This is a genomic window from Leptospiraceae bacterium, assembly GCA_016708435.1.
Lineage (GTDB): Bacteria > Spirochaetota > Leptospiria > Leptospirales > Leptospiraceae > UBA2033.
The window spans coordinates 1-57,110 of record JADJFV010000001.1; the positions used below are offsets into that span (position 1 = coordinate 1).

Annotated in this window: 62 protein-coding genes, 4 tRNA genes and 3 pseudogenes (1 of these 69 running past the window's edge); 18 read left to right on the forward strand and 51 right to left on the reverse strand. The window is 35.7% G+C overall.

The window, feature by feature from the left end; genetic code table 11:
• Nucleotides 1–586: 586 nt before the first annotated feature.
• Nucleotides 587–940: a transposase gene (locus tag IPH52_00005; GenBank protein ID MBK7053428.1), complete on the reverse strand. Its 354-nt coding sequence runs from the start codon at nucleotides 938–940 to the stop codon at nucleotides 587–589.
• Between IPH52_00005 and IPH52_00010 the strand changes: the two genes are divergently transcribed.
• Together IPH52_00010 and IPH52_00015 are read left to right on the forward strand one after the other, a co-directional pair.
• Complete coding sequence (locus IPH52_00010) at nucleotides 909–1,205, forward strand: hypothetical protein (protein MBK7053429.1); 297 nt, start codon at nucleotides 909–911, stop codon at nucleotides 1,203–1,205. The two genes, IPH52_00005 and IPH52_00010, sit on opposite strands and share 32 nt — an antisense overlap.
• A gap of 314 nt (nucleotides 1,206–1,519) precedes the next feature.
• Entirely contained in the window at nucleotides 1,520–1,705 is a 186-nt protein-coding gene (locus IPH52_00015; protein ID MBK7053430.1) for a hypothetical protein, read from the forward strand.
• A 93-nt stretch (nucleotides 1,706–1,798) separates the two neighbouring features.
• Here the strand turns inward: IPH52_00015 and IPH52_00020 are convergent, their stop codons facing one another.
• The 3 genes from IPH52_00020 to IPH52_00030 form a co-directional block, all read right to left on the reverse strand.
• Nucleotides 1,799–2,212, reverse strand: coding sequence for a hypothetical protein (locus IPH52_00020; GenBank protein MBK7053431.1), 414 nt, complete (start codon nucleotides 2,210–2,212; stop codon nucleotides 1,799–1,801).
• A 96-nt stretch (nucleotides 2,213–2,308) separates the two neighbouring features.
• On the reverse strand, nucleotides 2,309–3,712 hold the full coding sequence (locus IPH52_00025; GenBank protein MBK7053432.1) for a porin: 1,404 nt from the start codon (nucleotides 3,710–3,712) through the stop codon (nucleotides 2,309–2,311).
• A gap of 320 nt (nucleotides 3,713–4,032) precedes the next feature.
• Nucleotides 4,033–4,317 (reverse strand): hypothetical protein, encoded by a 285-nt coding sequence (locus IPH52_00030; GenBank protein MBK7053433.1) that lies wholly within the window; start codon nucleotides 4,315–4,317, stop codon nucleotides 4,033–4,035.
• Between the two features lie 1,097 nt (nucleotides 4,318–5,414).
• On the opposite strand from IPH52_00030, the gene IPH52_00035 reads away from it, so the two are divergent.
• On the forward strand, nucleotides 5,415–6,305 hold the full coding sequence (locus IPH52_00035; GenBank protein ID MBK7053434.1) for a hypothetical protein: 891 nt from the start codon (nucleotides 5,415–5,417) through the stop codon (nucleotides 6,303–6,305).
• An 87-nt stretch (nucleotides 6,306–6,392) separates the two neighbouring features.
• Complete coding sequence (locus tag IPH52_00040; GenBank protein MBK7053435.1) at nucleotides 6,393–7,493, forward strand: hypothetical protein; 1,101 nt, start codon at nucleotides 6,393–6,395, stop codon at nucleotides 7,491–7,493.
• 15 nt (nucleotides 7,494–7,508) lie between these two features.
• Here IPH52_00040 and IPH52_00045 read toward each other — a convergent pair whose 3' ends face one another.
• Complete coding sequence (locus tag IPH52_00045) at nucleotides 7,509–8,141, reverse strand: hypothetical protein (protein ID MBK7053436.1); 633 nt, start codon at nucleotides 8,139–8,141, stop codon at nucleotides 7,509–7,511.
• A gap of 625 nt (nucleotides 8,142–8,766) precedes the next feature.
• Here IPH52_00045 and IPH52_00050 point away from each other — a divergent pair.
• Nucleotides 8,767–8,976, forward strand: coding sequence for a DUF1564 family protein (locus tag IPH52_00050; protein MBK7053437.1), 210 nt, complete (start codon nucleotides 8,767–8,769; stop codon nucleotides 8,974–8,976).
• Nucleotides 8,977–9,028: 52 nt separating this feature from the next.
• Here IPH52_00050 and IPH52_00055 read toward each other — a convergent pair whose 3' ends face one another.
• The 13 genes and pseudogenes from IPH52_00055 to IPH52_00115 all read right to left on the reverse strand — a co-directional run bounded on the left by IPH52_00055 (nucleotide 9,029) and on the right by IPH52_00115 (nucleotide 17,940).
• Nucleotides 9,029–9,490 (reverse strand): SgcJ/EcaC family oxidoreductase, encoded by a 462-nt coding sequence (locus IPH52_00055; GenBank protein ID MBK7053438.1) that lies wholly within the window; start codon nucleotides 9,488–9,490, stop codon nucleotides 9,029–9,031.
• 91 nt (nucleotides 9,491–9,581) lie between these two features.
• Nucleotides 9,582–10,604, reverse strand: coding sequence for a GDP-mannose 4,6-dehydratase (gene gmd / locus IPH52_00060; protein MBK7053439.1), 1,023 nt, complete (start codon nucleotides 10,602–10,604; stop codon nucleotides 9,582–9,584).
• A gap of 10 nt (nucleotides 10,605–10,614) precedes the next feature.
• A complete protein-coding gene (locus IPH52_00065; protein MBK7053440.1) occupies nucleotides 10,615–11,640 on the reverse strand; it encodes a cation diffusion facilitator family transporter in 1,026 nt (341 codons plus the stop codon).
• Between the two features lie 55 nt (nucleotides 11,641–11,695).
• On the reverse strand, nucleotides 11,696–12,628 hold the full coding sequence (locus IPH52_00070; protein MBK7053441.1) for a histone deacetylase: 933 nt from the start codon (nucleotides 12,626–12,628) through the stop codon (nucleotides 11,696–11,698).
• Nucleotides 12,625–12,930, reverse strand: a complete 306-nt coding sequence (locus IPH52_00075; GenBank protein ID MBK7053442.1) for a hypothetical protein — start codon at nucleotides 12,928–12,930, stop codon at nucleotides 12,625–12,627. Before IPH52_00075 ends, IPH52_00070 begins: the two co-directional genes overlap by 4 nt.
• A 147-nt stretch (nucleotides 12,931–13,077) precedes the next feature.
• Entirely contained in the window at nucleotides 13,078–14,058 is a 981-nt protein-coding gene (locus IPH52_00080; GenBank protein ID MBK7053443.1) for a malate dehydrogenase, read from the reverse strand.
• Nucleotides 14,059–14,067: 9 nt separating this feature from the next.
• Nucleotides 14,068–15,078 carry a DsbA family protein gene (locus IPH52_00085; protein MBK7053444.1) on the reverse strand — a complete coding sequence of 337 codons (1,011 nt, stop codon included), beginning with the start codon at nucleotides 15,076–15,078 and terminating at the stop codon, nucleotides 14,068–14,070.
• Nucleotides 15,079–15,481: 403 nt separating this feature from the next.
• Nucleotides 15,482–15,715, reverse strand: coding sequence for a hypothetical protein (locus IPH52_00090; GenBank protein MBK7053445.1), 234 nt, complete (start codon nucleotides 15,713–15,715; stop codon nucleotides 15,482–15,484).
• A 91-nt stretch (nucleotides 15,716–15,806) separates the two neighbouring features.
• Nucleotides 15,807–16,313, reverse strand: a pseudogene (locus IPH52_00095) (virulence RhuM family protein).
• Nucleotides 16,314–16,421: 108 nt separating this feature from the next.
• Nucleotides 16,422–16,682 (reverse strand): annotated as a pseudogene (locus tag IPH52_00100) (Txe/YoeB family addiction module toxin).
• Entirely contained in the window at nucleotides 16,663–16,917 is a 255-nt protein-coding gene (locus tag IPH52_00105) for a hypothetical protein (GenBank protein ID MBK7053446.1), read from the reverse strand. The pseudogene IPH52_00100 and the gene IPH52_00105 overlap by 20 nt, the downstream one beginning before the upstream one ends.
• Nucleotide 16,918: 1 nt before the next feature.
• Nucleotides 16,919–17,194, reverse strand: a pseudogene (locus tag IPH52_00110) (DNA methyltransferase).
• Between the two features lie 254 nt (nucleotides 17,195–17,448).
• Nucleotides 17,449–17,940 carry a hypothetical protein gene (locus tag IPH52_00115; GenBank protein ID MBK7053447.1) on the reverse strand — a complete coding sequence of 164 codons (492 nt, stop codon included), beginning with the start codon at nucleotides 17,938–17,940 and terminating at the stop codon, nucleotides 17,449–17,451.
• A 491-nt stretch (nucleotides 17,941–18,431) separates the two neighbouring features.
• Here IPH52_00115 and IPH52_00120 point away from each other — a divergent pair, with 491 nt between their 5' ends.
• Complete coding sequence (locus IPH52_00120) at nucleotides 18,432–19,010, forward strand: hypothetical protein (GenBank protein MBK7053448.1); 579 nt, start codon at nucleotides 18,432–18,434, stop codon at nucleotides 19,008–19,010.
• Here the strand turns inward: IPH52_00120 and IPH52_00125 are convergent.
• The 6 genes from IPH52_00125 to IPH52_00150 all read right to left on the reverse strand — a co-directional run bounded on the left by IPH52_00125 (nucleotide 18,958) and on the right by IPH52_00150 (nucleotide 23,628).
• Entirely contained in the window at nucleotides 18,958–19,926 is a 969-nt protein-coding gene (locus IPH52_00125) for a cytochrome-c peroxidase (protein MBK7053449.1), read from the reverse strand. The two genes, IPH52_00120 and IPH52_00125, sit on opposite strands and share 53 nt — an antisense overlap.
• A 268-nt stretch (nucleotides 19,927–20,194) precedes the next feature.
• A tRNA-His gene (locus IPH52_00130) sits at nucleotides 20,195–20,267 on the reverse strand.
• A gap of 27 nt (nucleotides 20,268–20,294) precedes the next feature.
• Nucleotides 20,295–20,368: transfer RNA gene (locus IPH52_00135), tRNA-Arg, on the reverse strand.
• A gap of 7 nt (nucleotides 20,369–20,375) precedes the next feature.
• Nucleotides 20,376–20,447: transfer RNA gene (locus IPH52_00140), tRNA-Pro, on the reverse strand.
• Nucleotides 20,448–20,492: 45 nt separating this feature from the next.
• On the reverse strand, nucleotides 20,493–21,671 hold the full coding sequence (lpxK, locus tag IPH52_00145) for a tetraacyldisaccharide 4'-kinase (GenBank protein MBK7053450.1): 1,179 nt from the start codon (nucleotides 21,669–21,671) through the stop codon (nucleotides 20,493–20,495).
• Nucleotides 21,672–21,675: 4 nt separating this feature from the next.
• Nucleotides 21,676–23,628 carry an ABC transporter ATP-binding protein gene (locus IPH52_00150; GenBank protein MBK7053451.1) on the reverse strand — a complete coding sequence of 651 codons (1,953 nt, stop codon included), beginning with the start codon at nucleotides 23,626–23,628 and terminating at the stop codon, nucleotides 21,676–21,678.
• A 127-nt stretch (nucleotides 23,629–23,755) separates the two neighbouring features.
• On the opposite strand from IPH52_00150, the gene IPH52_00155 reads away from it, so the two are divergent.
• The 3 genes from IPH52_00155 (at nucleotide 23,756) to IPH52_00165 (ending at nucleotide 26,769) form a co-directional block, all read left to right on the forward strand.
• Nucleotides 23,756–24,421 carry a hypothetical protein gene (locus IPH52_00155; GenBank protein ID MBK7053452.1) on the forward strand — a complete coding sequence of 222 codons (666 nt, stop codon included), beginning with the start codon at nucleotides 23,756–23,758 and terminating at the stop codon, nucleotides 24,419–24,421.
• Nucleotides 24,422–24,580: 159 nt separating this feature from the next.
• Nucleotides 24,581–25,126 carry an SGNH/GDSL hydrolase family protein gene (locus IPH52_00160; GenBank protein ID MBK7053453.1) on the forward strand — a complete coding sequence of 182 codons (546 nt, stop codon included), beginning with the start codon at nucleotides 24,581–24,583 and terminating at the stop codon, nucleotides 25,124–25,126.
• An 86-nt stretch (nucleotides 25,127–25,212) separates the two neighbouring features.
• Nucleotides 25,213–26,769 (forward strand): methyl-accepting chemotaxis protein, encoded by a 1,557-nt coding sequence (locus tag IPH52_00165; GenBank protein ID MBK7053454.1) that lies wholly within the window; start codon nucleotides 25,213–25,215, stop codon nucleotides 26,767–26,769.
• Between the two features lie 7 nt (nucleotides 26,770–26,776).
• Here IPH52_00165 and IPH52_00170 read toward each other — a convergent pair whose 3' ends face one another.
• The 5 genes from IPH52_00170 to IPH52_00190 all read right to left on the reverse strand — a co-directional run bounded on the left by IPH52_00170 (nucleotide 26,777) and on the right by IPH52_00190 (nucleotide 29,523).
• Nucleotides 26,777–27,499, reverse strand: coding sequence for a hypothetical protein (locus IPH52_00170; protein ID MBK7053455.1), 723 nt, complete (start codon nucleotides 27,497–27,499; stop codon nucleotides 26,777–26,779).
• Between the two features lie 63 nt (nucleotides 27,500–27,562).
• Entirely contained in the window at nucleotides 27,563–28,114 is a 552-nt protein-coding gene (locus IPH52_00175) for a YdcF family protein (GenBank protein ID MBK7053456.1), read from the reverse strand.
• The gene (locus IPH52_00180) at nucleotides 28,090–28,245 is read right to left on the reverse strand and encodes a hypothetical protein (protein MBK7053457.1); all 156 of its coding nucleotides are present in this window, start codon (nucleotides 28,243–28,245) and stop codon (nucleotides 28,090–28,092) included. Before IPH52_00180 ends, IPH52_00175 begins: the two co-directional genes overlap by 25 nt.
• Nucleotides 28,242–28,826, reverse strand: a complete 585-nt coding sequence (locus IPH52_00185; GenBank protein ID MBK7053458.1) for a hypothetical protein — start codon at nucleotides 28,824–28,826, stop codon at nucleotides 28,242–28,244. Before IPH52_00185 ends, IPH52_00180 begins: the two co-directional genes overlap by 4 nt.
• On the reverse strand, nucleotides 28,810–29,523 hold the full coding sequence (locus tag IPH52_00190) for an RNA methyltransferase (protein ID MBK7053459.1): 714 nt from the start codon (nucleotides 29,521–29,523) through the stop codon (nucleotides 28,810–28,812). Before IPH52_00190 ends, IPH52_00185 begins: the two co-directional genes overlap by 17 nt.
• A gap of 65 nt (nucleotides 29,524–29,588) precedes the next feature.
• Here IPH52_00190 and IPH52_00195 point away from each other — a divergent pair, with 65 nt between their 5' ends.
• From IPH52_00195 to IPH52_00215, 5 genes are read left to right on the forward strand one after another with little or no spacing between them, the layout of a single operon-like run.
• Entirely contained in the window at nucleotides 29,589–29,876 is a 288-nt protein-coding gene (locus tag IPH52_00195) for a hypothetical protein (protein MBK7053460.1), read from the forward strand.
• 8 nt (nucleotides 29,877–29,884) lie between these two features.
• Complete coding sequence (locus IPH52_00200; GenBank protein ID MBK7053461.1) at nucleotides 29,885–30,580, forward strand: (d)CMP kinase; 696 nt, start codon at nucleotides 29,885–29,887, stop codon at nucleotides 30,578–30,580.
• Between the two features lie 55 nt (nucleotides 30,581–30,635).
• A complete protein-coding gene (locus IPH52_00205) occupies nucleotides 30,636–32,306 on the forward strand; it encodes a 30S ribosomal protein S1 (protein MBK7053462.1) in 1,671 nt (556 codons plus the stop codon).
• A 5-nt stretch (nucleotides 32,307–32,311) separates the two neighbouring features.
• Complete coding sequence (locus tag IPH52_00210) at nucleotides 32,312–33,070, forward strand: hypothetical protein (GenBank protein ID MBK7053463.1); 759 nt, start codon at nucleotides 32,312–32,314, stop codon at nucleotides 33,068–33,070.
• A gap of 3 nt (nucleotides 33,071–33,073) precedes the next feature.
• Nucleotides 33,074–33,691 (forward strand): ATP phosphoribosyltransferase, encoded by a 618-nt coding sequence (locus tag IPH52_00215; protein ID MBK7053464.1) that lies wholly within the window; start codon nucleotides 33,074–33,076, stop codon nucleotides 33,689–33,691.
• Here IPH52_00215 and IPH52_00220 read toward each other — a convergent pair whose 3' ends face one another.
• Nucleotides 33,692–34,309, reverse strand: a complete 618-nt coding sequence (locus IPH52_00220; GenBank protein MBK7053465.1) for a Crp/Fnr family transcriptional regulator — start codon at nucleotides 34,307–34,309, stop codon at nucleotides 33,692–33,694.
• A gap of 98 nt (nucleotides 34,310–34,407) precedes the next feature.
• On the opposite strand from IPH52_00220, the gene IPH52_00225 reads away from it, so the two are divergent.
• Nucleotides 34,408–35,592, forward strand: a complete 1,185-nt coding sequence (locus IPH52_00225) for an NnrS family protein (protein ID MBK7053466.1) — start codon at nucleotides 34,408–34,410, stop codon at nucleotides 35,590–35,592.
• Between the two features lie 230 nt (nucleotides 35,593–35,822).
• On the forward strand, nucleotides 35,823–37,856 hold the full coding sequence (locus IPH52_00230; protein ID MBK7053467.1) for a SpoIIE family protein phosphatase: 2,034 nt from the start codon (nucleotides 35,823–35,825) through the stop codon (nucleotides 37,854–37,856).
• 3 nt (nucleotides 37,857–37,859) lie between these two features.
• Here the strand turns inward: IPH52_00230 and IPH52_00235 are convergent, their stop codons facing one another.
• The 4 genes from IPH52_00235 to IPH52_00250 form a co-directional block, all read right to left on the reverse strand.
• Nucleotides 37,860–38,645: an alpha/beta fold hydrolase gene (locus IPH52_00235; protein ID MBK7053468.1), complete on the reverse strand. Its 786-nt coding sequence runs from the start codon at nucleotides 38,643–38,645 to the stop codon at nucleotides 37,860–37,862.
• A 6-nt stretch (nucleotides 38,646–38,651) separates the two neighbouring features.
• Nucleotides 38,652–39,380, reverse strand: coding sequence for a histidine kinase (locus IPH52_00240; GenBank protein ID MBK7053469.1), 729 nt, complete (start codon nucleotides 39,378–39,380; stop codon nucleotides 38,652–38,654).
• A gap of 19 nt (nucleotides 39,381–39,399) precedes the next feature.
• The gene (locus IPH52_00245; GenBank protein ID MBK7053470.1) at nucleotides 39,400–39,744 is read right to left on the reverse strand and encodes an STAS domain-containing protein; all 345 of its coding nucleotides are present in this window, start codon (nucleotides 39,742–39,744) and stop codon (nucleotides 39,400–39,402) included.
• 160 nt (nucleotides 39,745–39,904) lie between these two features.
• Nucleotides 39,905–42,187 carry a SpoIIE family protein phosphatase gene (locus tag IPH52_00250; GenBank protein MBK7053471.1) on the reverse strand — a complete coding sequence of 761 codons (2,283 nt, stop codon included), beginning with the start codon at nucleotides 42,185–42,187 and terminating at the stop codon, nucleotides 39,905–39,907.
• A 182-nt stretch (nucleotides 42,188–42,369) separates the two neighbouring features.
• Between IPH52_00250 and IPH52_00255 the strand changes: the two genes are divergently transcribed.
• Complete coding sequence (locus IPH52_00255; protein MBK7053472.1) at nucleotides 42,370–42,831, forward strand: hypothetical protein; 462 nt, start codon at nucleotides 42,370–42,372, stop codon at nucleotides 42,829–42,831.
• 81 nt (nucleotides 42,832–42,912) lie between these two features.
• Here IPH52_00255 and IPH52_00260 read toward each other — a convergent pair whose 3' ends face one another.
• The 14 genes from IPH52_00260 to map form a co-directional block, all read right to left on the reverse strand.
• Nucleotides 42,913–43,362 carry a DinB family protein gene (locus tag IPH52_00260; protein MBK7053473.1) on the reverse strand — a complete coding sequence of 150 codons (450 nt, stop codon included), beginning with the start codon at nucleotides 43,360–43,362 and terminating at the stop codon, nucleotides 42,913–42,915.
• Nucleotides 43,359–43,922 (reverse strand): aminoacyl-tRNA hydrolase, encoded by a 564-nt coding sequence (locus IPH52_00265; protein MBK7053474.1) that lies wholly within the window; start codon nucleotides 43,920–43,922, stop codon nucleotides 43,359–43,361. The genes IPH52_00260 and IPH52_00265 overlap by 4 nt, the downstream gene beginning before the upstream one ends.
• Before the next feature lie 11 nt (nucleotides 43,923–43,933).
• Nucleotides 43,934–44,647 (reverse strand): 50S ribosomal protein L25/general stress protein Ctc, encoded by a 714-nt coding sequence (locus IPH52_00270; protein MBK7053475.1) that lies wholly within the window; start codon nucleotides 44,645–44,647, stop codon nucleotides 43,934–43,936.
• Between the two features lie 33 nt (nucleotides 44,648–44,680).
• Nucleotides 44,681–45,616 carry a ribose-phosphate pyrophosphokinase gene (locus IPH52_00275; GenBank protein MBK7053476.1) on the reverse strand — a complete coding sequence of 312 codons (936 nt, stop codon included), beginning with the start codon at nucleotides 45,614–45,616 and terminating at the stop codon, nucleotides 44,681–44,683.
• On the reverse strand, nucleotides 45,613–46,371 hold the full coding sequence (locus tag IPH52_00280) for an NTP transferase domain-containing protein (GenBank protein MBK7053477.1): 759 nt from the start codon (nucleotides 46,369–46,371) through the stop codon (nucleotides 45,613–45,615). Before IPH52_00280 ends, IPH52_00275 begins: the two co-directional genes overlap by 4 nt.
• Before the next feature lie 39 nt (nucleotides 46,372–46,410).
• Nucleotides 46,411–46,483, reverse strand: a tRNA-Gln gene (locus IPH52_00285).
• A gap of 3 nt (nucleotides 46,484–46,486) precedes the next feature.
• Complete coding sequence (locus tag IPH52_00290; GenBank protein MBK7053478.1) at nucleotides 46,487–47,377, reverse strand: 4-(cytidine 5'-diphospho)-2-C-methyl-D-erythritol kinase; 891 nt, start codon at nucleotides 47,375–47,377, stop codon at nucleotides 46,487–46,489.
• Complete coding sequence (locus tag IPH52_00295; GenBank protein MBK7053479.1) at nucleotides 47,377–48,339, reverse strand: WYL domain-containing protein; 963 nt, start codon at nucleotides 48,337–48,339, stop codon at nucleotides 47,377–47,379. The genes IPH52_00290 and IPH52_00295 overlap by 1 nt, the downstream gene beginning before the upstream one ends.
• 172 nt (nucleotides 48,340–48,511) lie before the next feature.
• A complete protein-coding gene (locus IPH52_00300; GenBank protein ID MBK7053480.1) occupies nucleotides 48,512–49,327 on the reverse strand; it encodes a hypothetical protein in 816 nt (271 codons plus the stop codon).
• A 207-nt stretch (nucleotides 49,328–49,534) separates the two neighbouring features.
• Nucleotides 49,535–50,668, reverse strand: a complete 1,134-nt coding sequence (locus tag IPH52_00305) for a Fic family protein (GenBank protein MBK7053481.1) — start codon at nucleotides 50,666–50,668, stop codon at nucleotides 49,535–49,537.
• Nucleotides 50,669–50,818: 150 nt separating this feature from the next.
• Nucleotides 50,819–51,283 (reverse strand): hypothetical protein, encoded by a 465-nt coding sequence (locus IPH52_00310; protein MBK7053482.1) that lies wholly within the window; start codon nucleotides 51,281–51,283, stop codon nucleotides 50,819–50,821.
• A 149-nt stretch (nucleotides 51,284–51,432) separates the two neighbouring features.
• Nucleotides 51,433–52,365, reverse strand: a complete 933-nt coding sequence (locus IPH52_00315; protein ID MBK7053483.1) for a sigma-54-dependent Fis family transcriptional regulator — start codon at nucleotides 52,363–52,365, stop codon at nucleotides 51,433–51,435.
• Between the two features lie 14 nt (nucleotides 52,366–52,379).
• Nucleotides 52,380–53,066 (reverse strand): flagellar motor protein MotB, encoded by a 687-nt coding sequence (locus IPH52_00320; protein ID MBK7053484.1) that lies wholly within the window; start codon nucleotides 53,064–53,066, stop codon nucleotides 52,380–52,382.
• A gap of 288 nt (nucleotides 53,067–53,354) precedes the next feature.
• Nucleotides 53,355–54,101 (reverse strand): type I methionyl aminopeptidase, encoded by a 747-nt coding sequence (gene map / locus IPH52_00325; protein MBK7053485.1) that lies wholly within the window; start codon nucleotides 54,099–54,101, stop codon nucleotides 53,355–53,357.
• A gap of 352 nt (nucleotides 54,102–54,453) precedes the next feature.
• Here map and IPH52_00330 point away from each other — a divergent pair, with 352 nt between their 5' ends.
• Nucleotides 54,454–54,819: an RNA-binding protein gene (locus IPH52_00330; GenBank protein ID MBK7053486.1), complete on the forward strand. Its 366-nt coding sequence runs from the start codon at nucleotides 54,454–54,456 to the stop codon at nucleotides 54,817–54,819.
• Nucleotides 54,820–54,888: 69 nt separating this feature from the next.
• Here the strand turns inward: IPH52_00330 and IPH52_00335 are convergent, their stop codons facing one another.
• The 3 genes from IPH52_00335 to ndk form a co-directional block, all read right to left on the reverse strand.
• Nucleotides 54,889–55,644 carry a TlyA family RNA methyltransferase gene (locus IPH52_00335; protein MBK7053487.1) on the reverse strand — a complete coding sequence of 252 codons (756 nt, stop codon included), beginning with the start codon at nucleotides 55,642–55,644 and terminating at the stop codon, nucleotides 54,889–54,891.
• The gene (locus IPH52_00340; GenBank protein MBK7053488.1) at nucleotides 55,625–56,530 is read right to left on the reverse strand and encodes a polyprenyl synthetase family protein; all 906 of its coding nucleotides are present in this window, start codon (nucleotides 56,528–56,530) and stop codon (nucleotides 55,625–55,627) included. Before IPH52_00340 ends, IPH52_00335 begins: the two co-directional genes overlap by 20 nt.
• 172 nt (nucleotides 56,531–56,702) lie before the next feature.
• A protein-coding gene (gene ndk, locus IPH52_00345) for a nucleoside-diphosphate kinase (GenBank protein ID MBK7053489.1) crosses the window boundary here: on the reverse strand, nucleotides 56,703–57,110 show its 3' portion. It continues 9 nt past the right edge of the window; the window shows 408 of its 417 coding nt (coding positions 10–417); the start codon falls outside the window, past its right edge; its stop codon occupies nucleotides 56,703–56,705.

Below are 57,110 nucleotides of genomic sequence, written 5' to 3' on the forward strand. Positions count from 1 at the left end.
GCTTTGGTGTGGGATTTGGGTTATTCATTGTAATTATCCACTTTAAGAATCATGGAATATCACTTTCCTCAATTTTCTCTTTTGCATTCCTCCATGCGGTAAATAGTGGTCAAGCATGATTGAATTTCAGAGTTCCTTGGAGTTTGATTTGTGGTTGTTTTTTCCTAGAAACCTTTGGCAAAATAATAATATCGATATTGTAATTACATCCTTGTCTTTTAATTTGATATCCTCTTAAACATTATAATTATAAAGAGAAAAAGAAAAATAGTAAAACTAAATTGGCTTAAATTAATGATCATTGTCACCCTCATAATTGCATACCACTTGCGCTGCAACAGAACCCGCAATAATTGACTGCGATCTTGCGAAGCACTCATTATCTTTGAGTAAAATTGCATCCAACTTTTCCCATACTTCTATTCCATTCTATCCAACAAATTAAAAGCTTAAAACAAAATCGGATTGCGTTTCATCCATACAGAGATGTTTTGAAGTTAAACGGAGTAAAATTTATAACTTTTGTTTGATTTAGTTTTAATTCCATTAGGTTTACTCAATAGTATTTAATATTTCAATTAATTCTTTATCTGTGACAGAGTCTTTTGCCTTTCTTAAAAGAGTTAATTTGGTCTACAGAATCTTTTAAATCTTTAAGAAGTTCAGCTTTTTGAGGAGCAATTGTCGTAGTCTTTATGAATGAAAAATTATGTAAAATGATGTTTTGAACTAAACGAGGTAAAATTTGTTTTTTAATTTTGAGCAATAGTTCAATCATTTTGCCTGCCCATTTTTGTAAGTTTTCTTCTTTCTCGAAAATCAATTCACGCAACAGATGTGCATTGCAGAGAACATGTTCAAAATCAAATTTAAAATAGGATCTATAAAAATCGTGGACTGTTTTTCCTTTGAACTGGTATAATATCGAAGAAAGTAATATGGAAGATTATCAAAATTATATAGAAAAATATTTTATAGAAGACGGAGTCGAATACGAAGGCTTTGTTAAAAACACTCACCCATCTCAAAAATTATATGTCAAATGTTGGATTGATAATGATTATGGAGGCTACACTCGATTTTACGAAGTAGAACCACAAGGCAAAACATCCACAATGTTTCACAATTGTGGTCCTATATTTCCCTGGGAAAATCAGTATGATTTTGAAATATTAGAAATATCGAACAAACCTTTTTCAGATTAGAAATACATTCACCAAACCTTCCACCATTTTTCTTTCTAGTAAATTGCATTCAACTTCTCCCATCATTCTATCCCATTCTAATCTTACAAATAAAAAGCTTAAATACCACTTCTCAGAAATAAGTTCTGCTATATTTCTAGAAAGGGGTATTCCCCATTCTCAAAAACAGAATATTCAATTTTAATTCAGAATTTACTTTTGAGAATGGGTATAGCAAAAGTGGACTTTCGTCTCTTTCATAAAAAGGTGTTTTGAACTAAACGGTGTAAAATTTGTGTTGGTTCTAATTCTTCTATTGATAGAGGGGGAATACAATGATTGCCGGAGGCTCAGGTTTAAGAAATACTCCTCCTAAAAAGGATCTCTACGCAGGCAGGGATTGGAATCTAACCTTCATCGAATTTCAAAAATTCCGCGCAAACGTTAAGCATATTCTAGGTCTAAACAAACTCGTCAAAAAAGTAAAAGACATCGAAGAGAAACTCAGGATGAAAGAATAAACATAATTTATTAAATAGGTATTACTTTCGATTAATCGATTTATTATTTCGAAAAGTAATACCAGGAAATTTTTTAAATTAATCAGAAAAATATCAATCTATCTTCGAGTAACAGCTATACAAACCAATTAGAGCTTGATCAATACTATCTACAGAACTGGTAGGCTCTTTGTAACTCGTTGTAAAAATTCCATTGATTTGTGGAGAAATACAGTATGCCTTTGCATTTTCTTCGGTATCAGTTGGCTTTGAAAACACTGCCGTGACAGCCTGATTGATCTCCTTTGATACGTAGCGGCAAACACCGATTAAGTTCTGTTGAGAACAACGAGACTTAACCTTTTCATAGCCCACATTACAAAGTCCATCATATTTGCTTGTTGAGAATATTTCATAACATGAAATATCATATGCTCCAGTTGTTGAACAAGAATACTGAAATGAGTAAGTCCCCTTTGGCAGAATTCCCGATTGAGCGTAGCAAGAATTGCATAATCTGATAAACACTTTTTTGTATCTTTGTCTCGCTTATCTTTTTTTCTGAAGAACATTGTATCAAAAAACCTGCGAATAATAATATGATAATTAAATTTAATTTTTTCATTAGTAAAATACCTGCATTTGAAATCTTAATTGGTGATCACCATCTGCAACCGCTGGATTTCCTTTATAATTAAAATAATCCATTTGCAATTTCAAATTGTGACTCAAGAAATAATGTGATAGCGCAATACCTTTTTCAGAAGAGCGAACTAGATTTGGATCTGTCTGACCAATGGGCTTATATTCACCAAATCGCATACTTACCTCCCAGTTGTTCTGAAATAAATAACCAAATTGAATAAACGCTCCTTCGGCTGCTCTCGAGTATTCTCTCTTTAAAGTCCCACTTATATTTTTTTCATCATAGGGGGAATCTGCTTTTCTTTTTAATCCTTCTAAAGTAAAAGAAAATCCTAACCATTTTAAATATACTTCTGCGGTTGCATGAGCGTAATCGAATCTAGCAAATTCATATTGTGTTCCAAAAGTACTTAAAGAACGATTTGAGTTTTTATTGTAAGCGACTGCCCCACCAAATGCCACTTTCGGAGTTTTGTAACGATTAAAATCAACTTCAGAAAGCCAATCATTGTTATCCCCTCCTTTTGAAATTCCACCCCACGGAGAATAAATTAATCTAGCAACAGTTAAAACTCCAGGAGTATTATTCTCCGCTCTATTTCTTCCATTACCACCAAATACGCCAACAAAGTAAGCGAGTTTTCGATCCATTCCTAAAAAATCTTCGGAAAATAAAACGACACCAACGTCACGATCCAAATTCAATTCACTTTGAACAATCGACCGATCTACCATTTGTAAGGCAGAAGAAGAATTCCATCGTTGCCTACTAAAGGGAATTTTCATTTGACCAAAGATTATTTTTGCATCACGATGTTTATTGTAAGTAATACTTGCATCTCTTAGGGGAATTCTTCTATCGGTTTCTTTATCTCGATCAGCTAAACCAATTTGAAAATAATACTTCCAATCATCTCCAAACAATTTTCCACCCATTTGAATCCTAGATCTTCGAACCATAAAGTTTGTGGTATTTGTGGACGGATCTATATTCATAGATTGGTCTGCACGAGCTTGTATTCTTAATCTAAGATCAATGCTATGCAGCTTATCAGCAGTTTCAAATTTAAACCCCTTGCCCGGCCCAGATTCAACTTTCACAGATTCTGATTTTTTTTCGGGAGCTACTTCTGTTTTAGCTTTTTCCTCAGGAGGCTTTTCTATACTTGTTTTTTCTTCAGAAGTTTTTTCTACTTTAGGCTTTTCTTCAGCCGGCTTTTCCAATTTAGGTTTATCTTCTTTTTCTATCACTGAGTTTGTAACAGGTTCTTTTTTTTCCTCTTGCACACTTTGAGAATAAAGAAGTCCTGAACTCAAAGTCAGACCGAGAATGAAAAATATCACTCGATATCCACAGACTATTCTACGATTCAGAATTAGCATTTTATCTATCCTATCATTTCTAAAGTCCAGAGACTTACACGTTCTGGCTCTAGTCTTTTTTATTAGAGGATGTAACCGAACTAAGATAAAAATCTAAGAACAAATGTTACAATCTTCTTACAAAAAGAAGTAATATTACAAATGTTACATTTAAATTACAAAAAAATTACACAGATATAAATAAAGTTACTCAAATTACACTATTATTTCTTAAAATAAAGAATAGAACTAAGCAAAATTATCCACTCGCATCTGATTTTTTAAGTTTAAAATAAATTTTTTTACTTTTAACCTAGTTAGATTTTCAGATAAGCTGGTCGTTAATTGTTGAGACCGTGGAGATAATCCATATATAACTCTGCTTCAATTTCATTCACATTTTCCTCTAAAGGCATTTGAATACTGGCAGAGATTGTATGACTTATATAAGGTGGAATAATACGATTATCCGCAAGAAGAATCAGAGACGGAGAATTTTTATCTTCAGAGGTCTTTACATCAGAATAATCTTTTTTGAGAGAAAGTTCTCCAACCGTATTTCCAGTCTGACATTCTCCATACTTTGGTAGATAAGATTCTTTAAACTCGGAAAAAGCATTTTGCATAGGAAGATTGGAATATTCAAAATGTCTTTCCTACCGAGCCGATTTCAAAGTAGGGAAATGAAATTGATGACAATTAGCACAAAATTCTGATTTACCAATCATTGGTTCAACTTGGTAATCATGTGTTAACTCTGCATTATCCGCCTATCCACTTTTTGAATTTGTGAATTGTGCAAGAATCCTAATGCAATATGCTCCGCTGTGTGTCATTCCCGAAATTCCACCCGCTATCGCCCAATGTCATTAAGTTAAGGAAAAAAGGGATGTCACGCAAAGTCGCAGAGACGCTAAGGGTTTTAAAAGAGCTATTTGTTTTGGATTAGAAGAGATTCCGCTTTTATGATAACTTTTCCTTTTTCGTAATGTTTACAGAATACATTCATTCATGAAAATGTAAATTCGAAACAGTTCCCGGAATTGTAAAGGTAACATGAATATGCCGCAAGTCTACGTTTAGTATATGAGAAAGATTAACCGACCACCTAACCCCACACCTTATACTTTTGATGAACAATGACAATTAGCCCCTTCCCTAAAAGGAAGGGACTTGATTGTAAAGTTTACTACTATACTAAATCTAAACTATAAAATCCCCTTCCTTTTAGGGAAGGGGCTACGTATTCATATCCGACAATATCTGTAAATGTGGGGTTAGGTCCGAAAGTTCTCCATACTTCGATAAAAATCTTCTATCATAAATTCGCTGGAACTCTTCCCAGTGATTCATCCAAATGGATTTGTATAGACTCGACCTTTCGCACGCGGGAATGTAAGCGGGTTTACTTTTATTGGTTGAACAAATATACAAAGTAGTTTGGCTCCTACTCTATATAGGTCAGAAAACTAAAAAGATGTGCAAATTTACTAAAGCCCCATTCCCCGCCTGGGCGTCCGTTCAACCCATGCAAACATTCATGCATCATCATTACATCTAACTGAACCCATCGTATCTTTTATCGGTGTTCATCGTCCCTATCGGTGGTAATCTTTGAATATTTCATTTAGGATAAAAAAATGTAGGTAACGTTATGAAGGCAATGCAGTGCTGACCGGTTACCAATTGACATACGCAAGATATTTTAAACCATGAATCCGTAATGACTAAAAAGATTTTATTTACGCTGTTTCTATTTCTAGCCCTTTCGGAAACAATTTACTCTCAGGCAAAACAAGAAAAGGAAAAAACCAAAGATGCATTTGTAGAAGAAGACCCTGAGTCTCCAGCAGTAGATAGATTTAGAAAAAGAGATTTTGAACTGGGGATTCGTTTCGGACTTGGATACCACGGAGAAGATAGATTCGAATCGCAAATCAAAAATTATAAATCAGAATCTTCGCCTTATATAATCAGTTCCACGCAAGTGAGCCCGATTCGGAATACGACTAATTATGAATTTCTCGCCAGAATTCGTTTGTATGAAAACAGCAAGGTAGGATTTGTTTATGGAAATACTCAGTTCAATCGGTTTCATTTAACTGAGGTTACTAGTCTTTATGCGCCAAGTGTATATACAGCAACTCAGCTTAATTTCAATTTAAAAGTAGAATATTTTTTTCTTATGTATACACATGAATTTAAATTCAAACATTTCTTTGTAGAAGCAGGAATGGGAATGGGAATTAATACCGTTAGTTGGCAGACCAATGGGAACACTGTATCTAGATTTGAATACGCACCGCAAACAGGATTCATGGTCGGAAATGGTCTTGGCTATAAACTAGAATCATCCATAAATAAAAAAATCACTGACCATTTTGTTTTACAATTCGGCGGTTTTTATAATTACTATACTGTGCCTTCCTTCAATGGAACTTTCAACGATGACAGTGGTTCTTTTTATCTCAGGTCTGATGGAAGCATTGCTCCACTTTCAACTTCTGCCTTCAAGGATTCAATCATTGATACAAATTATGCATCAAGACAATTAGATATGAGAGCGGGAAACATAGTAATCTTTACCTCCGTTCTTTTTCGATTTTCTCTTTGAAAGAGGAGCCGTTTTCAAATTGTAATTATTCACGTAGAGGAAAAATTAGGCTATATCCATAGTTATGTCTAATAGTGAGAAGAACTCTTGGAATGGTATCGTATTAAAATGATCCACGGGCTATTACTAATCTTTTTTTTGTTTTTCCATTCCCATTGTGATGGAGAAAAACCATCGGCGGCTAAACCTAATTATCTGTCATTGCCCTATGCGTTCTCAAAGGCAGGAATAGAGAATGACAACACTAGTATCGCCGATCATAATAAACTGCAAAATCAAATTAGCGTCTATAGAGAAATATACAATGACGCACTAGGACTCTATAAGAGTAAAAAATACTTAGACTCAGTGAGCAAATATGAAGAAGCAATGAATATATTTGTAGAAGCAGAAACATACTATCATTACGGAAAAAGCTTAATGAGCATTGGAAAATTTCCAGAAGCAATCAAGGCTTACGAAATTTCGGATGCGCTAGATTATGAAAATAAAATTAACCTCTACTACAATCTCGCCTGTGCTTATAGTCTTTCTACTGAATTAGAATCCTCAGCCAAATACTTACAACTATCCATACAAAAAGGATTTAAACATTTTAATATTCTAGAACAAGATTCCAATTTATCATTCGTTAGAAAAAATCCAAAATGGAAGCAAATCCTGATTCACCTCACTTCGGATAAACATCTAACGAAAAATCCAAAGGATTTTATAACAAACCAAAGCAAAAAACTAAAACTAAAAAGTAATTCTAAAAATTTTATCTACGGAACAAAGGAAGAAGATCGAGATAATATCGAACTAGAACTCTTCGAAGGAATTGCATTCTATCGAGAAGAAATTACAGATAAAGACGGGTTCCTCACCGTGATTACAAGAGAAGGATCTTACAAAGCAGCCAAGGACACACTTCAAATTGAACTAAAAAAAGGACGCAAAGAAACTAATCATCCATCGGAAACAGTGAAAACAAACTTAGAATTCTCTACTGTTCAGCCGATTTCTTTTGAATTAATTTATAAAGAAAGCCTAAATGGATTTATGAAAAATGATTTTGTAATTTATGGGGATGATACAGTGTATGCGCTCGACAAGAAAGCCTGCGCTTATATTAAAGACGAAGAAAAAATAGATTGCGGGGAATGTAAGAAGCAGTATGAGCAGAAAGGATACTTCTGCGCATACTAACTATTTACTGATAAATTATTTTACAGGTTGACCATCTTTGAATGGACCTTCATACACTAATTTACCATCTTTTTCTTTTACAACTCCCTTACCGTTTAAGAGATCATCTTTAAAATCTCCCGCGTAAGTTCTACCTTGTCTTGTGGTAAATGTGCCGTTGCCGTTAAACTTTCCATCAACAAACCAACCAACATATTTAGTTCCTTTAGAACCGAGTAATGTGCCGTAACCGTTAAACTTACCGTCTTTCATTTGACCATCGTATTGATCACCGTTGGCATATTTGTAAACGCCGGCTCCATCCATTGTTCCATCTTTAAACTCGCCAATGTAATTATCACCGTTAGCGAATAAAAGGTTTCCCTTGCCATTGAATTTTTCATTTTTAAATTGTCCCTGGTATTTGCTTCCATCGGAAAAACTTAACGCACCTTCTCCGTTCTTGCAATCACCAACACAATCGCCAGCGGCAGCACGGGATGCATTTGTCGCAACAGTTGAGGCTGTTTTTGCTGCATCGGAAGCTTTTGTGTCTTCTTTTTTTGCAGGCGGCTCTTCTTTTTTATCCCCGGAAGAACAGTTCGTAAGGCTAGTCATTGCCAATAAGGTCAATACTAAGGTTAGTAGTATGCTTCTTTTAAAATTCATATTAAAAAATCTCCTTTTTTTACAAATACGGACAATTATTCGTATTAGCATAAAGTAATTTTATTATAAAATAGTATTTGGTCTATCATTTTTCTTTGTTCTTGCTATTCCCAATAAATCAAATCCATTTCTTACTAAAAAATGGGTGCTACCTTACCTTTATCCCTAGATTTTGCTCTATTTGTTAAATCTCCTTCATTATTCATTCACTTGATTTTCACAAAGGGATAAAGGTAAGGTCCGGGCTTTCACCTACTGTCAAAAAATTGTATTCACAATTTTTTGACACCGGTTCAATCCCTAGCACATAGCAAAGAAAAATCCTTTCCTAATTTGTATTTTTTCCCGCACAAAAAGAATTTTCTACACCTAGTATTTGTATGATAATCTTTCGAAATAAAAACAAATACTTACTCGATAAAATTGAAGATCGCAACCATACTGTCTCAACGCTTCTGATTCCAAAAAAATAACCTGGCCCCTTCCACCCCTGCCCCCAAAACCCCCAGGGGGGGTTTCCCCCCCCCCCCCAGCCCCCCCGGAAAAAGGCCGGCCAAAAACACCCCCCGCCCCCCCCCCCGCCCCGCCCCAAAAAAAAAAAAAAAAAAAAAAAAAAAAACAGAATTTGATTCGATTCAACTTTCGACCAACAAATGCGGATTGGGTAGAACTTGGGGAAATTGCCCTAGCTTTTGGAAAATCTCGCTGCTGGTTGTTTGTCCATTTGCTAAAACTTGATATCGCTGGGATGTCGCGCCTCTTACGAAAAGCCAGATTGAGCTTTGGAGTTCCAACGATTCCGAGGTTAGAACTGAAGATTTTTTGGACTTTGTAACGTGTCCGAGAAAATTTTACTCGTGGGTATCATGTAAAAGTTTAGCAAAAACCTATTTCGAAGTATTAAGAGCCAAGCGCAAATCGTTTGTTAGCTGCATTGCAAGCTCAGGCCTACCATGAAAAGCGGCAGGCGTATTTTGAAACAAAGCAATCTTCCAATCCACACCAACCTTTTTACAAACTAGCGACTGAACAGCATTAACCGCAGGATTAATATCTGCGCCTCCGCGTGGAACCATTCCAACAACAGCGCGGAGAATGGCAACATCACTCGATAAGATTTTTACTTCCTGGATAATACTTACATAGAGTCCTGTCGGATGTGCTGCAAAAATTTCTCCTATGACAGAATGCACTTCCTTACTTCCCTTCATCTGCGATCCATCAAAACCAACGATGTCTCCATCCTCTAAAACTAAATCAGACATTCCTTTTGCATTTTGATAGTTCCAGGCTTCAATCCAAGTCTTATACAGCAAACGGATATTAGCCTCTTCTGTGGGTTGGCTCATTTTAAGCTCCTAGTTTTAGTAAAAGGAACACACGAAGACTTAGAAAATAATTTGATACATAGGAAAGTCCTTTCGTCTTCGTGGTAATAAATTATAGTTTAATTCCGACTGCCTCGCAATCAGCTACGGTCATAATTTTTACTAACTCAGCAAATTTAACCTTTGGCTCCCAACCCAGTTTAGTTTTAGCTTTAGCGGGGTTACCTAAAAGTTGCTCCACTTCGGTAGGGCGATAAAAACGTGGATCTATAGCGACTATCGTTTCACCAGTTGCAGCATTGAGACCGACTTCTTTTTCTTCTTTTCCTTTCCATTCTACTTTGATACCGGCAATAGAAAAAGACAATTCAATAAACTCTCTAACAGAATGCATTTCATTCGTTGCGACAACATAGTCATCTGGCTTGTCTTGTTGTAACATCATCCACATCATGTTTACATAATCAGGAGCATATCCCCAATCACGTCTTGCATCTAAGTTTCCAAGCGTGAGTGTTTTCATTTTCTTAGCTTTGATTCCTGCAACTCCAAGAGTGATCTTGCGGGTAACGAATGTTTCTCCACGTCGAGGTGATTCATGGTTGAACAGAATTCCATTAGAAGCATGAATTCCAAATGCCTCGCGGTAATTCACGACTATCCAGTAAGCATATAATTTTGCGACTGCGTAAGGTGACCGCGGATAAAAGGGAGTTTTCTCTGTTTGAGGAACTTCTTGCACAAGTCCATACAACTCTGAAGTGGATGCTTGGTAAAAACGAGTTTTAACTCCTGTCTCATTGATTGCATCTAGAAAACGAAGAGTTCCAACGGCGTCTACTTCCGCAGTGTATTCAGGAACTTCAAAAGAAACTCCTACATGGGATTGTGCTGCAAGGTTGTAAATTTCATCTGGCTGAACTTTTTCAAGGATACGATTCAAATTGCTTGAATCAGTCATATCGCCATAGTGTAAGTGTAGATTTGGATTGTCTTTTAAATGCTCAATTCTATTTCGATTGAATAGGCTGGCGCGTCTAACGATTCCATGCACTTCGTAATTTTTATCTAGTAAGAGTTCTGTTAAGTAAGAACCGTCCTGTCCGGTAATCCCAGTGATGAGTGCTTTTTTCAAAATATTCTCCTTAGCTAATAACCAAATTCACATGTTGTAAATTCGGGAGTTTATCTTTTAACTGTTTTTTTATTTTTTCTAATTCGGCAAGTTTATTTGCATATAGTGTATGACCCAAATTAAAAAAAACGCCCTCTAGTTCTTCGTCCGATTTAACGTGTTTTAACGTAGAACGAACTTTTTTGGCTGCTTGTTTAACGGATTCTTCAAATATTTTTTCTGTATCTAGTTCCAGTTCTGCTTTGAACTTTAATCGGTTTGGACCTAATACTACAGTCCTAACGTCTTTGTAAGATTTGATATGCGGATTGTTATCTAGAACTTCAAGAAGTTGTTTTAACTCATATTCAGGAATTGCGCGATCTAGAAGGAATTTCTTGTTTTCAATTGCTAGGTGGATGGCAATCCAACCCATAAGAAGTCCAATGAGAATACTGGCAACAGCGTCAAATGTATTATTACCCGTTAGATTAGTCATTACGATACCGACTAACGCAAGCAGCAAACCAATAATAGCCGCAAAGTCTTCCCAGAAAACTGCACTGATAGAAGGGTCGATAGATTCATTTAGATAAGTAAAAAACTTTTTCGTTCTACTCATAGCCTGTAATTTAATTTCTTGGATTACTACATAGAAAGAATAACCTTCGACTAACATTGATATAACAAGAATGAGTTCAATTATGAACTGTTCCATTCCGGCTTTCTTTATAGGCTCTGTTGAAAGTAAGTCATGCACCCCATGATAAACTGTCACTCCACAACCCAAAACAAAGATGCCCATTGCAGAAACTAGATTCCAAAAAAACCTCTCTTGTGAATGCCCATAATGATAAATATCTGATGCACCCTTTTCTCCACGCTTAATACCTAACAACAAAAGAGCTTGGTTCATAACGTCTGCAATCGAGTGAATTGTTTCAGAAAGAAGTGCCGAGGAGCCACTAAAGAAAAATCCAATTGCTTTTGCGATTGCAATAATCGCATTTCCTAGGATTGCCACAATAATCGGTTTGGTTTGATTTGAAATTGCCATAGGATGCAAATTAATCAGAAAGCCTATTTATTCAAATACATTTTTTAGTTTCCGTTCAACTCTTTAATACTGCCAGATGTGCTTCTACTGATTCAGCAAGAGCTTCTAACTCGTAGCCACCTTCGAGAAAAGAAATAATTCTTCCCTGGCAAATTTCCTTTGCCTTTTTGCAGATAATCTCTGTAAACTGCTCATAGGCATCGGTAGATAAATCCATTCCACCTAAAGGGTCTTCCCTGTGTGCATCAAATCCTGCTGAGATCAAAATGAATTCAGGCTGAAACTTATCTATTGCCGGAATAATTCTCTCATTGAATGCATTAAAATAATCTTGATTAGATGAGCCTCTTCTGAGAGGTATATTTAAATTATACCCTAAACCCTTTCCTGTTCCCTGATCTTTCTCTGCACCGGTGCCGGGATAAAATGGATATTGATGAGTCGAAATAAAATAGACTGAGTCATCCGAGTAAAAACTATTTTCGGTTCCATTTCCGTGATGGACATCCCAATCTAGAATTAGAACTTTTTTAATTCCTTTGGATTGCAGATACTTGGTAGTAATCGCTACATTATTAAACATGCAAAATCCCATTGCGTGGTATTTTTCTGCATGATGTCCGGGAGGTCGAACTAGCGCAAATCCAGTATTAACTGCACCACTTAATATAGTATCAGCTAAAACAATTCCTGAACCACTAGCCAATGCTGCCGCTTTATATGATCCGGATGAATAAGGGGTATCTGGATCAAAATGTCCGGCTCCCATTTTAACTCGTTTTTGAAAATCTTGTATATAGGATATAGTATGAATGGAAGCAATTTCTTCTTCTGTGGCTTCGCGTATTTGTGGTTGAATGAGTTCTTTAAAATAAGACTTGGAATGTAGTTTATCTAGAATAGAGGTTAATCGCTTGTAATTCTCCGGGTGTTGACCTGTTTCATGGTCTAAAAATTCTTCTCTATAAGCAATTGCAGTCTTGCTCATTGTTGTAACTTTTCATTTAAAAAAATATACTTTGTCCAATTGTAAATCCAGGAAAAACCAAGAATTACAACCACAACGTTTGCATCTGACTTAAGATAAAACGTTAGTCCCCAGAAGAAAGGTAAGAGCATAAACAGAGAATAGGCTGTGAGTAAATAAATAGAGCCTGTATTTTTCCAGTTCAGAACAGAACGTCTTAAGGAAGCGGCTACGGAAGAGTAACCCAGTTCAAACCCGAGTGATTTACGGGCTAATTGAAAGAATGCTATAAATAAAATTGTGATTAGGAGGGAATATATCATAATGTTATAGTATACTTACCTAACCCCAGACTTTAACTTCTTGTAGAATCCTAATAAGTCGCCCCTTCCCTTAAGGAAAGGGGACTTTATCGGTCATACAATACAACAGTATATAAAATCGGGGTTAGGTAAAGAATTTCTAAATGCTTACAGCATGTCCTTTACATCGTTTCTTTCGCCAACTAATTCATCATGTGTAATTTTGAATTTTTCTTTGCCGAAATCATTGAGTGGAACATTTTGAACGATTTTATAATCTTTTCCATCAGAAGAGATTGGGTAACCAAAGATTAGCCCCTTCTCAACACCGTAACTTCCATCAGAGCAAGTAGCAACGCTAAACCAATCTCCTGATTTTGTAGGAGTGGTTAGGTTTACAACTGTGTCTACAACTGCGTTAGCCGCAGAGGCAGCACTGGAAGAACCACGAGCAGCGATAATAGCCGCGCCGCGTTTTTGAACTGTGGAAATAAAATCTCCTTTTAACCATGCTTCGTCTTTGATTAAATCTGTTGCAGGTTTACCGTCAATTTTTGCATTGTAGAAATCTGGGTATTGTGTAGCAGAGTGATTTCCCCAAATTGCTAAATTGGAAACTTTGGATACCGGATAACCCGACTTTTGAGCTAATTGTGTCTTTGCACGGTTTTCATCTAACTTGGTTAATGCAAACCATCTGTTAGAAGGAATTCCTTTTGCGTTATTCATCGCAATGAGGCAGTTGGTGTTACAAGGATTACCCACAACAAGAACTCTTACATCGCTATTTGCTTTTGCTTCGAGTGATTTACCTTGTTTGGTAAAAATTCCACCATTGATCTTTAGAAGATCTCCTCTTTCCATTCCCGCTTTTCTTGGAACAGATCCTACAAGAAGCGCCCAATTAATATCGTTAAACGCTACGTCCAACTCAGAAGTAACTGTTACTTTTTGTAAGAGTGGAAATGCGCAATCATCTAATTCCATTACAACGCCTTTAAGCGCTGGAAGTGCCGCTTCTAATTCTAATAATTGTAATTCTACAGCAGTGTCAGGACCAAACATTTGTCCTGATGCAATTCTAAATAATAGGGAATATCCTATTTGCCCTGCTGCTCCTGTTACTGCTACTTTTACTGTTTTACTCATATCTTCTCCTCATTTACCTAATTCTTCGTCTATAATTTTTTGAAAGGCTCCAATGGGCTGAGCACCTTCCACAAAAATTCCATTAATAAAAAATGCTGGAGTTCCATTCACACCCACAGCCTGACCGTCTGCGACATCAGCTTCAATTTCAGCAGAAATTTTTCCTGAGTCCGCCAAACAGGCATTAAACTTTGTTTTATCCAATCCAACTTTATCAGCTAATAAAATAACATTTTCTTTTACAAGATTTTCAGCGTTATCAAACAATAGATTAAAATATTCCCAATATTTATTTTGTTCAATTGCACAATTGGCTGCTATATGAGCAAACATTGCATTGCGGTGAAAGGGAAGAGGATAATCACGAAATACCCAACGAATTTTATCTTTGTATTGCTCTCTTAATTGTCTAGTAGTTGTTTGACTTCTCTTGCAATACGGACATTCGAAATCAGAAAATTCAATTACTGTAACCTTTGCTTTTTCAGGACCGATGGAAGGATTTCCTTTTTCGGCAACTACTTGCTTTACTTGTTTTACTTCTTCCATAAAGAAGTCAACTTTGTATCTCTTGCTAAGCTCGCCGTAGTATTCTTGCTCTTTTAGGTTTTTTAAATAGCCAACAATTCTATCTTGCACTGCTTCGAGTTTTGCTCCACCAAATTGATCTTTATACTGTTCGTAGATGGCTTGGATTTCGGAAGCAGAGGGAGTGTAAGAGCCAACCCCTTTAGAAACAACTTCACTTGGTTTGATGTTTTTTTCTTTTGCTTCGAGTTCAAGAATCTTGTCATTGGCATATTGCTCGAAGGTTCGCTTTAATCCATCAACATAATCCTTTTTTAATTTTACGACCATTCCTGGTTTTTCTTTTTCCAAATCAGATTCAGTGAATTTCTTACCGTTAATCTCGATATAACTTTTTGGTTTAAAATAATTGATAAGTGCCGGTATGCTAAAGGCAACATAAAGAATTGTAAATGCAGATAGAGCCAAAAGCCCTTTTTTTCCATTGTCCATAAACTAGAATATTTCTCCTATTTAACCAAAATCAATGTAAATCCTTAATAAGCAAATCAAATAATCGCTCGACACTTACTTCCTTTAAAATTCACTGCCACAGCAAGCTCTATTATTTTTTAGAAAATATAGTAAGCAGTAACTCAGAATTAGACATTGGTAAACAGGCTTCGTATTCGATAATTTCAAACTTTCGTAGAAAATAATCGGAACTCCTTCTCCTCTCTTTTCCATGTCATGTTTTCTTGAAATCGAATTATCCCTCTGAGCCCAATTGCTTCAAAAATAGCCCTTTCACTAAATGCATGAATCTCTAGTCTATCGGGATTCTTTCTCGCTCCAACCAATCTATTTCTTCTAAAGAAATGCATTGCATCTTCTATCTGCGTATCTAAAGAGCCTGTTATTTTTCTGGATGATTCGAACACATAAGTAGACCAGCTACACTACAGCGCACAGAATGATTTTCATCCTGAGTAAGCAAGCTTCTCTTGAGTAGCCATGTCGCATAATCTTCCTTAACCTCTGGGATAAATTTTTTCCAAAGACATTCTTCTAAATCCTGAATAGATGTTTGTGGGACTGCTTGTTCTTCGAAACGAATTTTATTTATTAGTTCTTCGTTTGTGTCAAACATAAGGCTCTATCCTTTTTTATCGCATCTGGAAAGCATCTTTACTATTTATCCCAATCTTTTTTCGATTTCAGTATTAATACTTCCAATATCTTTAACCAAGCAGTAATCCCTGACCTTCGGCAAATACCAAATACTGTTCCACTAAATTATTGAGCGCAAGAAGTTCATTTTCATTCAAATAATTTTTTGCAACACTAACATCTTGCTTCCTGATTTTTTCGCCTCGCCAATTGGTGAGACCCATATTTGGTTGTGAACTGTCTGCCCGCTCATGAATAATTTCGGCGGCTTTATTGATGTATTCTTTTAATTTCTCGGTTGCCCATTGTCTAAACCTTGTGGCTATTTTTGATTTGATTCAATAACCAACGGATAGAATCATATCTAAGTTATAAAAAGCAACGTCCCGTTCTACTTCTCTTTTTCCTTCTTGTTGAACTATTCGGAAATTCCGAATAGTTCGATTGGATTTAGATCGATTCTCAACTGTCAAGTTTTCCTTGACAGTTGGTTCTTGTGATAATTCTCCCTCTTCATATATGTTTTGAATATGAAGATTAATATTTTGTTTGGTTGTTTGATACAACTCCGCCATCATCTTTTGGGAAAGCCAGACAGTATCGTCTTCGAGGCGAACGTCAAGTTTTGTGCTACCCGACTCGGAAATGTAAATTAAAAATTGCGATTGATTCAAAGGTCAATCTCCTTATCGGTTGTAATGAAAACGACAAGCTAAAACTATGATTTCATCATTTTCAATTTTATAAATTAGTCTGTGCTCATCATTGATTCTTCTAGATCAGTATCCTTGTAACTCATGCTTTAAAGGTTCAGACTTTTCTAGTCCCGTAAATGGCTCTCTTTGGATATCATTCAATAAATCAAAATTTTTTTTCAATAATTTAGGATCAATTTTTGACCAATGGGTAAAGTCTTCGAGGGCTCTCTCAGTTAGCTTTAGATTCATATAAAGTCTTTTCAATGTCTGCAATGGTTTTAAACTGAATAATTTTATTATCCTTAACTTGCTCAAGAGAAGTTAAAAGATGATTTTTATTAGCTTCATTTGAAAACAAATAATCCATTTCTTCCATAGATTCGGATATAGAAATGGTAACTCTTTTTTCTTTGAATAGAATTTTAAGGGACTGAATTAATTTTTCATCCAGTTCATCTATATGCATTTGTATTACTGTATTCATTTTATATCTCCTTCTCAATCATAAGCTCGTTGCCACGCTCGTCAATCACTTTGACAGCAATTCTTTTCTTTTCCCCAGCTTCAAAAGGTGCAGAAACATTTCCTGCTAAGTGTTCCCAAACCGATTCGTCATACTCTGTCCTTAGAGCTTTGGCGATTTTTTCCCAGGCTGATGTTCTTGGGAAAAATGCTTGGTTCACATGAAAAACTAAACCGTTATAATCCTGATCTAAAAACTAAGCGGGAACATCTCTTCCGTCCCAGTGTTCGGATAACATAGTAGTAGGATCAAAGGTGTCGAGACCAACAAGTGTTACCTGCAACTTTCCATCTTTAATTTCTTCGTTGTAACTTCGGGAAGACCACAAATACTAAATACCTGTGAGCTTCTCATATTCTTCAAAAGATCGGACATGAGAAAATCAGGAGTAGCCTGCACATAATAAGCCGGAAGAGTCATATCCTGCACCATTCGCTCGGAGATGGCTCCATTTTCGGGACCGATATGAAAGGCAAGGAGTCTGCCTTCTGATTATCCTTCAGCGTGAATGCTTTTAGCGCGAGCAGGTTTTTGCATTTTAGAAAGTGAAATTTTTCTTCCACCGGTTAATTGTAAGTTGGCGGTCTTTTGTAATACATTTACCATTCGGTCAATATGATTGGAGAAGTTTTCTACATAATCAGCAGGTGCTTCGTCTTCTCCCAAACCAGAAGGAGGAATAGTAGCTTCCACAACAAAAGGACCCGATACACGGGTAATGCGTGTATTCTCCTCGGGGCGATCTACGAGAATTTCCATCTCAGGCTCAATGTCATTTGCAATACTTTTCAAAGTGATATGAGGAACAAGTCCACGTACTTCTTCGCCTTTTTTGTTTTGCTTTCGTTTGTAGATATAACCGCCAGAAGTTCCCATGTTCAGGTCTTTCAAATCATACCACGGAAAAGTAGCCGTAAGAATTCTTTGTCTGGCAAGTGCCAAAGGAACGCGACTAACGTCACAGGTAATCCAACGTCTACCCACTGCTCAGCGACATACAGTATTAGCCTCGATAAGACATTGCACGCAAAGCCGCCAAGACGCTAAGTATTTAATGATTTTAGGAATGCAATGGATATCTTGACTAACGTTGTTTCCGAAATTTTATTCAGTTTAAAAAACTCACTGCGGCTTTGCGTGACCTTCCTTTTCTGTTTAACCTGAAAGTATTGTTCGGTGCTACAAGGTCATATACCACATAATTACGCATTAGAGCCAGAAAGTGTCGAACTGTGTAATTATTTGCAAAAAATATTTTCTAAATAATAATTTCAGTTTAGTTTCGATTAGCCGCTCACGAAGATTATTTTAACTTCACTAGCTGTAATTCTAAAATATGAGAATTACACAGAGTAACCACTTTCTATATAATTCCGATTGTAGGGAGAGGGCATAGCAGACAGACAATTCAACTTCAATAAAATTGGGGTGAAGTAGGGATGAGGTGGACTGCGGTGAGGTTAGGAAATACATACATGATAAATTTAATAAAAAAAATTATACGCCACTTTGCGAATTCAACAACCAACATCCTGTTCCTAAACCAGAACAGTCCAATCATTCTCAAGATAAAACAAGAAGCCATCACAACCAACAGTGTATTCGGAAAGTTTGATTACTCCGTTATCAATAGAGATTCAAATAAATTAATTGGGGATAATGCGCATATTGCGCCAAGTTGTAAAGTGCTAGAAGGTTTCAATTTACTCGCACTTATCAATGCCGGTCTAAGCATTTTTAGACAAGGGCGATATTTTAGGAACTTTTCGGTAGGTAGGAAACTTGATAGTTTAAGAAGTAAGGCTTTTGAGTTTTTCAAATCCCCCCTGCCCCCCTTTAAAAAAGGGGGTTTCCGAGTAGTATGTATTTTTACCAATAGAAACCACTTAGAACAAAACCCCCTTTCGCAAGGGGGGGCAGGGGGGATTTTTCTTACGGCTACTATAGAGTATCCGTTATTACAAAATCAGCCAAGATGCAAAGCAACATTCTTACAATGCCTTACTTTCTTGCTTTGTCCGTTAAAGCACCAAAGAAAATTACGATGGATTTAACTTCTTCATCTGTGAGTTCTTTGTTTAATTGGTGGTATCCCATTTTCTTAACTGCATCTTCGATAGTAGCAATGCTTCCATCATGAAAATAAGGACCGGTTAATAAAATGTTACGTAGAGATGGGACTTTGAAGAAGAATTTTTCTGCTTCATTTTTTGTAACATTAAATCTTCCTAAGTCTTTCGTTTCATAAGCATTACGCTCACCTAATTTACGATAGCTTGTTCCGCCAAGAGTTGCTCCATAGTGACATCCAACACAACCAACTTCGATGAAAGTAGAAAGACCTTTTTCTTCCGCTGGGGTTAATGCCTTTAAGTCTCCCTTTAACCAATCATCTAAACGATCAGATGTTTTTAATGTGCGCTCAAACGCTGCAATTGCTTTTGCTAAATTATCGTAAGTAAGATTTTCTTTTTCATTTGGAAATGCTTTAGCGAATAACGCGGGGTATTCGGTCTTTGCAAGTTTTTCTAATACAGCTTTTTCAGAAGGCATTGCCATTTCACCTGGATTGAGGATTGGACCTTTTGCTTGATCGGCAAGAGTTGCCGCTCTCCCATCCCAGAATTGTGCGATATGAAATCCTGCATTCAATACTGTCGGTGAATTTCTATCTCCATTTTTTCCAAAGGCTCCTGTTGATGTAGGTTTGTTATCCACTCCGCCTTTTTTATCTTTTACATTATGACAGCTATTGCAGGATTGTGAATCATTTACAGAAAGACGATTGTCAAAGTATAATTTTTCTCCAAGGCTTACTAACTCTGCTGAATCTTTTTCTCCGCCTGGCATTTTATCCGGAAGTGTTCCTATTGCTGCGTTTGCTTTTTTTTGTAGTTCTAATGATTGCTTCGAAGGTCCGCATACAACTGCAAACATAAGAATCATTGGTAATAGTATAATTTTTTTCATGTTCTAATTCTCCTTTTTTGTAAATTAGACATATTAGAACGGGAGAATATTGTAAATAAGAATAATTCTAACGAACTCACCTACACAAGGTGAGTTCCAGCGTTAGCGGGTGGGGTTTACACCTAAAGGTGGGTTTGCTACCGCAGGTTATTACTCATTACAATTATCCAATATTCTCGGTTTCTTAAGAATTAATTTCATTCAATTCTTTTGTGTAAGATAATTAGCGTATTAGAAAGGAGGTAATTGTCTTATAGAGGATGTGATGGGAGAACGACGGGAATTGAACCCGCGACAGCCAGTACCACAAACTGGAGCTCTACCAACTGAGCTACATTCTCCATTTTTTTGTTCTTGAATAGGTCTTTTGACCCGAGAGGGACTCGAACCCCCGACCCTCTGCTTAGAAGGCAGATGCTCTATCCAGCTGAGCTACCGGGTCTAAAATTTCGGGATGACTGGGATTGAACCAGCGACCCTCTGCTCCCAAGGCAGATGCGCTACCGCTGCGCTACATCCCGCTTTTTTAAACCAATTATGCCATTTTGGTAGAACCGATGTATTCGTCAATCACTCTTAGAGTTTATTAATCTTTCTAGGTCAGACTTCAATTCTGCCTGTTTATTCAAATAAACCTCAACAGGAAGGATAAATAGGCTGTTCATCTCTGGATTCGTTAGATTTAGGTGTTGGATCTTGATAAAATCTTTTTCTGTGCAAATTAGAAGATCAAAATTTTTCAATTCCATAAATAAATCGAGCATGGTTTTATTATCATACGCAAAATGATCGGGAAAACGAATCTTCTTAATTTCTTTTGGCTTATGGGATTCAATTAAGCTCTCAAAGGAAAATGGATTTCCTAGAGCAGAGAAAACAACTACTTTCTTATTCACCAAAGTTTCGAGCGAAAGAATGTCTCTTTTCCAATTCAGTAGCGGCAGGGGAATATATGCCAGATTGTAAAATTTTAAATCTGGATTTATTTTGATAAATTTTACTTTTAGAATTTCTACATTTGCAGCATTTTCTTTTGCATAGCGAGTAAATATAATATAATGCGCGCGTTTAACGGCAGTTATCCTTTCTCGCAAACTTCCAAGCGGAATTGTAAATCCAGTTCCGAATGCATTATTCGAATCGACTAAAACAAAATCTAAATCTCTCTTAATGGCATGATGTTGAAATCCATCATCTAAAATCACAACACTTTTAACTCCCGGCTCCTGTGGTGTTTCAATTCCATCCTCAGAAGGAGAAATAAAAAACCTTTTTCTAGCTCTAGATCGAAAGCGTGGCGAAAATCTCCCATTGATATCACTCAAAGGATTTAGCTGAGAAAAGGTTAATCCTTGTTTGCCCTTCAATTTATTTTGAAGATAAGACTTAAAACGATTTATCCCAATAATAACTTCTGCAAATGGAATCTTTGCTTTTATCAAGAGCGGCTCATCGCCAGAATCCGCTGGGTTAGAAGTTAGCTCTACTCGCATTCCTTCTTTTGATTTATTTCCTCGATAACCTCTACTCAAAACGACAACTTGTTTTTCTGGAAAAATGGAATGAACTAAACCAGCCAAATAAATTGTAAGAGGAGTCTTACCTGTTCCGCCTGTTGTTAAATTTCCAACGCTGATGGTAAATGCATCTGGAATCGCTTGTTTCTTTTTGAAATGTCTATCTAAGAAAAAAAGAAATTGATAGAGCAAAGAAAACGGATAGAGTAAATAGAGAAGGATACGCATACTTTTATTTTACCGCTTCGAATTGCATTTCATAAAGTTTTTTGTATTTGCTATCTCGAGCAACTAAGTCTGCGTGAGTGCCTGACTCAACGATTTCACCTTCTTCCATATAATAGATTGTATTCGCAATCTGAATCGTGGAAAGTCTATGTGCAATGATGATTGTAGTTCTATTTTTGTATAATGTCTCCAGGGCAGTCTGAACAAGCCTTTCTGATTCTGTGTCTAACGCAGAAGTAGCCTCATCTAGAATTAGAATTTCTGGATCGAGTAAAAGGGCACGAGCAATTGAGATTCTTTGCTTTTGACCACCCGATAGCATGACTCCATGCTCACCTACCATTGTATCAAATCCATGCTCAAATGAGTTAATAAATTCCGTAGCGAAAGCGTCATCACATGCTTTACGAATTCTTTCTTCGGAGGCATCTAAACTACCATAAGTAATATTGTCACGAATGCTTGCATTAAATAAGAAAACTTCTTGGGAGACAATACCGATTTTGCGCCGAACATCTCTCATATTAAATTTGCGAATATCAACTCCATCAAATAAAACTTCTCCCTCTGTGGGATCAATCAAACGAGGAATTAAATCTTTCAAGGTAGACTTGCCTGCCCCACTCGATCCAACAAAGGCAATGGTTTCTCCCGATTTAACTTTGATGTTAATATTCTTTAAAGCTGACTTATCTGAATTGGGATAAGTATACGATACATTTCTAATTTCAATTTCTTTGTGTAGTTTACCAATCTTCTGAGGATGAATAGGATTTTCAATGTCTGTCTTTGAGTCTACTATTTCGAAAACTCTTTCGCCTGCAGACACTCCGCTTTGGATTAAGTTATACATCATACTGAGTTGTTTTAAAGGTCTCATTAAGAAAATCAAAGTTAAAAAGAATGCCATAAACATTCCTTTTGAAAAACTTTCATTGCTAATTAAATACGCACCAAACGCTAAAAAAATTGCGGCTAATACAGAACCAAACAATTCCACAATAGAAGGTCCGACTTGATGATAGAAATGTCCCTTAAAAGTTTTTTCAGAAAGCTCTTTGTTGATTAAATAAAATCTACCGGACTCTCTTTTCTCCATTGAGAAAGCACGAATCACGCGGATACCAGCGATTACCTCCTGAAGTAGTCCATTGAGTGCTGAGAGTCTTTCTTGTTGATTCTTGGTTGCCTTTCTAATTTTTTCTGTAAAGGCTGTGATTGGTCCCATGATGAGCGGTATAACAATGAAAACCACTAGAAACATTTTCCAGCTAAGAAAAAAGAGAAGCAGCAAATGTGTCACAACGTAAAAGAAATCATTGATCGCGTCTTTCAAATCTGAACTAATGATTTTTGCTAATACATCTACATCATTAATAATGCGGCTCATCAGAATTCCAGTTTTTTCTTGGACGAATGTATTGAGAGGAAGGTATTGGACTTTCTTGTAAATTTCCTGTCGTAAATCTCGAATCGCCATGTATCCTGTAGAGTTGATAAAATAAATAGCACCCGTGAGACAGAGTAGTTTTAAAAGATAAATTGGAAAGACTAGAATTACAAAAAAGAAAACAATTTCTTCTGGCTGTAGTTCGTTGAAATAGGAATTGAGTCGAGATTTTAATTTGGCAAGTCTGTATTCGATTTGTTCGAGACGGGTAAAGGTTTCACCCGATTCGACTTTTCGAATCGCTGACATATCCCGCTTGGTCATGGAAATCTGAAACTTATAACTTTTACTGGCACCCATCGAATCAAAAATCGGAATCATACTGGTCAAAGAAACTCCATTGAAAATGGAAACCAATAAGGACAAGACTAGCCCAATAAAAAGTCTGTATTTATATTTGAATGAATAGGTTAAAAGCCGTCTGAAAACTAACACGTCAACAATACTAAGTCGGTAGGCTAAGCAAGATAACAAGCAATTATTTGAATTGGGCTTTGAAAAATCCATTTTTCGAAAACAAATTTTTAAGAACCAAAAAATGTAATTGATTTAGAAAGGATTCAAAACATAGAGTAGACCTATAGCGAAAGCTCAGTTAAGAAAACCTTTTTGAAACAATTTCCTGGGAGGAAGTATGGCAGTAGCAGTTCAAGGTGGAAGCTCTGGCGGTAGTAGTCCAGACTTAGTGAAAAAATTAGTAGATGCAACTCGCACAAATAATACATCCGCGAATGACCGATTCAGCGAGACTCAGCTTAAAACAGCAGGCATACATATCAAAGCCATTTTAGATGAGTGCGCCAAACATGGAGTAACCGACAAAGGACAGATCGCTTATATTTTGGGCACAGTCAGAAGGGAATCCAACATGGGCAACTCTATGCTTGAAAAAATTGATGATGCTACGGCAAATAAAAAGTATTCTAAAGCAGCCCTTCCTTCTCTCGGAAATGGAGATGAGGCTTCTGGAGACGGAGCAAAATACAAAGGACGCGGATACGTGCAAATTACAGGTCGCGGAAATTATAGCAAATGGAGTCAAAAACTAGGCATCGATTTAATCGGGAGTCCCGACAAAGCATGTGAGCCAAATGTTGCCGCAGAGATTTGCGTTGTAGGAATGAAAGAAGGATTATTCGCACCAGCAGCAGGTCCCCTTTCAAAATACATTGGCGGTGGGAAAAATGATTTTTTAAATGCGCGCGCGATAGTAAATGGCGGTGAATTGAAAAAATATCCAGAGAAAGCAAAGCTGATTGTAAGCTACTCTGACAGTTATTATAAAGCGATGACTTCGTAATATACCGTAGGGGCTGAATATATTCAGCCCCTACATATGTTGAATTCGCTATGGAATCCTTTCTGCTTCATGCACCGCACTCTTCTTTTCATTCTACTTTTCTTTCTTAACTGCTACACATCTAAAGACAATGTCGATAAAAGTTATTTGATTCCACTTATGAAATCTACAAGCAATGATTCCAAAATAATTCAAGTCAATATCATAGGTGATTCTTTATCGGAGCGCTCGATTGGATTTGGATTGCAGAATAAACTGGGTAGTGGCTATAAAATAAATGATTTTTCAGTCAGTGGTAGAAATGTATATGACTGGTTACTCGATATTAGCCGTCCATTCAGTCCTACACCGGATTTAATTATAGTAGAGCTTGGAACGAATGATGTTTTTACAGGACCTACTTATGACTTTAAAGCAAATCTAAATCGGCTTTTGGAAGAGATAAAGATTCGCTCTAGTGCAAGAGTCATTCTAACAGCGATTCCTCTCACAGATGACAAAGGACTTCAAAGTAGAATTAAGGTTAATAATGATTATGTGCGAAGTCTCTCGAACAGTTATACAGTAACAGAGCTTGAGAAGGCATTTGAGGATAATCGTGCTAATCTTCGTCTCTATCCTTCTTATGATCCCATTCACCCAAATCCTGTCGGATACGAATTGATAGGTGAACTTTATAAAAAAGATATTCTATTATTAAAATAAATTTATACATATTCTTATGAATAAAGCTTGCTATTTGCTTGAACTATTCAATTATCAATTTAATCGAGTCGAAATTAATTACTATTATGCAAAGCGAAAACGTAGACAAAGGTAAGCTGCTTACCTTATTAATCATTAGCTCAACTTGCACAGGTGCAGGATTTGCTTGGGGTGGAATTTATGCATTTTTTGGTTTGTATAATGCAATGTATTTGCCTTTTACATTTTCCATTTTAGTTGGTGTTGCTCTTTTATCGTTTAAACTTTTCAACACTTACAGCTTACTGCTCCATACACAACTTTCTATGATCTTAATAATCCCAACTGCACTACAATGGACGTTAGGCGGTTTTCATAATAGTGGATTGGTAATTCTTTGGTCTTTAATGTCCCCCTTTGGATCAATGATGTTACAAGGAAAAAAAGGATACATTACATGGGGAGTTTCTTATTTTCTTTTATTAATTACTTCTCTAATTTTCGATGACTATTTTCGTTCAATTGCAATTGACCCAGTCTCTCAAAATGCAATCCTATTTTTCTACGCAATGAATATAAGCGTAGTTTCTCTTTTGACTCTACTTGCAATATTTTACTTTGTAAAGAGCTTTGAAGATGAGAGGAGATCACGTGCGGATTACAATGATTACCTTTCAAATCGTGTAGATAAAATGCTTACATCTATTGAATTACTTGCAGATGGTGACTTGAGTAGCAACATAAAATCTACTGACGATGATTTGGTTATTCAAAAGCTTTATTCAGGGTATAATAAAGCTATTGATGTTCTTACAAAATCCTTCCAGGATTTGGAGAATAACATAAAACATGTTACTATTTCTGTAGAAGGGGTAATGCACTCTATGCAAAATCTTTCTTCCGAAATCAATCGACAAAATGAAGGCATGAATCAAATAGAAGATTTTATTAATAAAATTAAGAAAGATACTGCCGATGATTTTCAATTAATAGAAGCAGGTGTTCGGGAATCAGAGGAAAATACTAAGTTTGCGCTAAATGGCGGTGAGATTATTCATAAGACAATGAACAAAATTCAATCTATTAGTCAGAGTATGGATCATTCTCGAAATACAATTTTAGAATTAGAAAAAGAAAGCAATCAAATTGACGAAATTATTCATTCCATCAATAGCATCGCAAAACAAACTAGTTTACTTTCGCTTAACGCTTCTATTGAAGCAGCACGCGCGGGTGAAAATGGGAAAGGCTTTTCTGTAGTTGCACAAGAGATTGGGAAATTAGCTGATATGACAACAAAATCTACAAAATTAATTTCAGATAAGCTCAAAGAAATTAATCTAAAAGCAAGATCTGCTGCAGATATTGTAAATAGAAGCAATGAAAGTATGAACGAAGGTCTTGCTTATACAAACCAGGTCAGTATATCAAATGAAAATATTATTTCTAATTCCAAGCGAGTAAAGGACGTTATCTCCTCGCTGCAAACCAAAAGTGTAACTCAATCAACAGGGATTCAAGAGATTTCAGTCAACATAATTCATTTACTAGAAAGCACTAAGTTTTTCTTGAATGAAATCAAAGAGATGAATGGACGTTTCGAATCCATGACGCAAAAAACTTCTGCCATGCATGAGTCCCTTAAAAAATTTAAGTTTAAATAATTCATAGTTACTTCTTAAACTCTCCTGCTTCCCATTTTCCGGAACGAATGATTTTGTGCTTACTACTAAATAGCCGACCTTTTCCATGAAACTTACCCGATTTAAAATCTCCGATGTATAAAGTTTTATCTTTAAAAGTATAAGTTCCCTTTCCATCAAATTTAAAATTGATAAATCCTCCCACATATTTTTCGCCATCTTTGTTTTCAAATATCCCCTGACCATTCAAGCGATTATTCTTAAAGATTCCGATGTATTTAGCAAATTCAGTTTCCAGCATCCCTTGCCCATTGAGTTTTCCGTTTATGAAAAATCCTGAATACTTTTTCGTTTTCCCATTCTTCTTGATAATGAGTTTGCCATTACCCTCTCGCTTATTATTTTTCCATTCACCTTCATAATAAATTGACCTTTGAGCCAATTCATCCTTTGCCTCTTTTGTTTGTAAAGAATTGATTGTTTCCTTGACCGATTTATTATTGATTAACCTTGAGTTCCAAATACCAAATCCATTCTTCTTGCCTGCCTTGAATTGACCGGAATATTTATAACCCTTGGGGCTTTCTAGACTTCCCTCACCATCAAACTTACCGTTCTTAAAGTTTCCCTCATAACGATCCCCATTTGAAAATAGTTTAATCCCTTTTCCATCTTTGCAATCTCCATCGCAACTATCCGCATTCAAAAAAGAAGAATAAACTACAAGAAGAACTAAAAATATATATCGCACTCTCACAGCTTTTAACAAATCCCTGGTTTGCAAATAACTTTTTAACGTCAAATCCATATTACCCTACTGCAATGGAATATCTTTTAGTTTCCATGTTTCAGTTCCGTCACCTGAGATTGGATAAGGCTTTCCTGTATAGGATACGTCGGACATTAAGTTCAAATCAAACCATGCAAGATTTCTCGCAAAGAATTCTCTGAACCGATTCTTTGTATCATCCTTGTATTCTCCTGTATCAGATTCAAAGCAGGATACTTTGATTCCAATTTTTTCTGCGATGAAGGCGGCTCTAGGCTGATGAAATCTTTGGGTAACAATTATCGCATCTTTTATTTGAAAAATGTATTTCGCGCGAAGAAGTGTATCTAGTGTTCTGAAACCAGAATTATCCACAAAAATATCTTCCTTCTTAACTTTATTTTTTAGCATATAATTGAGCATTGGTTTTAATTCATTATAGGATCGTGTGCCATTATCCCCTGAAAGTAGAATTTTTTTTACTTTTCTTTTTTTGTAGAGAATCAAGGCAGATTTTAGGCGATCACTTAGAACCGGTGACGGCTTATTGCCATATACCGCTGCCCCTAAAACTATAGCAACCGTTGAATCATGAATTTTTTATAATCATCACCGGAATTGATTGTAATATAATTAATTTCAAAACTTAAATCAATGCAGACACTGAAAAACAAAAACAAACAAAATGTATACAGCATAACTTGTAAATATTTCTTTAGCTTTTTCATTTTCGATATGTATAGAAACTATTTTCTAGCAGTAAACATGATTTATAATAGAGGTGATAAGTAAATGTTCCTTCAACCATCTCATATGGATCAGACTTCGAGAATGACCAGTAGTGTTCATTCTCATACTGAGTCTCTTTCATTTGCTTGACTACGCTAAACGTTGACTGATAGGATGTATACTTCTGTCCGGATGGATTTATGATTTCAGGAAATGTAAGAAGTATCTTAAAACCATCCAATAGAGTTTTATCTTTTGGTAGATTTTGAATTTTGTAGGAAAAATAAATTATACTTCCATCCTCTAAAGGGACTCTATTGCCGGTTTCAAGGACTCGTATATCCGTATAATTTGTATATGTTTTGGTAGGAGATGAGTTTTCCGGACCCGAGCCTGCATATTGTCCTCTAGCATATCCATGCTCGGTTAATATTGCTTTGACGCTTTTGCAGTCATCCTGTTTGCCTTTAGCCGCTTTGGCTTTAGGAACATTTAGTCCATTTGCAAAGCAAAAAAAGAAAAGGACACAGATAAATAAATACTTTAAAGAAATCCAGCCTGTATTATCTATGAGTTTCATTTTTTATTTTAAATTCAAATTTTTGAAATACCTTGTATAAAAAGTTTAAATCTTCTCTTGAAATTGAACTTGAGTCAATGATTTTCTTGAAACGTTTTATGGCAAGGTTTTCCCTTCCATGGAATTGGTTCAATTCGATAAGTTCAAATACATCTTTTACGTATTTATAAAAATTTCCTGTATCAATGCTTTCCGTCTTTACTAATGATTCTAGCTGATTCAAATTTTGTCCATGGATTGAGCCTAAGACAAAACTAACTGATTGGGATAAGTTCATAGAAGGTTGCCTTTCTGAAAGTTCAAAATCAATCATATAATCACAATGATCTATCATCGCATTGGAAAGTCCACGGTCTTCCCTTCCAAATACTATTCCAATTTTTTTATCAGAATGAGTTTTTATTTTTTCAGGTATGCTTCCTAAAGAAATAAATCCAACTCTATCTTTTCCTTGAATCATTGCTGTTCCAATTACTAAATCTAAATCTTCACGAGATTCTTTTGCGCTGTTAAAGTATTCAATTTTTGAAAGTTCCTCATTTGAGTTATATGCCATCCACTCCATTTCGAAATGTAACTCCCTTCGCTCTCCAATGATTCTAAGTGGAGGTAAATCAAAGTTTGCGATGAGCCGACATACCATTCCTATATTGCCTGCGTATTTTGGATTTTCTAGGAGTATAAACAGATTTTTCAAGATTACCACCAATGCTTTTTATTAAATGAATAGAAATTTTAATTGCAATAAAAAACTTTGTATGCGTGAGTAAAAAAATTGTCTTTGCTATTATTTTCTTCCTTCACTTCAATTGCATCACCCTAATGGGAATCAAAGTAGGCAATGCTCTAGACGGAAAATCCAAAAATGCAGAATCTCTAATCCAAGCGACCGGACTTGTCGGTCTATTTGGTGATGCTTATTTAGGAGCAATGGTTATGCAACCACATCCGGTCGGAGTTGGCTATGCAGTATTAGCCGCTCTCTTCTATTTAGCGACAGACGGAGGAATTAGTGATCGAATTGGCAAGGACGAAAACTTACAGGAATAGGAGTCTTCATGAATCAAAATATTGTAGCAATAGACGGACCCGCAGGCTCAGGAAAGAGCACTGTCGCCAGAGAAGTTGGCGCAAAAATTGGATATAACTACTTGGATACTGGATCCTATTACCGTGCATTTACACTTTTTTTTTATAGGATCTACAAAAAAGAAAAGGCTAGTATCGCATTTTCACAATGGATTCAAGACAAAGACTTACAAAAAGAAATTCCAAATATTTCCATCCAGACAGAGTTTTTACCCGGTGGAATCAATAAGACTATTTTAAATTCACAAGATGTTTCAGAAGAAATTAGGCTTCCAGAAGTGACAGAAGAAATAAAACACTTAGCTCCAATTCGACTTGTTCGAGACTTCGTCAATCAATGCCTGCATGATCTAGGTGATAAATATAAATTAATTATGGACGGTCGAGATATTGGAACGGAAGTTTTTCCAGATGCAAAATATAAATTTTTTGTAACTGCTTCCATTGAAGTTCGAGCCCAGAGAAGATTCCAAGAATTGGCAGAAAAAGGCATTTCCGTCAATCTAGAACAGCTCAAAGACGACATTGAAAAAAGAGATAAATCTGATATGATGAGAAAAATCGCCCCTTTACGAATGGCAGATGATGCAATCCTAATTGACACTACTCAACTATCGAAAAATGTTGTTATTAATATGATCCTGTCCAAGATTTTACAATCTTGAGTCTTACTCAGAATGTAATTTCGCCGGTCAAATTTATACAGATTCCTGGTTAAAATTGAATTCACAAACGAACCCTAGTAACACTAAATCCACTACCTCTACATTAAACAGAGGTACTACAGAGCGTCCTTTTAAAAAAGGAGCTATCATCGAAGGCCGAATCGTTGACGTATACGATCAAGAAGTATACGTAGATTTAGGTCTTAAGTCAGATTGCCGTGTGGCAAGAAGCGAGTTTCTGGAAACTCCCGAAATCGGAAGCACAGTAGCCGTTGTCATTAAATCGAAAGAAAATGACTCCGAGATCTACATTGCCTCGAAATTGGAAGCGGATGCACGCAAAGGATGGGAAACTGTCAAGGAAGCATTCAGTAAGAACTTGCAGGTTCAGGGTCGTGTTGATTCAGAAGTCAAGAATATTGGCTACAATGTCTACGTCGAAGGCGTCCAGCTCTTTCTTCCCTCTTCTCAACTTGGTATGAAAGCCACTCTTGAAGAACTCAAAGCAAAGCCACTTGATTTTAAAGTAATCAAGTTAAATGAAAAAGGCAGAACGGGTGTTCTTTCCAGAAAAAAACTAATTGAAGAGATTAGCAAAGAAAAATGGGATGAGTTAGTTAAGATTGTAAAAGTAGGCGACAAAGTAAACGGAACTGTTACTAAAGTTGCTAGCTTTGGAGTCTTCTGCAATGTTCATGGAATCGAAGGACTTCTCCGCCAAAACGATATCTCTTATAAAAAATACGCTCCATTCAAACAATACTTTCAAATTGGTCAGTCTATAGAGCTTCTAGTTCTTGAGATCGATCCAACTAATAATCGCTTGAGCCTTGGTATAAAACAGTTATACGAAGATCCATGGGTATGGGCTGGTCGCGAATTAGAAAAAGACATGGTTGTGCGTGGAATCGTTACCTCTCTTACTAATTTTGGAGCATTCGTAGAACTAAAAGAAGGTTTAGAAGGATTAATCCATTGTTCCGAGTTAACTTGGGCAAAGAAACCTCCTCATCCGAAAGAAGTTTTAAAGAAAGGACAAGAAGTAGATTCAATGATACTAGACATTGACCTATCTAAGAAAAGACTTTCTCTTGGACTAAAACAACTTCTTCCAAATCCTTGGGACAATCTTACTTCTGAAGTTCGTGTAGGAAATACTCTCGAAGGAAAAATCACCGGCATAACAAAGTATGGCGCATTTGTGGAAGTAGAAAATGGAATCGAAGGTCTCATTCACGTTGGTGATATTACTTGGGATGAAAAAGTAAAAGATCCTACAACTGTTCTCAAGAAAGGACAAATTGTTAAGTATCAGATACTCGACATTAACCTCGACACGAATCGTATTTCTTGTGGTCTAAAACAACTCCAAGAAAATCCTTACGAAGCGCTTAAGAAGAAGTATCCGACAGGTGTGATCGTAGAAGGAAAAGTTAAGAGTATTGTTACTTTTGGTGTATTCCTCGAAATCGAACCTGGCTATGAAGGATTGATTCACGTATCTCAAATCCCTGAAAGTAAAACTCTCAAATTAGAAGAGTTATATAAAGTGGGAGATATTATCAAAGCTGTGATTCTAAAAATTGATCCAGACAGCAAGAAAATTTCTCTTTCTGTTAAGGATTTTGATAAGGCTATGGAAAAAGAAGAGATATCAAAATACATTAAAACTGATACTCCTTCTAGCGAAAGCTTTGGAAGCTTCATCAATTCAAGTAAATCGTAAATCCTATGGCAAAATTCGATCGTAAGAAATTTAGAGAAGAGCAATTCAAGAAATCACAACAGGTCGAATACAACGACCCGTTAGAAAATTTTGAAGGCTCTAAGACAGAATTACTTTTTTTAAAGTTTTCGAGATTCTTCGCAAGGCACAGGTCCCAATTTTTTATTGGGATTGGTGTATTCATTGCGGCTATCGTAACAGTAGTTGCAGTGGGAGAATATCTCCAGTATAGAACAAACCAAGCTACGATTCAAATTGAAAAAGTTGAGAAGAAACACGCTAAGAATTTTTCAATGGATACAAATCAAAAGATCAAAGATTATGAAGCTCTGTTAGATAAATACTCATCTAAAGAAGCAAAGCTTCGAATCTACAAAAGAATTTCTGATTTGCAAGTAGAGGCTTTTGATTTCACAAAGGCAGCAGACTATCTTGAAAAAGCAGCAGAACTCATAGCTGACTCAAAAGAAATCAAAGCATATTATTATTATGTTGCAGGCTCTCATAGAGAAAAAGCAAAAGATAATAAACTGGCTTTAGAGGATTACACAAAAGCCTCTTCTCTTCTTGCAAATAATCGAGAGACACACTCTCTTTCTGCTTGGACATATTACCAAACTGGCAGATTACGACTGTTAAACGGTGAAAAGGAAGCAGCAATCAAAGACTTAAATAAAGTTCTTGATATAGACTCCGAAGCATCGGACATGTCAGAAGTAAAAAAACTAGCAACCTATCTACTTATCAAAGCAAATAAGGGTTAATCCATGTTAACCCTTGCTCTACCGAAAGGGCGTCTTGCCGATGAAAGTGTAGAGTTACTCATCAGAAAAAAATGGCTCTTAACCAAACCAGACGAATCAACCCGTGAATTAACGTTCACGGATTCTCTTGCTAAAGTAAAAATTCTTTTAGTAAAAGCTCAAGATGTTGCTACTTATGTAGAAGAATGTGCTGCCGATGCTGGCATTATAGGCTGGGATACTTTAAAGGAAGGAAAATACGACCTTCTTTCACCCGTTGACCTAAACATTGGCAAATGTCGATTATCCCTAGCTGGTAGCGTAGACTTCGATTTGAAAAATTATTCTAGAAAGATTCGCGTTGCAACGAAATATCCTCATCTAACAAAAGACTTTTTTTTCTCAAAGGGTCTTAATTGCGAAATTATAAAGCTATACGGCAGTATAGAATTAGCCCCACTTTGTGGATTGTCAGATTGCATTGTAGATTTAGTTTCAACAGGTGCTACTCTTAAGGCGAATGGACTCGAAGAAAAAGAAATAATTTTAGAATCCACAGCAAGGCTTGTATTCAACCGAAACTCCATTTACAGAAATAGAAGCGAAGCACTTCAATTCGTAAAAGACTTATCATCAAAATAATCAAGTCGAAATAAGTTTGTAGCTTTCTCCTTTAGCCTCAATTAAATTTTCTTCTTCGAGTGCTTTGAAAGTTCTGCTGATTGACTCAGGAGTCGCATTGAGTAATAACGCAAGCTGATTTTTATTTATCTTCAATTGAATGAAATTATGCTCAGCCCCATTCTCCTTTAAGTATTCCATTAGCCGCTCTTTTAAATTTAAAAGCATCAAGGAGGATGTTTTATTTTTTAAGTAATGCATAAACTGCATCATTTGAGAAGTAAATTGGTTTTGGAAATCAGGGTGTGTTTTTAAAAATTGCTTAAATTGGTTTGTCTCGAAAAAGAAGACAGAACCATTTTCCATTGATTCTAAAGTTGCAGGATAATTGGGAGCCCCAGAAAAAATTAAAGGACCTGCTGCCATTTCTCCTTCATTCATCACTCTAAGAATTGCTTCTTTGCCATTTGGATTCAAATTATATATCTTGAATTTTCCTGATTTAATAACTACGAAGCCCTTAAATGAATCATTTTCTGAAAAAACAATTTCTCCTTTTTGAAATTTCTTTATTTGAGCAATCTTTTCCAATTCACTCTTGATTGTATCTGGAATTTGACTCCAAAAATTAGAACTCATTCTTTTTAATTCCTTTGACCTAAGTCAATGTGTTATAATTACGACTGTGATACAAGTAAATAAACTTGATTCATTAGAAGGAAAAAGGCTAACCCAAAATGCAGACATCAGAATCCAAAGTAATTGAACCTTATCGGATATTCTTTCCTATATCCATTTTCGGTGCAATAATAGGAGTAAGTCTTTGGATACTGACATGGATATATCAAAAACAATGGATTAATTTCAACGTAAACTCTTACCCAATCTTACATCATATAAATATCATGACTGCACTGTTTTTATTACCTGTAATAAAGGGATTTATCTTTACAGCCATTCCTCGATTTACTGCTACAGATTTTTTAACGTTAAGCGATATAGTTTTCCTTTCTATTCTTCAATTTTTGATTTTTACCTTTGTTCTTTTTTTTGAGAATTCATTTGTATTCTATGTATTCCAATCACTAGATTTTGGTATCCTATTTTTGTTTATTATCCACCGGTTTAGAATTTCAAAAGTAAACCTTTCCGGTTATTTGTATTTTCTATCCGGTGGATTTTTTTTAGGGTTGATTGGCTCATTACTTCAATTGGCAAGTTTATTCTCTGAGCAAAGACTCCTATTTCAATACGGAAAGGATTTCATTTTTTACGGAATGATTCCCTGTATAATTTTTGGTATCGGAACTAGAATGATTCCCATGATAGTGAATACAGAAAATCCAATAGCCAAAATGGATTGGATGAAAAAAGCAGAAGCACAAAAATGGGAAAAGATTTTTATCCCAATATTTATTGTTAGTTTTCTCTTGGAGATCGGAATATACTCATTTACCAACGAATATGCAACAATGAGCCTGAAAGGGATACGCTTTATTATCTGCAGTTTTTGGATTGTAAATTTTTTCCATATCTTTGAAATCTCTCATTTCAAAGGAAGACTTGCTAGGACAATTCTAATCTCTTGTTATTTGTTTATAATTGGATTAGCAGGATATTCCTTTGGAATGAATTATTCTGCTCATCTAGCTCATATCTATTTGATTGGGGGATTATCACTATTAGTCTTAAGTATTATGACCAGAGTCATCTTATCACACGGTGGTTTCGATATGACTGCGGAAAAAAATTCCAAGATATTCTATTGGTTTCTATTTCTTAGTTTAATCGCAGCTTTAACAAGAGGTTTTGTTTTTTTATTTCCAAGTCTTACCGTCTCTCACTTAGCCTATGCAGCCATTCTTTATATAACTGCTCTCCTTTTTTGGTTCATACGATTTGGAAGATTGATTTTCCGGTAGTTTGATTGCCACAGAGGCACTGAGACACAGAGAGATTTGATGAAGAGATTTTGCGTAAGAACATGAGCCTCTAACACTTCAACTGTGCTCAGCATAGGTGCTCCAACCAATACTCACTGCTCTCTGTCAGAAAATCTAGCCTTTGTCATTGCATATATTCTTAAGAATTACAAAATCCTCCCTTTTTTTCCTTGTAAATAAATTAATGCTATATATAAGTACCGTAGCCTATGAAATTCCTCCTTTTATTCTTTCTAATGTTTTGCCCATTCTTTCTTTCCTCAGAAGAAGCGGTCAAACTCACCAATAAAAAAGGAATTTATAATGTTACCTCCTATCTAGAAATGTTAGAGGATAAAGACAGGTCACTCACTCTAAGCACTATTATTAATTCCGAAAAGAATCTTTTTTTTAAGCCTATAGATGACAATACGGTTAATTTAGGTTATACTCGGTCGGCATATTGGTTTCGACTAAAGTTATTTAATAAGAATCGATCCAAGCCAACCCTACTCGAAATTCCCTGGCCTCATATTGATAACCTGGACGTCTACATGTTAAGCAATAAAAACAACGGTGATGAAGAGGCAGACGATGTTTTCATTTCTTACAATAGTGGAAGACTAATTCCCTATAATAAACGGGGATACGAGCATCGCAATTTTATATTCAAACTTCCTAATATACCAAATGGAGATGAGCTTGTAATTTACATGCGTGTTGTTTCTGATGAAACAATTATCTTTCCGGTTTATCTTTATGATGAGATGAAGTTCTTCAAAAAAGATCAAAGCGAAGAATTCATCTTCGGTATCTACTATGGCGTTGTAATCATAATGTTCTTTTACAACCTTTTCATCTATCTATCCCTTCGAGATAAAAACTATTTCATCTATTTGTTTTATGTAATTGCTCTTGGTCTCTATCAGCTCTCGATGAATGGGATTATTTATTCTTACTGGCCTAATTACCCTGCATGGAATAAACTTTTCCTGCCGCTCTCCTCTGCCATATTACAATTTGTATTAATTATTCTGTTTAAAAACCTGTTGAATATTGAAGAGAAATATTCATGGGAGCGCAAAACATTATTTACCCTGACAGTTTTAAGTTTTATTTCTATCATTCTTGTTCTGACCATTGACTATGCAACGATAATCGTTCCAATGAATATCCTTGGATTCATTTATATGATTACGTCTATTCTGATAGTAGTTCGCGCAGTAATTCATGGGAATAGAACTGCCATATTCTTTTTGATAACATGGATTACATTCTTAGCAGGTGGAATCATTTTAACTCTGCGCAATTTTAATATTGTTCCTCAGAATTTCTTAACTACATACAGTTTGCAAATAGGTAGCACAATTGAAATGCTTCTCCTTTCTCTTGCTCTAACTGATCGTATCAATACAATGAAGAAAGAGCTTGCTGTATTAAATACCAAGTTAGAAGAGAAAGTAGAAGAGCGAACAAGAGAACTTAGTCGCGTATTAGGTATGCTGCAAGCAAAAGAGTTTACGATTGATTCAGAGCTAGACTTAGCGTCTGACTTACAAAAATGTATTTTTCCTTCTACAGATCTTCCTTATCCACATATCAAGTTCGTGGGTTATTATGATTATCTGATGAAAGTAGGTGGAGATTTTTATGATATAGTCCCTCTCCAAAACAATTCAGTAGGAATTCTAATTGCCGACGTATCGGGACATGGAATACCGGCAGCCCTACTCTCTACGATGTATAAGATTAGTTTCATGAATGCATCAAGGCGAACTAGTTCTCCTGTAAAAATTTTCCAAGAAGTGAACAAAAGTATTTCAAGTATCATGACCACTCATGACTATCTGACTGCATTGATCATAGTGATTGAACCCGGCGGCAAATTTCGATTTAGCTCAGCAGCACATAGACCGGCATTCTTATATAGAAAGAAATCTAAAAAAATAGAAGTCCTTTCCACTAAAGGACTCTTCATTGGAATGCTCAGTTATGCCGGTGATACATTTGAAGAAAAAGAAGGACATATCGATGTTGGGGATCGGATTTTACTTTTTACAGATGGGATTATTGATGCGTTCAATGAAAAAGAAGAGCGCTGGAATTCAGATGAATTACAAGAAGTATTCTTAAGATCAAATGGATTGCCACTTGACGAAGCATTAGAATTTATCAAATCAGAATGGGTAAAGTTTAGAGGCACAAAGAAAATCAATGATGATTCTACCCTGCTTCTAGTTGAATATACAAACGGGGGCAAATAAAGTTTACCAGAAAATTTTTGTTATCTCTGAAAAATATTCCTTTGTTTCTGAAACATCATTATGACCTGCATTTGAAATTATGAAGAACTTATGATCTTTCTTAATTCTCGCATCTAGCTTTTGTGCATATTCCAATGGGATCACAATATCTTCCGTTCCATGAAAAATATAAATCGGACAACGAACAAACTCAATTAAATTCTCTGAATCCAATTTATATTTCATTAAAAATGTAGGTAAATACGGATAATGATACCTTGCCACATCAGTAAAATTATTATACGGAGTCTCTAATATCAATCGCTTTGGCTTGTTTTCCTTCGCAAGATATACGGCTAGCCCGGAACCAAGTGATCTTCCATAAAGTGTAATCTGAGATTCTGTATATTGAGTTTTTGTATATTCATAGGCATATCGTGCATCGTTAAGTAAATCTTCTTCTGATTGAATTTTTCCAGTGCTCTTGCCATAACCACGATAATCAAAAATGATTAGGTCTTGTTTGCGGGAAAGAAAGTCTTCGGCAATTTCTCCCCAACCTGCGAGATTGCCACCATTCCCATGAAAATATAGAACCACACCCCTTGATTCCTTTGCTTTGAAATGGAGAGCATTCAAAACAACACCATCTTTTACTTCCCATTTTAATTCCTCGAAAGTAAATGGAAACGAATACGTATAATTAGCCGCTAATGGATAAGGTCTAAAGATTAATACTTCTTGCTGGGTATATAAAATGGAGAGAAGAATAAAGAAAATGGCTGGAAGGATAACCATGCTTAGCTTCATAGGAAATTAAAGTAAGTGATTTCGCTTACTTACAAATTGATTATTAAATGGAATTTCAATTCTTGCAAAGGTGAGACCATTCTTTGTTCCTATCCTAAATAATGAAGGATCTAAATTTTCTGCTTTCAAAAGAATGAGACTTAGAACTAGTCCTAGACCTTCCCCTTCCGTTGAATCCGAATTATCCATATAATAACTCATCAAGTCATCGTATTTTTCACCTAAGGCTAGCTTTTCTCGAATCCGAGTTTCTTCTGCGGGAAGAAGCTCGGTATTATTCAAAACTTCAATTTCTAATCCATTATCATCATAGGCAAATTTTACTCGAACAAAAATATTTCTCTCTCGATTGCGTTCCCCTGATTGGCGCAAATTTGATTTGTTAATGTCTTTTTTGAAAAGTAAAATTCCTTTTGAATAATCATCCGGATCATCAATATTCAAAGAGTTTTCAAGAAAAAAAAGTTTCTTTGCGTTAGCTTTCAAACCATTGAGTATGGATTCAAATAAGACGTTGTAGACTGTGTTGATTAATGCTGATTTGCCGTAGACTTCGAGAATTGTGCTAAGACCATGCTTAATAATTTCTTCAATTTCTGCAGAGAACGAATAGACGATAATCACAAGTCCTTTTTGGGTTTTGACTTGTTCATTGATGTTATCTCTCTCTTTTGCTTCATTGAAATTAGTATCTTCGTAAATGAAGTAAAAGTCTTGTTCGCTCAATTGTTCCATTGATTTCTTCTTTTAGCTCTTATTTAAGACTCAGACAAGCTTGGACGGCTTCTTCTTCTGTTGGAAAAAGTTTAGCAGTTGTATTTTTGACAGAAACTTTAATGATATTTTCAACCGCACTGACGCAGGAACTTATATGTATAATTCCACCATGCTTATAAAGACTTACCAACGAACGAAGTATAATGCCAACTCCAGACGAGTCAATAAATGGAACTGCTGCCAGATTAAAGACAACTCTGTATTTCTTTTCTTGAATGAGTTTTCCGATTGCTTCGTTGATAGGCTCTATATCATACATTGTGATTTCACCCTGAATATCAATTACTGGTATAGATTGATTTTCCCTGATTGTTACATTCATCTTCAGACCCTTTTGTAAAATTTCATACTTAGATTAATTTTCGTATCTTTTCAGTAACAAAAGCAAATTTAATAGATTCAGTAAATCAAAAAAAAATAATATTTTAAGTAGTTTTGCAAAAAAGCATCGATTTTTATCGGTGTCCTCGGTCGTAATCTTTTTAATCTCCTCTCAGAAGCTTTTGGAGTTTTCTTACATTTGGATTTTCGGGACTTAATTGTGATGCCTCCGAGATATAGTATTGCGCTTGTTCTAATTCAGAGTTTAATCGATGTAAATCGCTTAGATTAATCAAGTTGCCAATATGATCTTTTCTTTGATCGAAAAGTTTTTTTCCAGTCTCGATTGATTTTTGATAATTTCCGATTCTGCGAAATGCGATTGAAAGATAATACAATAGTTCATCACTATCTGGATGCTCCTTTATATACTTTGACAATACTTCTACAGTAGTGACATAGTCCTTATTTTGATAACTCAATACACCTAACAAACGATTCAGTTTTGGAATATGGATGCTAGGGGAATAGACAGACAATAAGGTATCTAATGCTTTTTTAATTTCCCCTTTCTTATACAATTCTTTAGATTGCGCATACGCTTTATTTATCGCTTGCATCGCTTCAGCTCTGGTCAAACTAAGACTATTTTCTTGAAATCCAAGTCTGAGTAGAGATAAATCATCTGTTAACTCTCCTGAGTCTTTTAGAATTTCTTCTAATTTTTCTAAATCTCCTTCTGATTGCTCTACAAACTTCAAGAACAATTTTTCATTGTAATTAATTTCACGAATGGAATCTTCCGTTCTAATCAGAATATCATCTCTTCCATCAGAGCCAAGAATTAATATATCATTTGGATTTAATTGATACTCTAAAACTTTAAATTCAAACTCTGATTCACTTCCTAATTTTCTGAGTTCGAGTCCGCCTTCTATAAACTCTGCTTTATTGTCTCGCAAAATGACGGTAAATGGGTGTTCTGCGTTCCAGTAAAACATCTCACCAGTTTCATCATTTACTAAAATCACCGTAGCAGAAAAAAGCATAGAACCATTGAACGTTAGGAATACCGAATTCAATTCGTGGTAAATATCCGTTAGCCACTTAATAGGAGAAACATCTAGAATTCTTTTTTTGGCAGCAGATCTTGCCATAATTGAATTCATTACGACTCCCATAATCAGAGAACCTCCAGCTCCCTGCATTGACTTGCCCATTGCATCTCCATTCAATGCCATTGTATAGGTAGAATGATTTGCAATTGTGCCTAGTTTCAAATTTCCAGTAATACAAATATCTCCTCCTAAATCTGCCTTTTTATTATGAAATTCAAAGGTTTTCTTTTGTCGAATGACGAATTCTGTTTTTACAAGATTAGATTTATTTGCGTTAATAAATAAAGGCTGCGCAAGTAGAGAAGTTAAAAAGTAATCTCCATCTTGTTGGATTTTTAATTTTTTAATTTCAGTAAAACTAGCATTGAGTTCTTTCGTTCTTTCTTCTACTTTATTTTCTAAGTTAAGGTTTAAGTCTGTTATCTCCGTATAAAGATTTTTTAGTTTTAAAATGATTACTCCAAGCAAATGAGCTTGTTCTCCAAAATCGTCTGCTGATGTTCTTCCACTAGATACTTCAAAGTTACCATTACCCAATTCTAAGAGTGCGTTATTCGTAACAGCTAGACCGTCTTTGAGTGAACGAGCCACAACGAATGCTACGACTACTACGGATGTAATACATTGAAAAGAAAGTAAAACGATATGTAAGATTGGATCTTTAAAACTTAAATGCCCTGCCTTAATTGCATAAATAATGTAACCAAAAATTGTAATAGGAGCAATGGCAACAGCAGAAATGGCGAGTAAGATTCTCATAAAATATCCCATATAGTAAATATTTTCTTTTTGAACTCGAATGTGAACTACTTCTGGTAATAACAATAAACTCCTAATTACATTCTCTGTCGTAAATAAATACATAACATAACAAATGGGTAAAACAAAGAGTAGCCCCAAATACAAAGACAGTGTCGGAATAACCGGGAACCATTGCCCTGTAATCAATCCAAACAAAATCAGACCTGTAGTTGCGCCTAATATCCATCTTGCGATGATTGTCCTGCCTTCTTTGTATGGGTAATGTAAAATATTGAGCTTTATTTTTTCTCTTCTTTTGTCTGAACTGACTTTTCCTTCCTTTAAATGTTCTAAATCTCTGAGCATATACTTAGTTTTAAAATAACGATACAGTAGACCCCATACGACTGTATAGGTTCCACAAATCAAACCAGACAAGGCTACAGCCCTAATATCTTCTTCTGTTTTAAAGGCTCCGACGACTGCGATGAAATAGACAAAGGTAGGAATAGGAATGAAGCTTGTAAACAATTCTAGCCGAAGAGATAAATTCCAAAAAATATTCTCTGTTAGTTGATTTTTCATATTTATAATCCTATTGAGATAGTTCCGTTCTATATCGCATGATGCTTTTACAATTTTTAAAGAGGCTACTTTCCTATTTGATTTTAATTTCTTTCAGAATCAATAAAATACTTGCTCAGATAGAATAATTTTATAAAAAAGGGGAAGTAAATAAATTAAAAATATTTCAGTTAGGAGAAACAATGAAATCTGTGTTCCGATTTATAATTGCAGTAGTTGCTATTGCGGGAAACTTAGATGCGCAAGTTGCTCCAAAATCTAAGGTAAAACAAATTCTCTTAGAATACAAAAGCCCAAACAAAACAATCGAAATAAAAGATACGTCCTTTGCAGTCTCTGATAGAAAGGATAGCTTTAATAATCCAGTCAGTAGCATTCCGTCGAGTTCCACTTACGAAGATAAGAATTATACTCTGACTAAAAAAGAAGTTTATGATTTAACAAAATTCATCGAGGACAATAAATTCTTTGATCTAAACCCAGCCTACGGAGCACCGGAGGGAGAGCGAAATTATCCGACAACTCTTTTCATTAAAATGCATGGTAAAGAAAAGGAAGTAATTTATCGCAGTAATCCATCCTATGAATCCGCACCAGAAATATTTCGAAGAATAGAAGAATACATTTTAAAACTGCGAAAATAAATTGAGACTACAGGCAGCCTTTAGAAGAGACAACACGTAAACAAAACAATTTGACCACGGGTCTAATAATGACTCGCCCTGTTAATTAATCGGGCTATTTAGATTTTGAGCACGGAGCATTGCAGAGATTTGACCAGAGTGATGAATCTCATGCTCGACTACATGCCAAAGCACATAACTGAGTTCTACCGCTTTCTTACGCGGCGTGAGAAAAGTTCTCTTAAAGTCAGAGATGGAGAATGGCTTTAGGATTTCTTGTGAGCGGTTACGCACACTATGCCACTTGTCAGTGATAGTTTTGGAATTGTAAAATTCTTTTTCATCTAGTTCGGCAAACATTTTCCCTCTTCCCCCGACGATGTCTTCCATCCAATAAATTTCTGCTGCTAGTATATGGCGATATAAGTTCCCAAGACTGCGCATGTTTGGACGGAATTTAAAGTCAAGTTCGTAGGGAGTTCTTGCTTGAAGAGATTGTAAAATTCGATTCGTTCTAGTTTCCCAATGGGGGTAGAGTTCGTATAAATTCATAATCGGTATTTCTCCACTACTTCATCAATATCCCCAATGCTAATAGAGCGAATCGCCGCTTCTGCATCGTTGATGATTTCAATCAGTCGTAAATTTTCTGCCGGAGAAAAATCTTCTTTTAAAAACTTTTCTTTGTCTTTTCCTTTGAATGAATTGTTTTTAATTCCAATCCTAATTCGAATGAAATTCTTTGAGCGTAAGGAAGTAGCGATAGACGCAACACCTAGTTGCGCTTTATCATCTCCACCCTTTTCAACTACTATCTGACCTAGACTTAGGTTTGTATCTTCGTGGATAACAACGATATCCTGCACTTTAATCTTTAAAAACGAAGCAATGTAAAGCACAGATTCACCGGAGAGATCGCTAAAAGTTTGCGGCTTGAGTAGAACAACCTCATCCCCTTCGAAATCTCCCCTTCCAATCATAGATTTCTTTTTCTTGGTTTTAATTTCTACATTGATGTTGTTTGCGATAACATCTAAAATCTTAAAACCAATATTCGCCCGATTGTTATTGTATTTGTCTCCCGGGTTTCCAAGTCCTACGATTAGCTTCATAGGTTAGCTAACTATTTTTTCTTTGCAGCAGGAGCTTTTGCGGCAGCGGCAGGAGCAGCTTTTGCACCAGCAGCAGACGCACCAGCGGCAGGAGCTTTCGCAGCAGCTTTAGCACCAGCTTTTGATTTTGGATCAACTGCAACTTTCTCACTTCTTTCAGCGGCTAATATTGCTTTGGTTACATTTACTGAAGTTACAATAGGGTCACCGTTTGTAATAATTTCCCAACTTTTTGGAACATCCAATTGACTTACTTTGATGCTTTGTCCAACTTCTAACTCAGTAACATCGACTACGATGAGATCTTTCAAATCTTCTGGAACAGATTTAATTTTCAACTCATGAATTAAATGCTCAAACTGTCCACCAGCTTTTGAGCCCTTTGCAACGCCCGTAGTTCTCACACCAACTTTCGCTGTGATTTTTTTACCAGGAGTAACTTTATAAAAATCAATATGGCGCACTCTATTAGTTGCAGGAAATCTTTGAATTTCTTTTACGAACACTGCTGCTGTTCCTTCCCCTTCCATTTCCATATCAAGAAGAGTCGCACTTCTAATCCCAGTATTGATAACTTTATTAATTTCAGTTTCGTCTACACTACCGGGAATTGATTTTCCCTCGTATATTACATTAATTGGAACGAGACCTTTAGCGCGAAGTCTATTGTTCTCATTTTTACCTGTCGATGATCTTTTTGTTGCTTTTACTGTTAATCTACTCATTGTCTTATATCCTTTCTTAAAATTGCATTTAACTTATATAAATAACGAACTAATTGATTCTTCTTTGTGAATCCTATCTATTGCATTGGCGAATAATTTCCCTACGGAAAGTTGAGTTAAGTTTTTTATCTTACCTGCCTCTGGAATTCGAATCGTATCTGATAAAATGATTTCCGAGAAGTTAACACTGTTTAGCTTCTCAGTTGCTTCTCCTGATAAAACTGCATGTGTCGCGCAGCACATAACAGTCTTTGCCCCTTTATTCAAAAGGGCAACAGCAGCTTTCGAAATGGTTCCCGCTGTATCAATCATATCATCTAAAATAATACAGTGCTTATTTTCAATATCGCCAATCACATTCATCACTTCTGACTCATTTGCTCTCTGACGACGCTTATCAATAATGGCTAGACTTGCGTTTACTCTCTTCCCTAAAAATCTAGCTCGCTCTGCACCACCAGAATCAGGTGATACAATAACTAGGTCTTGAATATTTTTACTACGAATGTATTCTACTAACACTACCGAATAATACAAATGATCCACCGGGATATGAAAGAAACCTTGAATTTGATCTGCATGTAAATCCATTGTTAATATTCGATCTGGACTCATCGACTGAAGTAAATCAGCTACCACTCTTGCCGAAATAGGAACACGGGGTTCTACTTTACGATCTTGCCTTCCATAACCGTAATAAGGGATAACGCAGGTTATCCTACGAGCAGAAGCACGACGAAGTGCATCCAATATTAAAATAAGTTCCATCAAGTGATCGTTAGCCGGATTACTAATAGATTGAATCACAAATACATCACGACCGCGAACGTTTTCATCTATCTTTACAGAAATTTCTCCGTCGGAAAATTTCTTAAGAATAATTTTTCCAACAGGAATACCTAAGTGATTGCAGATTGATTCTGCTAATGGTTTATTCGAGCTTCCCGAAAATATTGCAAGATTTTTCATAAAGAAATCTTTCCTTCACGAATATAAGATTCCAGTCTTTCTAAATCTTCGGGTGAATTAACACCTGAGCTTTCCAAATGATTAGAAAGAACCAATGCACCCGCTTTTTCATTCTTAGAATTTGCAATTTTAACTAAATCAGGAAGATAATACTCTCCCTGCGCATTCTCCGTATTAACCTTCTTGAGATTTTGAAATACTTCTGGAGAATTAAATATATAAGTGCCTGTATTAATCTCTTTTACTTTGCGCTCTTCATCCGTAGCGTCTTTTTCTTCGACTATTTGCATTAAACTTCCAGAACTATTTCGAATCAATCGACCATAGCCTTTTGGAATATCAATCTCTGCGGATAATACGGTTACGCTGTTATGATTGCTAGAATGAAAAGAGGCAAGATTTTTAAAGCTAGAAGATGTTAGCAAAGGGACGTCTCCGCAAGCTACTAACAGATTTCCGTGAAAATCTTTCAATGAATCTTCACAGCAAAGAAGAGCATGACCCGTGCCAAGTTGTTCTGTTTGCTCTACGAAGTGAATATTAGAATAAGGTTTACAGATTTCGATAACTGTTTCTTTTTTAAAACCAACCACAACATAAATATCTTTGATTCCAGAAGAAATTAGATTATCGAGTACATGGAGAATGAGAGGCTTTCCATTTAGAAGAGTCGCAACTTTAGGAAGTTCAGATTTCATTCTGGTTCCTTTGCCGGCTGCTAATACCACGGCACAAATTTGATTTGTCTGGCTCATTCTCTTTTTATTATTCCGATTTTTAAGTAACAAATTTTGCTGGGCTGCTAGGATTCGAACCTAGGGAATGGCTGGACCAAAACCAGCTGCCTTACCACTTGGCTACAGCCCAATTTTAAAAGCTGAAATGAATGAAGTAGCATTCAGGATAGTTTTGAGTCATCCACTGCTGAATGTAACTCGCTTTTTCTATACCTTCTACAAATCCATATACGCAAGAACCAGTTCCAGTCATAGAAACGAAACTACTACCCTGCCTATAAAAATTCTGCTTTAGCACCTCAAGTTCAGGAAACTCGCTAAAAGCATACTTTTCAAAGTCATTTTCAAATTTTTCTCGGAGTTTTGACCAATCCCCTCGCTCGAGAGCAAAAGAGAAATCTTTATCCAAGAGACTCCATGATTTTTGACCCCACTCACTTTGTAAAGGCTTTTTCAGACTTATATACGAATCTTTTGTATTAATCGAAAAAGGAGGAATTGCTAAAATTCCCGTCCCTGATGCTACAGAAATAGATCGTAAGATTTCACCAATGCCAGAAACGTGAGCATGACCAGACAAAAGAAAGAAAGGAACATCAGCCCCAATGCTAGACGAAATTTCACGCATCGAATCTTGCAATTCCGGAAAGTCTTGAAAGAGGTAAGAAAGTAAGTATGCCGCATTCGTGCTACCTCCACCTAAACCTCCTCCAGGCGGTATACGCTTTGTTAAACGAATATCAACTCCTCGCAAATCTGGTTTCAATTGTTTGACTTTCACAAATGTTTTAAAAAGTATATTTCTAGAAAAATCTCCACGCTCAGATACTTCTTCGAATAATGCGTGTTTTACTCCATTTAGTTCATTCTTTGAAAAAAGGCGAGCTATCCCCAAATCGTTAGGCGCAAAGTCAATCTCATCGCCCCAGTTTATTTTTAAAAATATACTTTCGATCTCATGATAATTATCAGGACGCTTAAATAATACTTTAAGTCCTAGATTGACTTTGGCGGGGCAAAGCATTATTTTCCACTACTCGGAATTTTTATCTGTTCAATACAAGCCAAATATTCTGATTTTAAAGATGCAGGTGAAAGTAAAATTACTTTTTCTCCAAATCCTCTTAGTAAATCAAGAAACCAATTCTTCTCTATTATTTTAGTTTTAGCGTAGGTGTATTCCCGATTCGAAATCTCTTTAGTCCCTATGATTTCAAGTTTTGCATGCTTTGAAAAATTAAATTCCGCTTCCTTTGTTATCAATATCTCTGCAAGTTCAGAATTTTCTTCCGATTGATTTAGAAATGCATTGAACTCAAGAATGTGTTTATTTTGCTCCATTGCGTTCAGGGGAGTAACAATATTTTCCTCCAATACCCTAGGTGATGAAATCGAAGCTAAGCGAAAATTTCTCCTTCCTTTTCGGTCATTACAATAGGCAACCAAGTATTCATTTTTCTCAATAAAAATAAACCAAGGATCTACAATTCTTTCCTCTTGAGCATTGTCTTTCCAGCCTGTATACATAAAAGCTAATTTCTTTTTCGTTTGAATGGCTTCTTCAATTTTTTTTCGTATTGCTTCATTTGCCTTCGCTTCCGAATAGGGGATAATACGCTTTATCTTTTCTAATATAGATCTATATTGAATCCTATAACCTTCTTCTGTGTCCGAGTTATTTATCTCGTCCTCTAAAATCTTACGAATAGCAAGCCATTCGTTTATCGTAAGTCCAATCGTCTTATCAATGCTTACCGGTAAATTAATATTAACCGTTTCGTTTTCATTGTAATCAATTTCAATATAATCCGCAGGTGTATATGGATATGACCCTACCATAAAAAGCTCACCTAGGTCTTTTTTTAGTTGCTCTACATTTTTATGATTTGTATAGTTTTGTAACTTCGATAGAGATATACCCGGATTCTCTGTGATAATCTTAATTAAATTTAACTTATTCGAAACCCTGACTTTTGTTGGATTCATAGTTCTATTAGTAACTCATCCTTTTATTTTGCAAGTAAGAATTTCCGTGCATAATTCTTAATAACTGAAATTTTCCCAACGAACGATTTAACGAACTGAAGTTTTATTTTTTTAACGAACTCCTTTTTAAAAAGTGAGAGCGTTTTTTAACTTCTCTCACCTCATCCGTAATTTATGCCGCTACCGAAATAGTTTCTTGTTGTTCCATTTTCTCTTTAATTATTTCCAGGGAACTTCTATAAAGTCTACCTGTCTGATGACGGGATAATGATAATAAATTGCTCACTTCTTTAATTGAATAAACGATATGCGTATTCAAAAGTTTATTTAATATTTTCTTTTTTCTTTTCTTAGCAAGAATTGGATACACGTCTAAAGAATTGTAAATTTTTCGATTACAATTATTCAAATTTAGTAAAAGACTTTCGCGGCGCTCTCTGCAAATTCGAATCTTTTCCTCGTATTCTTCATGAAAGGTTTTTATTTGCTTATTCTGCTTCCGTAAGCATTTATAGAGAATCCGTAATTCTTCTTCGCCAAGAGGAAGATTGTATCGGAGGCTAATAATTATTCTCCCCATTAAACTAATTTCTTTTAGCCAATCCTTCATTCTTGAAGTTGAACTATGATGTATTAACTCCTCTGTATCTTTATTAACTCTCTCCTCTTGCCATAGTTGTAAATACTCTTCTGTATAAGCTTGTCTTCTAGAACGAAAAATATTTTGAACTAAATGCTTTGTGTATACACTCAAGTATGCCGGCAAATCGGTATAATTCTTTCGAATAAAATAGTCCAAGCATTTGTCCGCTTTCTCATAAAAACGCAAGAATATTTCCGATAACTCATCCTCAGCTAAAGAGTATCGAATTCTAGCATTTTCCATTATCCAAAGTCCTGCCGCGGTTCTAAATTTTTCTATTTCTTTGGTCTCATGAAAATGTGAAATAGTTTGTATTAAGTCGTGATCTGAAATTTTTTGTAGCATTGTGTCCCTCGATTCATAATCTGTTTTTGTTCAGAATCGAGGAAAGAAACTTACGGTCGAATATAATCAAGCCGAGGTAATTACGCAGAATCACCAAAAGCTTGCGCTACTGCGTAATTATTGAAACTTTTTTTTATTTTTACATATAATATGTGTTATCCGCTACTTCCTTTTCCATATACATATTGGTCATAATAGTTATTAGAACTAAGTCTTTCGACTCAGAGTAATGAATTGTTTGGCTAATTGATACGCAGTTGAACGTCCGCCTGCGGAAAGTTTTTCTATACAACCTAATTCAACTAGTTCCGCCAAATGACGAGTAGCCGTTGCTTTACTAACTTTAGCAATTTTCTGGTATTGCTTTGCACTAACACCTTTGTCAAATTGTGTAGACTCCGAGTCAAACATTGCATTCAATATCTTTCTTTGCTCTGGAAGAAATTGGCTATCTCTATAAAATTGCCAGAATCTAATTTTAAAAAGAGTCTTATCTATTTTAAGAATTGAATCTAAAATAGATTGATTAAGTATTTTTAAAAACCAGATGAGCCATTCCGTAATATCAAGTCCACCTCTTTGTGTTTTTTCTAAGATTGAATAGTATTCTTTTCTTTGATCTAGAATATTCGAAGAGAGTGAATACAATTTAGAACTAGCGCTATGATATTGAGCAAGGGCTAATTCCGATAATGCTCTCGCTAATCTACCATTTCCATCTTCGAAGGGGTGAATGGTGACAAACCACAAGTGAGCAATGCCAGCCCTAACAAATGGATTATACACTTCGTCTATCTTAGTATCATTAAACCAATCAAGTAATAGTTGAACTTCCGCTTTTATTTTTTTTTGAGGCGGAGCTTCGAAATGAACTCTTGGATTATCAATGCGTCCTGATACGACTTGCATCGGAGTATTTCCTCTAAACTTGCCAACAGGAATTTTCCAATCTTCTCCGCTAGGGAATAACAATGTATGCCACAAGAGCAATCGCTTCTTTGAAAACTTTTTATCTAAATTATGAATAATATCAAATTGTAAGTCTGCTAAACCTTCCGTTCTAGCGGTAGTAGGAAATTTATCTACCTTGATCTTTAATCTTTTTGCTAAGGAAGAGCGAACGGAAAACGCATTGAGTGATTCACCTTCTATTGCAGATGATGTAAGAATACTCTTTAATAACGAATCTAATTCTGCCTGGGCATTTTCATTTTTCTCAAAAAAACCAATCTTACCTGAAATTACTCCAATATTATGGAAAATTTCTCTGCATATAGAATTGACTCTGTCTTTGCTCCAAGTAAAGTCAGGCCAGTTCCTATTCTCCCAAATCCAAGTCATACTTTACATTGTCACACCTAGTGAGCCGAATGCAAGTCTTTTTTGGCTCACTCTATGAGCCAAAAAAGACTTGCATTCGGCTCACAAAATAACTTTCATTAAAGGATTCCAAAGAAACTAGCTCAAAGACAATTTTAATCTTATAAAAGTCTACTTCTTTTCGATTTGTTTTTTTAACTCGTCTGCACTTCCAACAAACTGAATAGAGGTAATTTTAAAATTGGAAAGGCTAATCACGGTTAACTTTCCTTTTTCTCTTGGAAAAACTGATCCGACTCCATCCTCTTTAATCAAATGCATTGTATATTTATACTTTCTCATTTTCGGAAGAGCTACAAATTTTGAAATCAAGAATGGCATTTTATGAATATCCGAAATAAAAACAGTAGAATTCTGGGTTAAGTAATCTTCCCCACCGATTTCAAATACTTCATGAGCAATTTTACTTGCTTCCATTTCGCTTGTAAATACAAGAGTGCGAGTTCCCGTTGGGATTGTAACCTTCTCATCTCGTTGTGTTTCATACTGCAATAGGGATAACTCTTCTCCTACTTGAAGCGGCTCGCTCCATACGTAAGTAGCGGATAATAAGAATAATAGGATAATATTTTTCATATCACAAATCTTTTTATCTATAACTGTTTAGCAAGTAATATACACGAGCTAAATTGGTTTTCGATAAAGAAATTTTTTCCGACAGGATTAACAAGATTTACAGGATGAATAATCCCAAAATTATTTTGCATGATTTACAATCAGCTCAATTACTCTAGATTGTATTCTTTGAGCTTGCGATAAAGAGTTCTTTCTGATATACCCAATAATTTAGCGCATTTATCACGATTACCTGCAACTGACTTTAGATTTTCTCGAATAATTTCCTTTTCATACTCAATCATTGGAATTCCGGGGATAATATTCAGTTTACCCCCTGATGCAATAGACGAAACAGCAATAAAATCTTTTGGAACTTGACTGATATCCAAAACCTTCTCAGAAGAAAGAATTATCATCCCTTCTAGCATTGTTTTAAGCTGAGCCACATTTCCAGGCCAGTCATACTGGAGAATAAATTGTATTAGCTTCTCGGAGAGACGAGTAATATTTTTTTTATATTTTGTTTTAAATTCTGTAACAAAATAATTCACCAAGAGAGGCAAATCTGATTTAACATCTCTTAAGTTCACAGTATGCAGACAGATTAAATTTATTTTTTGAAATAAATCCTTTCGAAATAATCCATCTTTCACCATTTGCGGCAAATGTTTATTAGACGAAAGAAAAATTCTAGAAGAAAAATCTACTCTTTCCTTTTTTGCTGTGACAAATTCTTGATTGTCTAAGATTCTAAACAAGATAGCTTGTCCCTCGGTATCTAAAAATTCTAGCTTATCAAAATATAGAGGTGCCGTTACTTTAATGCTTTCCGCCCGAATATGTAGAGATTTAGATGTTTTATTTGCATATTGTTGAATTAACAAATTCCAATCAGAAGAAAAATTAGCACAATCAATTTGCAAGATTCCTTTCCCTGCGATTAAGCTCGCAATTAAATTCTTGCCTGTTCCTGCATCCCCTTGAATATATACAGGAACATCTAATTCTGCAAGGCTTATGATTTTATCTTTTAATGCAACTATTGGTGAAGATGCTCCTATCAACTGATTCACTTCAAATGATTCTAGACTATTTTTCATAGAAGAGGCTACTATTACTTATTCTCTTTGGACTCAAGCGAACCGTCTTTACCAACTTCCGACTTAGCTGTATTATCCGCCATATTCTTTAAGTCATCGTATCCGGGTAACAGAGAAAGATCAGGCACAACTACAATTTCAATTCTTCTATTCTGTGCTTTATTTGCACTTGAATCATTTGGAACAACTGGTCGGCTATCTCCGAAACTAGCAGCAGATATTTTGGATTCAGGCATCCCAGATCTGACCATAGTATTAAGAACATTAATCGCTCTATCCGCCGCCAAATCCCAATTAGTCTGCCCTATCACTCTAAATCGGTCACTATCAGTATGTCCTTCGATTTGAAATTTACGGTTCTCAATTCTGGCTAATATGCCTGTTACTTCTGAAATTGCTTTTTTGCCATTAGCCGACAAAACCTTTGAACCAGAAGCAAACAATACATCTGACGAAAGAACAATCACCATTCGTCCGTCAATGATCTTGATTTTTAATTTTCCAGTATCAATAAATGCTTTGAATTTATCAAGAAGACCTTTAAATTCTTGAATCCGCGCTTCTGATTCTTCTTTCCTTTTTCTTAATTCTTCTAAGGCTTGAGCCATTTCATCTTTTTGTTTACTGAGTGCATCTTTCTGATTATTTAATTCGTCTTTCTCTTGACTCAGTTCTTCCACAGAGCCTTCCATTTGACTCATAGAACTACGCAGAGATATTTTATCACGAAGTAGATCATTATACTTACTCTGTTTTATTTTTAATTCCTCTTTACATTCCTGTGTAATCTTGTCTTTTCCCGTTTTACATTCTTCTTGCAATTTAGCAAATTTATCTTTTTCTAAATTCAATTCCTCCTGCAAATTCTTTTCTTTGTCATCGCAAGATTTTTGCAAAGATTCGTATTTACTTGTTGAGACACATCCAACAAAAAGAATGAAAAATATAAAAAATATTCTGTGATAGATCATTTCAAAAATTCCTAAAATTTAAAGTTGAGTAATTAAGACAGGATAACCTTTACGGATAACAAGTGTATGCTCAAACTGCGCAACTAGACTTCGATCCGGTGTCTTCAGTGTCCAACCATCTGATTGTTCAACCACATGAATTGCGCGCATCGATACAAATGGTTCAATTGTAATTACCATCCCATCCTCTAAGAAACGCTCGTCATTCTTGTCATAAAAGTTAGCAATAAACCGAGGCTCTTCATGAAGAGCGGTTCCTACTCCATGACCTCCTAAGTTTCTAATTACAGTATAACCACCATTTTGCGCAATATCTTGAACAGCTTTACCGATTTGATTAATCCTAACTCCTGCTCTTGCCGTATTCACTGCTTTGTCCAGAGCCGAGCGTGTAACACGAAGTAATCTCTGAGTCGGACCATGATAAGGTGGAATCTGAAAGGATGCACCTGTATCTGCAAAATATCCATCTAGCTCAGCGGATACATCTATATTAACCAAATCCCCAGGAGCTAATACACGATTAGACGGAACCCCATGTGCAACCTCTTCATTGACAGAAATACAAGTTGTCCCGGGAAAATTATAAGATAGTTTTGGAGCCGAACGAGCTCCTTTTTTTTCTAAAAGCCTCTCCCCAATTAAATCTAAATCTCTTGTATTCATTCCGGGTCTCGCAGCTATTCTCATTTCTTTGAGAACTTGCGAAACAATGAGCCCGATTCGTTTAAGAAATTGAATATCTTTAAGAGAGTTTATTGACATGATAGTTTTCTCCTGAAATGAAACCCTACATTGAGAGAATAAGAAGTATAAATGGCATCTTCTCCATTCTAAAATACAGTAAATTCTTGTAAAGTTTTGTTGACAAATTCCTAATCGGCTTTAGTCTCGTAATTGCTTTGGACTTTTTGATTTTTGCATGTGTTATTGATGCTTGTTTTGAGAATTTCTCTTTTTCTTGTCTCGCCTCTTCTCTCACAATTCTTTCTAAAAGACAAAAAGATTTTACGTTTTAATTTGGATTTTTGTTTTTTTAGTCTTAACAGAATAAAATTAATTTTCCTAATAAATTTGTAAATTACCAAACCAAAAATTACATTTAAGGATTTTGAATATGAATATTTACGTAGGAAATTTAACCTATGAAGCAAGTGAAGCTGATGTTAGACAAGTTTTTGAAACTTTTGGAGAAGTTACTTCTGTTAAGATTATTACAGACAAATACACCGGACAATCTCGTGGTATTGGTTTCGTAGAAATGGCTAACAAGAAGGACGCTTTAACAGCTATTAGCGATTTGAACGGAAAAGAGCTAAAAGGTCGCGCATTAAAAGTTAACGAGGCACAACCTAAAAAAACCTACGATAATAACGGTGGCGGTAATGGCGGAGGAAATCGTAGTTTTGGTGGCGGTAATGGCGGTGGCGGCGGTGGAAACCGTGGCGGCAGAGACAGAGATCGTCAAAGACGTAGCTGGTAATTATTTACCACGTAGGGAACGCATATATGCGTTCCCTACAAACAACGATAACGTTCAAAATAAATAAATTCAAATTTCCCAATAAATAAAAAACTCTCGATTCCCCGAAGCACCTCTAATTCCTGAATTACAAATTCCTTTTATCTCAGCTTTCACTTCATAGCGCAAATACTTGGTTATTTTTCTCAATACCTGCCAATGAACACGTCCATCTTTCACAATTCCTTTTTCTGTTTGATCTGGTAGACACTCAAACTGCGGTTTAACTAGATTAACCACTTCAAATTTTGTAGACGGAGACTCTGCTTTTAACTTTTGAATCACAGGAAATATACTTAAAAGAGAAATAAAACTCAAATCCATTACGACAAGCAGATAAGAATGCTTTGCCTCTAAATCTTCCCATGAAAGATTTTTTACATTAAACCTATCTTTTAGTTTCACTCGATTGTTATTTTGTAGCCTACTCGCCATTTGCCCATAACCAACATCAAATGCATATACTGTCTCTGCACCACCGAGAAGTAAAACTTCCGTAAAACCTCCAGTAGAAGCCCCAAGGTCAATACAGATTTTCCCGTGAGAGTTAACACCAAATGCTTTAAATGCAGATTTTAATTTGAATGCCCCTCGACTTACATATTCAGGAATTCTATCTAGAACTTCTAACTTTGCATCTTTAGAATATTTAAAACCGGCTTTGGTAATTTTTTCTCCATTGACAATGACCGACCCTGAGAGGATAAGAGAGATTGCCCTCTGTAAATCATCACAAAGTCCACGCTCTACAAGAAGAGCGTCGAGTCTAATTTTTTCTTTCTGCAATGTAAACCGGTAGTTTTTTAAAGAAAATAGAATTGGAGTCTTCTAAGCTTTCGGCGATAGAAATTAGTTCCTGCTTAATCTCATCCCGTAAATACTTAGCTTTTTCCATTCCATAAAGAGATGGGTAAGTTAATTTTCCATGTGATGCATCTTTGCCTGGAGTCTTTCCTAATTCTTCAAAAGAACTCTCCTCATCTAAAATGTCATCTGTGATTTGAAATAATAATCCTATCTTTTCTCCATAAAATCGAAACGTTTCTTCTTTAACTTTCCATTTTTCAGAAAGTCGATTTCCGATTAAGAGAGAAGATACAATTAAAGCTCCTGTTTTTTTTCTGTGTATAGAGGCTAACGTTTCTTCACTAAAAAGAGTTGGATTATTTTCTAATTGTAAGTCTTCCATTTGACCAGACACCATCCCCGGTCCACCCGCACCTTCATGTAAGAGTTCCAGAATATCTCTATGCAGATAAGCATCATTTGCCTTTAGGCTAGCAACAAGATAAAAACCAAAAGAATTCAAAGCATCTCCGGCAAGTATAGCAGTAGACTCAGAGAACTTTTTATGACAAGTCAAGACACCTCGTCTATAATCGTCATCATCCATAGCAGGCAAGTCATCGTGAATAAGAGAATAAGTATGAATACATTCTAAAGCAGAGCCCATAAATAAAACGTTATCCGTTATATCTTTAGAATTTGAACTGAGAAAAGCAGAAATGGCAAGAACAGGTCGAATCCGTTTGCCTCCTGCACTCAAACTATAAATAGAAGCTTCAGCAAGAACGGGATGGAATTTTTTTTGTAACTGTGTAAATATTACTTCATGGAAAAAAGTTTCAAACTTTTGCTTTCGTTCGTTGAATAAAGTTAGAAAATTTTCCATCTTGTAGGAATTCAACCTAACCCCAATTTTATATTCGTTGTATCGTATGACCGATAAAGTCCCCTTCCCTAGCTTCCCCCTTTTGCAAAGGGGTTAGGGGATTTTAGGGAAGGGGCGACTTCTTTGCATACTACAAAAACTCAGAGTCTGGGGTTAGGTCAAGAGGCTAATCTTAATTAACCAATTCAAACCCTTTGAAGAAAAAGGTAATTTCTGAGTTTGCGTTTTCATCGGAATCAGAACCGTGAACAGAGTTTGCACCTTTGCTTTCAGCATACATTGCGCGGATTGTTCCTGGTTTTGCTTCTTTTGGATCTGTTGCACCAATTACATCTCTCCAATGAAGAACTGCATTTTCTCTTTCGAGAGCAGCAACGATGATAGGACTTGCAGACATATCTTTACAAAGCTCAGCATAGAAAGGGCGAGCTGCATGAACTTTGTAAAATTCTTTTGCATCGTTTTCAGCTAACTTAACATATTTCAATCCAAGAATTTTAAATCCTTCTTTTTCAATGCGAGCGATAATTTCGCCTGCATGTCTGTTTCTAACTGCATCTGGTTTAATCATTATAAATGT

Bases quoted from the DNA above. Each gene is read 5' to 3' on its own strand.
- IPH52_00270 (MBK7053475.1), bottom strand. From the start codon at position 44,647: ATGAGTAGATTAACAGTAAAAGCAACAAAAAGATCATCGACAGGTAAA.
- IPH52_00280 (MBK7053477.1), bottom strand. From the start codon at position 46,371: ATGAGCCAGACAAATCAAATTTGTGCCGTGGTATTAGCAGCCGGCAAA.
- IPH52_00025 (MBK7053432.1), bottom strand. From the start codon at position 3,712: ATGCTAATTCTGAATCGTAGAATAGTCTGTGGATATCGAGTGATATTT.
- IPH52_00300 (MBK7053480.1), bottom strand. From the start codon at position 49,327: ATGCTACAAAAAATTTCAGATCACGACTTAATACAAACTATTTCACAT.
- IPH52_00200 (MBK7053461.1), top strand. From the start codon at position 29,885: ATGAATCAAAATATTGTAGCAATAGACGGACCCGCAGGCTCAGGAAAG.
- IPH52_00090 (MBK7053445.1), bottom strand. From the start codon at position 15,715: ATGTTTGACACAAACGAAGAACTAATAAATAAAATTCGTTTCGAAGAA.
- IPH52_00330 (MBK7053486.1), top strand. From the start codon at position 54,454: ATGAATATTTACGTAGGAAATTTAACCTATGAAGCAAGTGAAGCTGAT.
- lpxK (MBK7053450.1), bottom strand. From the start codon at position 21,671: ATGCGTATCCTTCTCTATTTACTCTATCCGTTTTCTTTGCTCTATCAA.
- IPH52_00015 (MBK7053430.1), top strand. From the start codon at position 1,520: ATGATTGCCGGAGGCTCAGGTTTAAGAAATACTCCTCCTAAAAAGGAT.
- IPH52_00070 (MBK7053441.1), bottom strand. From the start codon at position 12,628: ATGAGCAAGACTGCAATTGCTTATAGAGAAGAATTTTTAGACCATGAA.
- IPH52_00225 (MBK7053466.1), top strand. From the start codon at position 34,408: ATGCAGACATCAGAATCCAAAGTAATTGAACCTTATCGGATATTCTTT.
- IPH52_00250 (MBK7053471.1), bottom strand. From the start codon at position 42,187: ATGAAAAATCAACTAACAGAGAATATTTTTTGGAATTTATCTCTTCGG.
- IPH52_00305 (MBK7053481.1), bottom strand. From the start codon at position 50,668: ATGACTTGGATTTGGGAGAATAGGAACTGGCCTGACTTTACTTGGAGC.
- IPH52_00155 (MBK7053452.1), top strand. From the start codon at position 23,756: ATGGCAGTAGCAGTTCAAGGTGGAAGCTCTGGCGGTAGTAGTCCAGAC.
- IPH52_00315 (MBK7053483.1), bottom strand. From the start codon at position 52,365: ATGAAAAATAGTCTAGAATCATTTGAAGTGAATCAGTTGATAGGAGCA.
- IPH52_00045 (MBK7053436.1), bottom strand. From the start codon at position 8,141: ATGAATTTTAAAAGAAGCATACTACTAACCTTAGTATTGACCTTATTG.
- IPH52_00125 (MBK7053449.1), bottom strand. From the start codon at position 19,926: ATGAAAAAAATTATACTATTACCAATGATTCTTATGTTTGCAGTTGTA.
- IPH52_00260 (MBK7053473.1), bottom strand. From the start codon at position 43,362: ATGAATTTATACGAACTCTACCCCCATTGGGAAACTAGAACGAATCGA.
- IPH52_00235 (MBK7053468.1), bottom strand. From the start codon at position 38,645: ATGAAGCTAAGCATGGTTATCCTTCCAGCCATTTTCTTTATTCTTCTC.
- IPH52_00055 (MBK7053438.1), bottom strand. From the start codon at position 9,490: ATGAGCCAACCCACAGAAGAGGCTAATATCCGTTTGCTGTATAAGACT.
- IPH52_00065 (MBK7053440.1), bottom strand. From the start codon at position 11,640: ATGGCAATTTCAAATCAAACCAAACCGATTATTGTGGCAATCCTAGGA.
- IPH52_00210 (MBK7053463.1), top strand. From the start codon at position 32,312: ATGGCAAAATTCGATCGTAAGAAATTTAGAGAAGAGCAATTCAAGAAA.
- IPH52_00220 (MBK7053465.1), bottom strand. From the start codon at position 34,309: ATGAGTTCTAATTTTTGGAGTCAAATTCCAGATACAATCAAGAGTGAA.
- IPH52_00295 (MBK7053479.1), bottom strand. From the start codon at position 48,339: ATGAATCCAACAAAAGTCAGGGTTTCGAATAAGTTAAATTTAATTAAG.
- IPH52_00180 (MBK7053457.1), bottom strand. From the start codon at position 28,245: ATGAAAAAGCTAAAGAAATATTTACAAGTTATGCTGTATACATTTTGT.
- IPH52_00035 (MBK7053434.1), top strand. From the start codon at position 5,415: ATGACTAAAAAGATTTTATTTACGCTGTTTCTATTTCTAGCCCTTTCG.
- IPH52_00075 (MBK7053442.1), bottom strand. From the start codon at position 12,930: ATGATATATTCCCTCCTAATCACAATTTTATTTATAGCATTCTTTCAA.
- IPH52_00255 (MBK7053472.1), top strand. From the start codon at position 42,370: ATGAAATCTGTGTTCCGATTTATAATTGCAGTAGTTGCTATTGCGGGA.
- IPH52_00080 (MBK7053443.1), bottom strand. From the start codon at position 14,058: ATGAGTAAAACAGTAAAAGTAGCAGTAACAGGAGCAGCAGGGCAAATA.
- IPH52_00265 (MBK7053474.1), bottom strand. From the start codon at position 43,922: ATGAAGCTAATCGTAGGACTTGGAAACCCGGGAGACAAATACAATAAC.
- IPH52_00120 (MBK7053448.1), top strand. From the start codon at position 18,432: ATGATAAATTTAATAAAAAAAATTATACGCCACTTTGCGAATTCAACA.
- IPH52_00185 (MBK7053458.1), bottom strand. From the start codon at position 28,826: ATGAAACTCATAGATAATACAGGCTGGATTTCTTTAAAGTATTTATTT.
- IPH52_00085 (MBK7053444.1), bottom strand. From the start codon at position 15,078: ATGGACAATGGAAAAAAAGGGCTTTTGGCTCTATCTGCATTTACAATT.
- IPH52_00230 (MBK7053467.1), top strand. From the start codon at position 35,823: ATGAAATTCCTCCTTTTATTCTTTCTAATGTTTTGCCCATTCTTTCTT.
- IPH52_00160 (MBK7053453.1), top strand. From the start codon at position 24,581: ATGAAATCTACAAGCAATGATTCCAAAATAATTCAAGTCAATATCATA.
- IPH52_00150 (MBK7053451.1), bottom strand. From the start codon at position 23,628: ATGGATTTTTCAAAGCCCAATTCAAATAATTGCTTGTTATCTTGCTTA.
- IPH52_00340 (MBK7053488.1), bottom strand. From the start codon at position 56,530: ATGGAAAATTTTCTAACTTTATTCAACGAACGAAAGCAAAAGTTTGAA.
- IPH52_00245 (MBK7053470.1), bottom strand. From the start codon at position 39,744: ATGAATGTAACAATCAGGGAAAATCAATCTATACCAGTAATTGATATT.
- IPH52_00240 (MBK7053469.1), bottom strand. From the start codon at position 39,380: ATGGAACAATTGAGCGAACAAGACTTTTACTTCATTTACGAAGATACT.
- IPH52_00030 (MBK7053433.1), bottom strand. From the start codon at position 4,317: ATGCAAAATGCTTTTTCCGAGTTTAAAGAATCTTATCTACCAAAGTAT.
- IPH52_00310 (MBK7053482.1), bottom strand. From the start codon at position 51,283: ATGAAAAATATTATCCTATTATTCTTATTATCCGCTACTTACGTATGG.
- IPH52_00275 (MBK7053476.1), bottom strand. From the start codon at position 45,616: ATGAAAAATCTTGCAATATTTTCGGGAAGCTCGAATAAACCATTAGCA.
- IPH52_00105 (MBK7053446.1), bottom strand. From the start codon at position 16,917: ATGAATACAGTAATACAAATGCATATAGATGAACTGGATGAAAAATTA.
- IPH52_00320 (MBK7053484.1), bottom strand. From the start codon at position 53,066: ATGAGTCAAATGGAAGGCTCTGTGGAAGAACTGAGTCAAGAGAAAGAC.
- IPH52_00290 (MBK7053478.1), bottom strand. From the start codon at position 47,377: ATGCTTTGCCCCGCCAAAGTCAATCTAGGACTTAAAGTATTATTTAAG.
- map (MBK7053485.1), bottom strand. From the start codon at position 54,101: ATGTCAATAAACTCTCTTAAAGATATTCAATTTCTTAAACGAATCGGG.
- IPH52_00215 (MBK7053464.1), top strand. From the start codon at position 33,074: ATGTTAACCCTTGCTCTACCGAAAGGGCGTCTTGCCGATGAAAGTGTA.
- IPH52_00165 (MBK7053454.1), top strand. From the start codon at position 25,213: ATGCAAAGCGAAAACGTAGACAAAGGTAAGCTGCTTACCTTATTAATC.